The 54559-nt window shown below is 61.1% G+C and carries 57 protein-coding genes and 1 tRNA gene (2 of these 58 only partly in view); 39 read left to right on the forward strand and 19 right to left on the reverse strand.

The features are described 5' to 3' along the window. From ACN0SW_RS01095 to ACN0SW_RS01120, 6 genes are all read left to right on the forward strand, one after another. Positions 1-24: the final stretch of a porin gene (locus tag ACN0SW_RS01095; RefSeq protein ID WP_417726037.1), read on the forward strand. Its footprint begins 1152 nt before the window's first position; the window shows 24 of its 1176 coding nt (coding positions 1153-1176); its start codon lies beyond the left edge, outside the window; the stop codon is at positions 22-24. A 134-nt stretch (positions 25-158) separates the two neighbouring features. Beyond that, positions 159-545, forward strand: a complete 387-nt coding sequence (locus ACN0SW_RS01100; RefSeq protein WP_417726316.1) for a carboxymuconolactone decarboxylase family protein — start codon at positions 159-161, stop codon at positions 543-545. Positions 546-734: 189 nt separating this feature from the next. After that, on the forward strand, positions 735-1901 hold the full coding sequence (locus ACN0SW_RS01105) for a porin (protein ID WP_417726038.1): 1167 nt from the start codon (positions 735-737) through the stop codon (positions 1899-1901). Positions 1902-1997: 96 nt separating this feature from the next. Next, a complete protein-coding gene (locus ACN0SW_RS01110; RefSeq protein WP_417726039.1) occupies positions 1998-2828 on the forward strand; it encodes a sulfotransferase domain-containing protein in 831 nt (276 codons plus the stop codon). Next, entirely contained in the window at positions 2825-3694 is an 870-nt protein-coding gene (locus ACN0SW_RS01115; protein ID WP_417726040.1) for a sulfotransferase domain-containing protein, read from the forward strand. The genes ACN0SW_RS01110 and ACN0SW_RS01115 overlap by 4 nt, the downstream gene beginning before the upstream one ends. Positions 3695-3773: 79 nt before the next feature. Then, positions 3774-4280, forward strand: coding sequence for a hypothetical protein (locus ACN0SW_RS01120; protein WP_417726041.1), 507 nt, complete (start codon positions 3774-3776; stop codon positions 4278-4280). Between the two features lie 362 nt (positions 4281-4642). On the opposite strand, the gene ACN0SW_RS01125 is transcribed toward ACN0SW_RS01120, so the two are convergent. After that, positions 4643-4849: a cold-shock protein gene (locus ACN0SW_RS01125; RefSeq protein ID WP_417726042.1), complete on the reverse strand. Its 207-nt coding sequence runs from the start codon at positions 4847-4849 to the stop codon at positions 4643-4645. Between the two features lie 207 nt (positions 4850-5056). Here ACN0SW_RS01125 and ACN0SW_RS01130 point away from each other — a divergent pair, with 207 nt between their 5' ends. Together ACN0SW_RS01130 and ACN0SW_RS01135 are read left to right on the forward strand one after the other, a co-directional pair. Beyond that, positions 5057-5371: an ArsC/Spx/MgsR family protein gene (locus tag ACN0SW_RS01130; protein WP_417726043.1), complete on the forward strand. Its 315-nt coding sequence runs from the start codon at positions 5057-5059 to the stop codon at positions 5369-5371. Between the two features lie 49 nt (positions 5372-5420). Beyond that, positions 5421-5789: a hypothetical protein gene (locus ACN0SW_RS01135; protein WP_417726044.1), complete on the forward strand. Its 369-nt coding sequence runs from the start codon at positions 5421-5423 to the stop codon at positions 5787-5789. A gap of 6 nt (positions 5790-5795) precedes the next feature. Here ACN0SW_RS01135 and ACN0SW_RS01140 read toward each other — a convergent pair whose 3' ends face one another. Beyond that, positions 5796-7079, reverse strand: a complete 1284-nt coding sequence (locus ACN0SW_RS01140; RefSeq protein WP_417726045.1) for a hypothetical protein — start codon at positions 7077-7079, stop codon at positions 5796-5798. A 218-nt stretch (positions 7080-7297) separates the two neighbouring features. Between ACN0SW_RS01140 and ACN0SW_RS01145 the strand changes: the two genes are divergently transcribed. Beyond that, positions 7298-7882: a transglycosylase SLT domain-containing protein gene (locus ACN0SW_RS01145; protein WP_417726046.1), complete on the forward strand. Its 585-nt coding sequence runs from the start codon at positions 7298-7300 to the stop codon at positions 7880-7882. Between the two features lie 79 nt (positions 7883-7961). Here ACN0SW_RS01145 and pepN read toward each other — a convergent pair whose 3' ends face one another. Continuing rightward, positions 7962-10514, reverse strand: coding sequence for an aminopeptidase N (gene pepN, locus ACN0SW_RS01150; RefSeq protein WP_417726047.1), 2553 nt, complete (start codon positions 10512-10514; stop codon positions 7962-7964). 572 nt (positions 10515-11086) lie between these two features. Between pepN and ACN0SW_RS01155 the strand changes: the two genes are divergently transcribed. Continuing rightward, entirely contained in the window at positions 11087-11863 is a 777-nt protein-coding gene (locus ACN0SW_RS01155) for a gamma-glutamyl-gamma-aminobutyrate hydrolase family protein (protein ID WP_417726048.1), read from the forward strand. A gap of 6 nt (positions 11864-11869) precedes the next feature. Here ACN0SW_RS01155 and ACN0SW_RS01160 read toward each other — a convergent pair whose 3' ends face one another. From ACN0SW_RS01160 to ACN0SW_RS01170, 3 genes are all read right to left on the reverse strand, one after another. After that, positions 11870-13906 carry a Hint domain-containing protein gene (locus ACN0SW_RS01160; RefSeq protein ID WP_417726049.1) on the reverse strand — a complete coding sequence of 679 codons (2037 nt, stop codon included), beginning with the start codon at positions 13904-13906 and terminating at the stop codon, positions 11870-11872. Positions 13907-14235: 329 nt separating this feature from the next. Further along, positions 14236-16527 carry a Hint domain-containing protein gene (locus tag ACN0SW_RS01165; RefSeq protein ID WP_417726050.1) on the reverse strand — a complete coding sequence of 764 codons (2292 nt, stop codon included), beginning with the start codon at positions 16525-16527 and terminating at the stop codon, positions 14236-14238. A 195-nt stretch (positions 16528-16722) separates the two neighbouring features. Continuing rightward, positions 16723-17475, reverse strand: coding sequence for an SDR family NAD(P)-dependent oxidoreductase (locus ACN0SW_RS01170; protein ID WP_417726051.1), 753 nt, complete (start codon positions 17473-17475; stop codon positions 16723-16725). A gap of 76 nt (positions 17476-17551) precedes the next feature. On the opposite strand from ACN0SW_RS01170, the gene ACN0SW_RS01175 reads away from it, so the two are divergent. From ACN0SW_RS01175 to ACN0SW_RS01195, 5 genes are all read left to right on the forward strand, one after another. Beyond that, positions 17552-18004, forward strand: a complete 453-nt coding sequence (locus ACN0SW_RS01175; protein ID WP_417726052.1) for a methyltransferase family protein — start codon at positions 17552-17554, stop codon at positions 18002-18004. A 128-nt stretch (positions 18005-18132) separates the two neighbouring features. Further along, positions 18133-19707 carry a Re/Si-specific NAD(P)(+) transhydrogenase subunit alpha gene (locus ACN0SW_RS01180; protein WP_417726053.1) on the forward strand — a complete coding sequence of 525 codons (1575 nt, stop codon included), beginning with the start codon at positions 18133-18135 and terminating at the stop codon, positions 19705-19707. Positions 19708-19720: 13 nt separating this feature from the next. Then, positions 19721-21154 carry an NAD(P)(+) transhydrogenase (Re/Si-specific) subunit beta gene (locus ACN0SW_RS01185; protein ID WP_417726054.1) on the forward strand — a complete coding sequence of 478 codons (1434 nt, stop codon included), beginning with the start codon at positions 19721-19723 and terminating at the stop codon, positions 21152-21154. A gap of 226 nt (positions 21155-21380) precedes the next feature. After that, entirely contained in the window at positions 21381-22661 is a 1281-nt protein-coding gene (locus ACN0SW_RS01190) for a DUF3422 family protein (protein WP_417726055.1), read from the forward strand. 62 nt (positions 22662-22723) lie between these two features. After that, positions 22724-23062: a cupin domain-containing protein gene (locus ACN0SW_RS01195; protein ID WP_417726056.1), complete on the forward strand. Its 339-nt coding sequence runs from the start codon at positions 22724-22726 to the stop codon at positions 23060-23062. A 36-nt stretch (positions 23063-23098) separates the two neighbouring features. Here the strand turns inward: ACN0SW_RS01195 and glyA are convergent, their stop codons facing one another. Then, positions 23099-24415 carry a serine hydroxymethyltransferase gene (gene glyA, locus ACN0SW_RS01200; RefSeq protein ID WP_417726057.1) on the reverse strand — a complete coding sequence of 439 codons (1317 nt, stop codon included), beginning with the start codon at positions 24413-24415 and terminating at the stop codon, positions 23099-23101. A gap of 101 nt (positions 24416-24516) precedes the next feature. On the opposite strand from glyA, the gene ACN0SW_RS01205 reads away from it, so the two are divergent. The 6 genes from ACN0SW_RS01205 (at position 24517) to ACN0SW_RS01230 (ending at position 28926) form a co-directional block, all read left to right on the forward strand. Further along, positions 24517-25398: a LysR family transcriptional regulator gene (locus tag ACN0SW_RS01205; protein WP_417726058.1), complete on the forward strand. Its 882-nt coding sequence runs from the start codon at positions 24517-24519 to the stop codon at positions 25396-25398. Positions 25399-25472: 74 nt separating this feature from the next. Beyond that, the gene (ribB, locus tag ACN0SW_RS01210) at positions 25473-26624 is read left to right on the forward strand and encodes a 3,4-dihydroxy-2-butanone-4-phosphate synthase (protein WP_417726059.1); all 1152 of its coding nucleotides are present in this window, start codon (positions 25473-25475) and stop codon (positions 26622-26624) included. A gap of 4 nt (positions 26625-26628) precedes the next feature. Next, positions 26629-27174: a 6,7-dimethyl-8-ribityllumazine synthase gene (locus tag ACN0SW_RS01215; RefSeq protein WP_417726060.1), complete on the forward strand. Its 546-nt coding sequence runs from the start codon at positions 26629-26631 to the stop codon at positions 27172-27174. Then, positions 27171-27653, forward strand: coding sequence for a transcription antitermination factor NusB (gene nusB, locus ACN0SW_RS01220; protein ID WP_417726061.1), 483 nt, complete (start codon positions 27171-27173; stop codon positions 27651-27653). The genes ACN0SW_RS01215 and nusB overlap by 4 nt, the downstream gene beginning before the upstream one ends. 140 nt (positions 27654-27793) lie before the next feature. Next, complete coding sequence (locus ACN0SW_RS01225) at positions 27794-28129, forward strand: hypothetical protein (RefSeq protein ID WP_417726062.1); 336 nt, start codon at positions 27794-27796, stop codon at positions 28127-28129. Between the two features lie 353 nt (positions 28130-28482). Continuing rightward, the gene (locus tag ACN0SW_RS01230; RefSeq protein WP_417726063.1) at positions 28483-28926 is read left to right on the forward strand and encodes an MmcB family DNA repair protein; all 444 of its coding nucleotides are present in this window, start codon (positions 28483-28485) and stop codon (positions 28924-28926) included. Here the strand turns inward: ACN0SW_RS01230 and ACN0SW_RS01235 are convergent. After that, positions 28921-29109 carry a DUF6324 family protein gene (locus ACN0SW_RS01235; RefSeq protein ID WP_417726064.1) on the reverse strand — a complete coding sequence of 63 codons (189 nt, stop codon included), beginning with the start codon at positions 29107-29109 and terminating at the stop codon, positions 28921-28923. The two genes, ACN0SW_RS01230 and ACN0SW_RS01235, sit on opposite strands and share 6 nt — an antisense overlap. Positions 29110-29187: 78 nt before the next feature. On the opposite strand from ACN0SW_RS01235, the gene ACN0SW_RS01240 reads away from it, so the two are divergent. Together ACN0SW_RS01240 and ACN0SW_RS01245 are read left to right on the forward strand one after the other, a co-directional pair. Next, complete coding sequence (locus tag ACN0SW_RS01240; RefSeq protein WP_417726065.1) at positions 29188-29673, forward strand: GNAT family N-acetyltransferase; 486 nt, start codon at positions 29188-29190, stop codon at positions 29671-29673. Positions 29674-29714: 41 nt separating this feature from the next. Then, a tRNA-His gene (locus tag ACN0SW_RS01245) sits at positions 29715-29791 on the forward strand. A gap of 12 nt (positions 29792-29803) precedes the next feature. On the opposite strand, the gene ACN0SW_RS01250 is transcribed toward ACN0SW_RS01245, so the two are convergent. After that, entirely contained in the window at positions 29804-30115 is a 312-nt protein-coding gene (locus tag ACN0SW_RS01250) for a DUF6476 family protein (protein WP_417726066.1), read from the reverse strand. Between ACN0SW_RS01250 and ACN0SW_RS01255 the strand changes: the two genes are divergently transcribed. From ACN0SW_RS01255 to ACN0SW_RS01270, 4 genes are all read left to right on the forward strand, one after another. Next, complete coding sequence (locus tag ACN0SW_RS01255) at positions 30114-31142, forward strand: RluA family pseudouridine synthase (RefSeq protein WP_417726067.1); 1029 nt, start codon at positions 30114-30116, stop codon at positions 31140-31142. The two genes, ACN0SW_RS01250 and ACN0SW_RS01255, sit on opposite strands and share 2 nt — an antisense overlap. A gap of 158 nt (positions 31143-31300) precedes the next feature. After that, the gene (gene rpoH, locus ACN0SW_RS01260) at positions 31301-32197 is read left to right on the forward strand and encodes an RNA polymerase sigma factor RpoH (protein WP_417726068.1); all 897 of its coding nucleotides are present in this window, start codon (positions 31301-31303) and stop codon (positions 32195-32197) included. Positions 32198-32260: 63 nt separating this feature from the next. Next, positions 32261-33355, forward strand: a complete 1095-nt coding sequence (locus ACN0SW_RS01265; RefSeq protein WP_417726069.1) for an alpha/beta hydrolase — start codon at positions 32261-32263, stop codon at positions 33353-33355. Positions 33356-33417: 62 nt separating this feature from the next. Beyond that, positions 33418-33687, forward strand: a complete 270-nt coding sequence (locus ACN0SW_RS01270) for a DksA/TraR family C4-type zinc finger protein (protein WP_417726070.1) — start codon at positions 33418-33420, stop codon at positions 33685-33687. A gap of 125 nt (positions 33688-33812) precedes the next feature. Here the strand turns inward: ACN0SW_RS01270 and ACN0SW_RS01275 are convergent, their stop codons facing one another. Further along, positions 33813-35633: a M3 family oligoendopeptidase gene (locus ACN0SW_RS01275; RefSeq protein WP_417726071.1), complete on the reverse strand. Its 1821-nt coding sequence runs from the start codon at positions 35631-35633 to the stop codon at positions 33813-33815. Between the two features lie 132 nt (positions 35634-35765). Between ACN0SW_RS01275 and ACN0SW_RS01280 the strand changes: the two genes are divergently transcribed. After that, the gene (locus tag ACN0SW_RS01280; protein WP_417726072.1) at positions 35766-36596 is read left to right on the forward strand and encodes a fumarylacetoacetate hydrolase family protein; all 831 of its coding nucleotides are present in this window, start codon (positions 35766-35768) and stop codon (positions 36594-36596) included. Here the strand turns inward: ACN0SW_RS01280 and ACN0SW_RS01285 are convergent. After that, on the reverse strand, positions 36593-37534 hold the full coding sequence (locus ACN0SW_RS01285; protein WP_417726073.1) for an alpha/beta fold hydrolase: 942 nt from the start codon (positions 37532-37534) through the stop codon (positions 36593-36595). The genes ACN0SW_RS01280 and ACN0SW_RS01285 overlap by 4 nt on opposite strands. Next, positions 37534-37824, reverse strand: a complete 291-nt coding sequence (locus ACN0SW_RS01290; protein WP_417726074.1) for an SCP2 sterol-binding domain-containing protein — start codon at positions 37822-37824, stop codon at positions 37534-37536. Before ACN0SW_RS01290 ends, ACN0SW_RS01285 begins: the two co-directional genes overlap by 1 nt. Before the next feature lie 71 nt (positions 37825-37895). Here ACN0SW_RS01290 and ACN0SW_RS01295 point away from each other — a divergent pair, with 71 nt between their 5' ends. From ACN0SW_RS01295 to ACN0SW_RS01315, 5 genes are all read left to right on the forward strand, one after another. After that, the gene (locus ACN0SW_RS01295) at positions 37896-38456 is read left to right on the forward strand and encodes a tetratricopeptide repeat protein (RefSeq protein WP_417726075.1); all 561 of its coding nucleotides are present in this window, start codon (positions 37896-37898) and stop codon (positions 38454-38456) included. Positions 38457-38477: 21 nt separating this feature from the next. Beyond that, positions 38478-41372, forward strand: a complete 2895-nt coding sequence (locus ACN0SW_RS01300) for a helicase-related protein (protein WP_417726076.1) — start codon at positions 38478-38480, stop codon at positions 41370-41372. A gap of 4 nt (positions 41373-41376) precedes the next feature. Further along, positions 41377-41757 carry an RNA-binding S4 domain-containing protein gene (locus ACN0SW_RS01305; RefSeq protein WP_417726077.1) on the forward strand — a complete coding sequence of 127 codons (381 nt, stop codon included), beginning with the start codon at positions 41377-41379 and terminating at the stop codon, positions 41755-41757. Positions 41758-41809: 52 nt separating this feature from the next. After that, positions 41810-42148 carry a ferredoxin FdxA gene (gene fdxA, locus ACN0SW_RS01310; protein ID WP_417726078.1) on the forward strand — a complete coding sequence of 113 codons (339 nt, stop codon included), beginning with the start codon at positions 41810-41812 and terminating at the stop codon, positions 42146-42148. Positions 42149-42452: 304 nt separating this feature from the next. Next, the gene (locus ACN0SW_RS01315; RefSeq protein ID WP_417726079.1) at positions 42453-42962 is read left to right on the forward strand and encodes a CarD family transcriptional regulator; all 510 of its coding nucleotides are present in this window, start codon (positions 42453-42455) and stop codon (positions 42960-42962) included. A gap of 57 nt (positions 42963-43019) precedes the next feature. Here the strand turns inward: ACN0SW_RS01315 and cobS are convergent, their stop codons facing one another. Then, entirely contained in the window at positions 43020-43778 is a 759-nt protein-coding gene (gene cobS / locus ACN0SW_RS01320; RefSeq protein ID WP_417726080.1) for an adenosylcobinamide-GDP ribazoletransferase, read from the reverse strand. A 78-nt stretch (positions 43779-43856) separates the two neighbouring features. Between cobS and cobT the strand changes: the two genes are divergently transcribed. Next, entirely contained in the window at positions 43857-44873 is a 1017-nt protein-coding gene (cobT, locus tag ACN0SW_RS01325) for a nicotinate-nucleotide--dimethylbenzimidazole phosphoribosyltransferase (RefSeq protein ID WP_417726081.1), read from the forward strand. Between the two features lie 72 nt (positions 44874-44945). Next, complete coding sequence (locus ACN0SW_RS01330; protein ID WP_417726082.1) at positions 44946-46610, forward strand: ABC transporter permease; 1665 nt, start codon at positions 44946-44948, stop codon at positions 46608-46610. An 82-nt stretch (positions 46611-46692) separates the two neighbouring features. Here ACN0SW_RS01330 and ACN0SW_RS01335 read toward each other — a convergent pair whose 3' ends face one another. Continuing rightward, positions 46693-47298: a flavin reductase family protein gene (locus ACN0SW_RS01335; RefSeq protein ID WP_417726083.1), complete on the reverse strand. Its 606-nt coding sequence runs from the start codon at positions 47296-47298 to the stop codon at positions 46693-46695. A gap of 88 nt (positions 47299-47386) precedes the next feature. On the opposite strand from ACN0SW_RS01335, the gene ACN0SW_RS01340 reads away from it, so the two are divergent. Together ACN0SW_RS01340 and ACN0SW_RS01345 are read left to right on the forward strand one after the other, a co-directional pair. Beyond that, positions 47387-47872, forward strand: coding sequence for a GNAT family N-acetyltransferase (locus ACN0SW_RS01340; RefSeq protein ID WP_417726084.1), 486 nt, complete (start codon positions 47387-47389; stop codon positions 47870-47872). A 55-nt stretch (positions 47873-47927) separates the two neighbouring features. Further along, positions 47928-48698 (forward strand): EcsC family protein, encoded by a 771-nt coding sequence (locus tag ACN0SW_RS01345; protein WP_417726085.1) that lies wholly within the window; start codon positions 47928-47930, stop codon positions 48696-48698. A 22-nt stretch (positions 48699-48720) separates the two neighbouring features. On the opposite strand, the gene ptsP is transcribed toward ACN0SW_RS01345, so the two are convergent. The 5 genes from ptsP to ACN0SW_RS01370 form a co-directional block, all read right to left on the reverse strand. After that, complete coding sequence (gene ptsP, locus ACN0SW_RS01350) at positions 48721-50964, reverse strand: phosphoenolpyruvate--protein phosphotransferase (RefSeq protein WP_417726086.1); 2244 nt, start codon at positions 50962-50964, stop codon at positions 48721-48723. Positions 50965-51031: 67 nt separating this feature from the next. Further along, a complete protein-coding gene (locus ACN0SW_RS01355) occupies positions 51032-52270 on the reverse strand; it encodes an aspartate kinase (RefSeq protein WP_417726087.1) in 1239 nt (412 codons plus the stop codon). 184 nt (positions 52271-52454) lie between these two features. Beyond that, on the reverse strand, positions 52455-53102 hold the full coding sequence (locus ACN0SW_RS01360) for an SDR family oxidoreductase (RefSeq protein WP_417726088.1): 648 nt from the start codon (positions 53100-53102) through the stop codon (positions 52455-52457). A 15-nt stretch (positions 53103-53117) separates the two neighbouring features. Then, the gene (locus tag ACN0SW_RS01365) at positions 53118-53534 is read right to left on the reverse strand and encodes a DUF1178 family protein (RefSeq protein WP_417726089.1); all 417 of its coding nucleotides are present in this window, start codon (positions 53532-53534) and stop codon (positions 53118-53120) included. Between the two features lie 69 nt (positions 53535-53603). After that, complete coding sequence (locus ACN0SW_RS01370) at positions 53604-54056, reverse strand: NUDIX hydrolase (protein ID WP_417726090.1); 453 nt, start codon at positions 54054-54056, stop codon at positions 53604-53606. Positions 54057-54334: 278 nt separating this feature from the next. Here ACN0SW_RS01370 and hemP point away from each other — a divergent pair, with 278 nt between their 5' ends. Both hemP and ACN0SW_RS01380 read left to right on the forward strand, forming a co-directional pair. Then, positions 54335-54499 (forward strand): hemin uptake protein HemP, encoded by a 165-nt coding sequence (hemP, locus tag ACN0SW_RS01375; RefSeq protein WP_417726091.1) that lies wholly within the window; start codon positions 54335-54337, stop codon positions 54497-54499. Continuing rightward, on the forward strand, positions 54496-54559 hold the beginning of the coding sequence (locus tag ACN0SW_RS01380; protein ID WP_417726092.1) for a hypothetical protein. The gene runs 407 nt beyond the window's last position; 64 of the gene's 471 nt are visible here — the first part of the coding sequence; its start codon is at positions 54496-54498; its stop codon lies beyond the right edge, outside the window. Before hemP ends, ACN0SW_RS01380 begins: the two co-directional genes overlap by 4 nt.

The following is a 54559-nucleotide window of genomic DNA, read 5'->3' on the forward strand; positions in this document are numbered from 1 at the left end:
ACCTCGATCAACCTGACCTTCTGATCCGGTCCTGATATCCATTAGACGCGCGGGGGACTCTCCGCGCGTTTTGCATGTCTGGTGCTTGTTCCCGCGCGCAGTCCTGCGATGATGTGGCCTTGACCACAAAAACGGGCATGCAGGAAAAGGAACATGCGATGAGCACATTCGACGAGGATTTGTTTCTCAAGGGGCTGGAGCAGCGCAAGGCGACGCTCGGGGCAGAGTATGTGGAGCGCAGCCTGGAGGCTGCAGATGACTTTACCCGTCCCTTTCAGGAGGCGATGACGGCGTGGTGTTGGGGCTTTGGCTGGGGTGATGAGGTGATTCCCCCCAAGACGCGCAGCATGATGAATCTGGCCATGCTGGGGGCGTTGGGCAAGATGCATGAATGGGAATTGCACTGTCGGGGGGCAATTAACAACGGGGTCAGCCCTGAAGAAATCCGTGCGATCATCCATGTTGTCGGCATTTATTGTGGCGTGCCGCAAGCGCTGGAATGTTTCCGCGCGGCAAAGAAAGTGTTGAGCGAAGAACGGGGCTGAACGAATCCCCTTGTTTAAAAGGGCCGTGGATCTGTGGTGTGGTTTCTGCGTCACATTCCCGGCAGGATGCGGCAAGAGCAGGGGGGGCGCGTTGACAGTTTGGGGGGGAATGGCGCATTTCATAGCACAAGCCGTTTCCAATGACTGGTGCGGCGGATCTGATTAACCTGCTTCTGAGGAGGGACACCCTTGAAAAAGCAACTTCTGAGCACCAGCGCGATTGCTCTCGGCGTAGCATTCGCTGCACCTGCATCGGCACAAGAATGGAACATGAAATGGGGCGGGTTCTACAACTCGCACGTTGGTTACGTTTCCGTTGATTCGAACACTCCTGCCCACGTTGGCGCAGATTTCGACGGCATTGACGTGTACGCAAACACCGAAATCCACTTCAAACCGTCGGTTACGCTCGACAACGGCCTGACCTTTGGCGTTGACGTGCAGATGGAAGGCACCAACAACGGTGGCGGCGCGACCGGCATCGACGAAACGTACCTCTCGATCTCCGGCGACACGCTTGGCCGCATCGATCTCGGCAACGAGAACTCGGCTGGCTACAAAATGTCTGTGGGCGCACCGCAGGTCAAAGGCGGCATCGGCATCAACTCTCCGTCGATCTCGGGCTTCGTTCCGATCTCGAACGGCGCTGGCGGCAACCTGCCCTGGCTGTTCCGTGACTCGGGCATCTCGTCCTATGCTGAAGTTCTCGGCAACAACGACGTTCCGCGCATCACCTACTACACCCCCTCGTTCAACGGTCTGACCCTCGGCGTGTCCTACGCTGCGTCGTCGAACGTTGCAGGTGGCGGTGCAAACGCTGGCAACAACTTCGGTGTGAACCGTAATGTTGGCGTCAACGACATCTTCGACATCGGTGTTGCGTACAGCCAGTCGTTCAACGGCATTGATCTGGACCTGGCGGCCCGTTGGGGTACCGCAGAAGGCAACACTGCTGGCAACGATGATCCGGAAGTTTGGAACGTTGGCTTCAACGTTGGCTTCAACGGCTTCGTCATCGGCGGTGGCTACGGTGAGAACGACAACGGTGGTTACCGTGCGTTTGACTCCGAAGGCTGGAGCCTCGGCGTGACCTATGACATCGCTGGTCCGTGGTCGATCGGTTTCGACACCTATCAGGGCACCTATGAAGGCATCGGCGCTGCTTCGGCTGACGAAGCTGAATACGAAGCCTATCAGCTGGTTGGCAGCCGTTCGCTCGGCGCTGGCGTGACCTGGGCTGTTTACGCAGCTTACGTCCAAGGCACTGTGAACGCAGACCTCGGCGGTACCTTCGGTAACGCAAACACCGAGACCGAAGGCACGCTGATCGGCACCTCGATCAACCTGTCGTTCTAATAGACCGGTCGTAAGACAAGGGGCGGGGGGTGACATTTCCCCCCGCCTTTTCTATGTGTGCCGCATGACTGATAAAATTGCGGAGGCGAACAGGGCATGAAGCGGAGCATCATCTGGCTGGCCTCTTATCCGAAGTCCGGGAATACGTGGACGCGGCTTTTCCTTGCCAATTATCTGATGAACGCCCAAGAGCCGGTTCCGATCAATCAAGCGCATCGGTTTGCCGTGGGCGATGCCATCGTCAAGATGTACAATCGCGTGGCGGGGCGGGAGATTGATCCGCAGGATCTGTCCTTGTCTCTGCGGCTGCGTGATCCGGTGTTGCGCGCCATTGTGGCCAACAATGCCGATGTAAACTTTGTCAAAACACATAATGCGCGTGTGGCCCCGAGCGGGGTCGATCTGATCCCTGATCGCTATACGCGCTCTGCTGTCTATATCATTCGCAATCCGCTGGATATGGTGCTGTCCTACGCGCGCCATTACGGGATCACGCAGGAGGATGCAGCGCACAAGATTTGCCACCCCGACAACGGCAATCTGCCGACCGAAACCACGGTGGCGCAATATCTCAGCTCTTGGGATAATCACGTCAAGACATGGATGACCTATGCGCCGTGGAAGCGGCTCTTGGTGCGTTATGAGGATTTGCTGGAGGATCCCGAGCCGCAGTTCGCCAAGGTGCTGGAACTGGTGGGCGTCCCGCTGGACACAGAGCGTTTGCAACGGGCGATCCGGTTCTCCAGCTTTAGCGAATTGTCGCGGCAGGAAGAAGAGCAGGGGTTTGTCGAGCGGCCCGAGCAGAGCGAGAAATTCTTTCGCAAAGGGCAGAAGGATCAGTGGAAAACCGATCTTGATCCGGCGCTGGTCGACATGATCCAGACCAAGATGGGCGAGACCATGAAACGATACGGGTATCTGGAATGAGCGATTTGCGGCGGATCATCTGGCTGGCGAGCTATCCCAAATCGGGCAACACTTGGATGCGCAGTCTCTTGGCGCATTATTTTATGCCTGCCGGAAAGGCCCCTGACATCAACAACTTGCGCCAGTTCACCACCGGCGACACGCGGCAGGATTTCTTTGATGCCGCCAATGGCGGCCCGTTTCGGGGGCAGGGGGTCGAGGATTGGATGCGGGTGCGGGGCCGGGCGCTGCGGCTGATTGCGGCGTCAAAACCCGATCATCATTTCGTCAAAACCCATTGCCAGACGGTGCGGATTTTCGATCAGGACGTGATCCCTCCCGAGGTAACGGCTGCAGCGGTGTATATCATCCGCAATCCGTTCGATCTGGCGCCCTCGTTTGCCCGGCATCAGAATTGCGATCTGGATCTGGCCATTGCGCAAATGTGCAACCCCGATACGATCACCGGCACGCCCAATGGTATCATTGATCTCTTGGGGCGTTGGGATGATCATATCCGGGTTTGGACCGGCGCGCCCGGTCTGCCGATCCATGTGGTGCGCTATGAGGATATGCTGCACAATCCCGGCAAGGCGATGCGCGGGTTGCTGGAAAAATTCCTTAGGGTCAAGGTGGACGGGCCCAAATTGGCCCGGGCGATCAAGGCCACGAGTTTCGAGGCGATGAAGCGGCAAGAGGAAACGCTGGGTTTCGCGGAAAAGCCCAAGGGCATGACCGCGTTCTTTGCCAAGGGGCAAGCGGGCGTCTGGCGCGAGGATTTGACCCCGGCGCAAGTGGCGCGGTTGCGCGAGGCGTTTCTGCCGACGCTGGAGCGTTGGTATCCCGAGATGCTGAAGGAAACCGCAGAGGTGGCCGCGCGCGCCTGAGCGCCTTGTCTGGCAATCGGGCGCCATGTCGTTATATTGAGAGCAAGAGCACACTCACCCGTCGGAAGGGGCTAAAAGCATGCGCACAAGTTTGATCTTGGGTATTTTGGCCTTGGCCGGATGCGCGACGTTGGAACCTCAGATGCTGGCGCGGCTGGGGGCTGATCCGGTGGTGTCCGGGGGCAGTTATGATAGCGGCGGCGGGCTGAGCGTGGCCGTGGATCTCCGCGAACAACAGGGCCGGGTGATGGTGTGCGGCGTCTGGGCACAAAGCCATCAGCAGTCGGTGCTGACCATGGGCAAGGCTGTGGATGTCATGGGCTCCGGCTCGGTTTATCTCGACGATGCCGCGCTGGTGCGGGGGCTGGTGTTCATGCGTGAGGTGCCGCCGGCGGTGGATTACGCAGGGTTAGAGGCGGGCTGTGTCGTGACCGAGCGGGCATGGCAGGCGGCCTATGCCGAGCGCGCACCGGTGATCCGTCTGCCGCGGCAAGTGGTGCATGTCGAGGGGGATGATTTCGGGCATTTTGTCGTGACCTTTACCCAGACCGGACCGGGTGCTGGCGCACCAAGACCTGCTCGGTAGGGCGGAGGCTGCCGCGATATCCGGCGGGTGTCGGGGACGGGAATTGACAGGGGCGGGGGTCCCATCTCCTCTTAGAGGTTGGCATTGTCACATATTGCCTTGGCGGGATGGCGCCGGGGACAATCAATGGCGCGCCCTTGCATCTGAATTATCCAGAAAGGGTCAAGGGGTGTGATCTGGGCCGGACTTCCGTTCTGGCCTTCAGAGTGCAACGAGCTACAGCATTGCACAGGGCGTGCGACGGCGCGCCCTGTTTTTAGTTGGTTTGGTCTCGGGAACGGGTATCCCAAGCGGTGATCTCTGGGGGCTCTGGTGCGACGAGGGGGAATGCCGGTGTCCGGCACGGTCCAAGCCGAGCGTGGTCAGAGAAGTTTGAGATCAGAGGCCATTTCTCGCCCGTCGCGTCCTTCCTGAAGCTCGAACCCGACTTTTTGATTGTCTGCGAGCCCTGTCAGCCCTGAGCGTTCGACCGCAGAGATGTGCACAAACACATCCTTGCCGCCGCCGTCTGGAGCGATGAATCCATAACCTTTGGTGGTGTTAAACCATTTCACGGTGCCGGTTGGCATGCCGCTTCTCCTTTTGAGTCGCTTCCCCGGGAATATGCCGGGCCATGTCACTCCGGACCCTCAGGTACCGGCCAAGCGTTGCAAAGGCGGATCCTGAATGCCCATCGTCACGAAGATCATGATTGCACTGCCATTGTAAAAATCAAGCGAAACTCCGTGACGGGCACGATTTTGCCGGATAATACCGCAATAATAAGGGAGTATGCGATGATCCTCTATGGCTTAAAGACCTGCGACACCTGCCGAAAGGCATTGAAATCGTTGGAAAATGTGACGTTTCATGACGTCAGGGCACAGGGATTGCCCAAAGAGGTGGCAGAGGCGGCGCTGGCGCAGTTTGGCGCGGCGCTGGTGAATCGGCAATCGACCACATGGCGAGGTCTGAGCGAAGATGCCCGCGCCCGCGATCCTCTGACGCTCTTGTCTGAGCATCCGACGCTGATGAAACGACCGCTGATTGATGCGCAGGGCATGCTCTATCTGGGCTGGGGCAAGGATAGCCAGGACGCGCTGCTTGGGTAAGGCGGCGTGAGGGCCTATATCAGGTCCAGCAGGTTTAGGAGGCGAGCGGATGCGTAGCGCGGCAATGGTATTGGGGGTGATCGGCGGCTGTCTGGCGGTGCTGGTCGGGTTTTTCAGCTATGGCTATACCGAGGTGATCAACCGGGTCGGAGAGGTGGAGGGGCTGTTTGATCAGGTGACGGACCCGGCCTTGATCCGCAGCGCGAGTTTTCTCGCGCCGCTTCTGGCAATTGCTGGCGGGGCGATGGCCAAGATGCGCGCGCTCTGGGGCGGGCTTTTGCTGCTCGTGTCGTCCGGGCTGATGTATTACGCCTTTGGCTTTAACGTCTTTACCATGTTCCCGCTGGGGTTCACCGCACTGGCCGGGGTTTTGGCGATTGCGGCGGGCAAACCGGATGAGCCCAAGGCGCATTTCTGATCACGGTCAGAGCGCGGGCAGACGGTACATGCCCGAGCTTGAGAAGGCGATCGAGCTGCCGTCCTCGATATCTTCGGCAAAGCGTTGCGCGATGACGCGCAAGGCGGTTTGACGCCCCTTGGCGACCAGCGCCCGCCGAGACGGCAGCGCGGGTGTCAGGCCGGGGCTAAGCAGGGTTTGCGACCAGATGAGCGGATGCAATTCCTGCAAATGGTTCTCGAGCAGCCAATCCAGACAGTCATGAATCTGGCGGCGCGTGGCCTCGACCGGGCCTGAGAGGCGCTGTTTGCCGGTCTTGGGCGCCATCACAATGCCGCAAAAGGCCGAAAGCTGGTTGATCACATGTTGATCGCGGCGGCGGGCGACGATATCGCGCAGCCCGTCCACAAAGAAATCGCCGTCGAGCTGCGCCAACGCATTAGAATCCGTCGCCAGCGCATCGAGATAGACCCATGTATAGGCCCCTGTGCCCCATATCTCGGCGGTGCGCGAGACGGTGCGCCGCGCCTCAAGATCAAGCACTTCGTAGCTGCCATAGCGCGCGGGCAAGAGCGCCTCGCCGAGGGCGCGCATGTGGCGTGGGCTGTCGGGGTCCAGGTCGATCAACCGCTCATAATCATCGGCCACGCGCATCCCCGGCTGGCGTCGCGAGGCCAACAGCGCACATTGCGCGCTGGCCAGTGAGGGGGCATCGAGATCGACACCGTCAAACGGGGCGAGCATGTCTTCGGCCCGTTTGAAATGTTCGAGAAAGCGCAGCTCATGCGCCGGACGGGTGCGGTCGGTGGCGGTGGCGCGCCATGCCCAGCCAATGTCGATATGGGCCAATGCTGCGATAAGCGCGCAAGGATAGCTCTCGGGGAACTCTGCCTGCACCTCTTCCAGCGCGTCAATGCCGGAGGGGTCCGGCTCTGTGCCGTCGTGCAACGCATCCTCGGCGGCGGCGACCACATCGGCGCGGGCGCCCACAGCCAGGAGCGTTGTTGCATTCTCGCCGCCGGGCGTGCGCAGCCGCCCCGCATCGGTATATTCAATCAGTTGCGCCAGTTCCGGCCACATCTCTTGCCGGGCCAGTTTCTGACCACGGTCCTGATGCATGGCGCGGGCCATTTCCTCGTCTGTGACCGGCAGCGAGGGCAGCAGGATACGCTTGGTCAGGATGTCGAGATCGGTTTCCGGCCTGCGCCGCAACAGGCCCAAAAGATCGGGCCATCGTCCTGCCGCCTGTGCCCGACGCTTGCGTGGGGTGGGATCAATCGGCTCCGGCTTGGAAATCGGTTCAAACGGCATGATGTCTCCCGCGCTCTTGGTCTGGAGGAATGTGCCGCCGGATTTCGACCAAAAGAGGGCAATGCTTGGGTGAAGGCAGGGAATTTGTGCGGGTCTCTCAGGGCGTTGCCATGTGATCCGCATTGCGCCAGAATTGTCGGATGAAGGGAATTATATCCATTGTTTTCATTGTGTTTTTCTCACTTCCGGGGTTTGCTCAGGAAGGGAAAGTTGGTGTTATGGCGCAAATTCCGCCGGTGCGCGACGGCAATATTCCGCGCACGCGGTGGGAGCATCGCAGCGATGCGCCGCTTTTGACCCGCAGCGCATTATCGGCGCTCAAGGCGCATGGTGCGCCGCTCATTCAAAATGTACCGCGCGATATCGCGGCGTGGTGCCCGGCCTATACATCCGGGAACGCGTCCCGCCGCCGTGCCTTTTGGGTGGGGTTTCTGTCAGCGCTGGCCAAGCATGAGAGCACCTATGATCCCAAGGCAATTGGCGGCGGCGGACGTTGGCACGGGCTGTTGCAGATTCTGCCCTCCACGGCGCGTGGCTATAAGTGCCGGGCAGGTAGCGGCGAGGCATTGCGGCACGGGCCCGACAACCTGTCCTGCGCGATCCGCATCATGGCGCATACGGTGACGCGCGACGGGGTTGTGTCCGAGGGCATGCGCGGGGTGGCCGCCGATTGGGGACCGCTGCACAGCGCCTCGAAACGTGAGGATATGCAGCGCTGGACGCGGGCCCAAAGCTATTGCAAGCCGTTGTCGTCGGTGCGCCCGCGCGCGCGGCCTGCGCGGGTGGCGCGGGTGGTGGAGTGAGGCGCGGCGCCCTGTGGGCTTGATCGCGCGCTTTGGTGCTGGTTGCGCATGTCAGCAACAGCCCCCTGCGTCCCCCCTTTCAGGCCGCCCGTATCCGCCCCACCATTTCGGTTGTGTCCCGGCTCAGTCCCGGCGTGGCGAGGATACGGCCCAGCTCTGCTGCGATCATCCCCTGACGTACCGGATCATAGCGCCGCCATGTCTCGAACGCCGAACACATCCGCGCCGTGGTCTGCGGATTGAGCGGATCAAGCTGAATGAGCATATCCGCAAGCAGGCGATAGCCGCGCCCCGAAACATGGTGAAACCCTGCGGGTGACATGGTGAGCGCACCCAAAGTGGCGCGAAAGCGGTTGGGATTGCGCAGGGTGAAATCGGCATGCTGTATCAAGGCCTTGGCCACCTCTGCCGCGCGTTCGGGTGCGGCCTGCACGATTTGCAGGCTGAACCATTTGTCGATCACCAGCCGGTCATGTTTCCACTGTGCATAAAACGCCTCTGTGGCGCGGTCGCCTGCACCCGCCTGCAAGAGACAGGACCACGCCGCCAATTGCTGCGTCATGTTGTCGGCGGCGTCATACTGTGCCTGCGCCCGCGCCCCGCCATCGCGGCGGGTGAGCATTGCCAGTGCCGCATTGGCCAGCGCCCGTGCGCCCACCTGATCGGGGTCGGGGCGGTAGGGGGCCGTGACCTGATGGCGGCTGTAGAGATCGGCGGGGATGCCTTCGAGCGCCTGCGCACGGGCATCACGCAGGGTTTCCAGCGCTTGCCAGATCGCCTGCGGATCGGGCGTGTGCCCGGCGTCAAACAGCGCCTGCGCCAGATCATCCTCAGAGGGCAGGCCAAGCGCCAGCGCGCGAAAGGCAGGATCGAGCGTTTCGTCGCGGGCGACACGGGCAATCGCATCGAGATAGGCGGCGTCAGGCGCTGCCCCCTCAACGATCATCGCGATGAGGCCGGCACGGGCGAGGGCACGCCCCGCTTCCCATTTGTTGAAGGGATCGGTGTCATGCGCCAGAAGAAAGGCGCGCTCGGCATTGCTGCTCTCGTGCTCGAGGATCACCGGGGCGGAAAAATCTCTCAGAATCGAGGGGATGGGGCGCGATGCTAATCCATCGAAGGTGAAGCTTTGCTGCGCTTCGGTCATCTCCAGAATACGGGTTTCCTGCACCTCGTCGCCATTGGGGCCGAGCAGGCCCACGGCAATCGGGATGACACGCGGTTGTTTTACATCCTGTCCCGGTGTCGGCGGAGTTTTCTGTTCAAAATGAAGTGTGTAGCTGCCATTGTTGAACTCTTCCTCGACACGCAGCCGGGGCGTGCCTGCCTCGGAATACCAAAGCTTGAACTGGCTCAGGTCGCGGCCTGTGACATTCTCGAACACCTGTAGCCAATCCTCGATGGTGCAGGCCTGCCCATCGTGGCGGGAGAAGTAGAGATCGAGCGCCTCGCGATAGGCTGCATCGCCCACCAGACGCCTGAGCATGCCGATCAACTCTGCGCCCTTTTCATAGACTGTTGCGGTGTAGAAGTTGTTGATTTCAATAAAGCTCTCGGGTCGCACCGGATGGGCCAGCGGGCCGTTATCCTCTCGGAATTGCCGGGCGCGCAGCGCGATCACATCCGAGATCCGTTTGACCGGGGCCGAGCGCAGATCCGAGGTGAACTGACTGTCGCGATAGACCGTCAGACCTTCTTTGAGGCAAAGCTGAAACCAGTCGCGACAGGTGATCCGGTTGCCGGTCCAGTTGTGGAAATACTCATGCGCGATGATTGCCTCAATACGTTCGAAATTGGCATCTGTGGCGGTCTCTGCGGTGGATAAGACGCAAGAAGAGTTGAAAATGTTCAAGCCCTTGTTCTCCATCGCGCCCATGTTGAAATCGTCCACGGCAACGATGTTGAAGAGATCGAGGTCATATTCGCGGCCATACACCTCTTCGTCCCATGTCATCGACGCCTTCAGCGCCTCCATGCCAAAGGCGCATTTGTCCTCGTCCCCCGGTCGCACCCAGATGTTGAGGTCAACATTGCGCCCTGAACGGGTGGTGAACTGATCGGCATGCGCCACCAGATCGCCGGCGACGAGGGCAAAGAGATAGGCCGGTTTCGGCCATGGATCGTGCCATTCGGCCCAGCCCTCGCCCTGTGCCACCGGGTTGCCATTGGACAGCATGACCGGCTCTGACCCCTCGATCCGCACGGAGAAAACGCTCATCACATCGGGACGGTCGGGGTAATAGGTGATCTTGCGAAAGCCCTCGGCCTCGCATTGGGTGCAATACATGCCGTTCGACATATAGAGCCCCTCAAGTGCTGTGTTATGGCCCGGATCAATCTCGACTTCGGCCTCAAAGGTGAAGGGCGCGTCGGGGACGTTGGCGCGCAGGCCCTCTGCTGTCACGTCCGGGGTGATTTCGGCCCCGTCGATGCGCGCGGAAATCAGGCGCAGCGCCTCGCCATGCAGGAAAAATTCCCGCGATATGGCATCCGGATTGGGGCGAAATGCAATGCGGCTGAGGACGCGCGTGGCATGCGGGGCAAGGCGAAACGTCAGATGCACCGCATCCACAAGATATGCGGGGGCGGTATAATCCTTGAGGTAAATCGGCTGCGGGGCTGCATCTTTCATGGCGCTCTCCTATGGCTTTGGCGCGACCCTAGGGGTTGGCGCGCGGGGCTGCAATGGGGCTTTCCTGTGGGCCGTCCGCCTCGATTTGCAGCGGCCCGGAACGGCCCGTCATTCTCTGGTTCAAGCGCTATTTGCGGGCGCAGGATTATCCGGCGCTGACCCCTGCCGCGCGGCTGGATCAAGACCCGAGCGGGGATTTATCCGCCGGTGGCTCCCCGAGTTGGCGGCGGTGCCGGTTGAATATTTGCACCGCCCGTGGGGCTGGTCCGGGGCGTTGCTCGGGCGCGTATAGGGGACGAGGTGCGCCATTGCAGCGCGCGCTGTCGACGCCATCGCAAGGCGGCTGGTGTGGACGAGGATGGCCCGGCCGGTCGGGATGCGTGTGACCGGTAACGGGGCCCCCGCCCACGGTGCCACAATTGCCCGCGAAAGATGAACAAACCGTGCAAGAATTTTGGGCAAATCCGCATCGGTGCACGGAAATATGTGCGTTAATGGATGTTTTGTTATTCCATTCCCCGCTATATTTTAGGCAAATGAGCGGAAACACGGCGCAGCCCGGAAAGACAAAAATGAAACGCCCCGTCGTTGGCGTCATCGCCAACCAGTATCAGATCGACAACCGATACCCGACCCATGCGGGCGGCACGATCAATTCATCTGCGATTGCCGATGTCGCGGGCTGTATGCCGCTGATCATCCCGGCCGATCCGCGCTATGTTTCTGTCGCGGAACTGATGGAGGTGTGTGACGGCTTCCTGCTTACCGGCGGGCGGCCTAATGTCCACCCCGAGGAATATGGCGAGGCCGCGACCGAGGCGCATGGCGCCTTTGATCGGGCCCGTGATGCGATCACGCTGCCATTGGCGCGCGCCTGTATCGAGCGGGGGCAACCCATTTTTGGGATCTGCCGGGGCTTTCAAGAGATGAATGTCGCCATGGGCGGCACGCTGCATCCTGAAATCCGCGATCTGCCGGGGCGGGACAACCACCGCATGCCGCCCGATGGTACGATGGAGGAACAGTTCGCACTGCGCCACAAGGTGCGGTTTAGCTCTGGCAATGTGTTCCATCGTCTGATGGGGGCCGACGAGGTGATGACCAACACGCTGCACGGCCAGGGCATCCTGACCCCCGGTCGTGACGTGGTGATCGACGGCTGGGCGTGTGACGGCACACCCGAGGCGCTTTATATCGACGGGGCACCCGGTTTCACGCTGTCAGTGCAATGGCACCCCGAATACAATGCCGCGCATGATCCCGTGAGCCGACCACTCTTTTCCGCCTTTGGCGATGCGGTGCGGGCGTGGGCCGCAGGGCAGGCGACCCCGCTCCTTAAAACGGCCTGAGCGGGATCAGGCCACCTCTTTGTCGTCCATGACGCACAAAAGCTTTGCCTCGTGCTGCCGCAGACAGGTGCGGGCGGTGGTACGGTGCTGGCCCGGCGCGCTGCGCAGTTCCGGGAAGATTGTGAACAGTTCCTCGCGCGCCGCAGCCTCTACTGCGCCCAGGGCCATATCTCCGGCATAAAAGCTCTCTGTGCCGATGCCATCGGCGTAAATGATCTCATGCCGGTCGAACATAATGTGGATATAGGTCACCTCGTCGCGGGGGCTGGCGATCACATCATGCCCGTTGACCATATGCTTGGCCGCAATCAAAACTTCGCGCTCGCCAAAGAGTAGCTCAGCCTGATAGCCGGTAAAGAGCAGCCGGTGTTGCGGTGAAACCAACAGCGCCGTGTGCCCGCCCATGACGCTAGAGGCGACCGATATCGGTGCAAAATCACCACGCCCGCACACCGTGCGTGTGCCGACCCAACGCACAGGCTGCAGCCCGTGATCGCGGGTCACCACCATGCTACCCGGTCGCAGACTCTCGACGGGGCGTTCGCCCCATTGTGTCAGAATGCGCGCGCCGGGGGTAAAGCAGATGATGTTCTCGATCTCAGAGAAAGTCACGACCGTTCCGTCGGTCATGGCAAAACTGCCCGAGAGGCCACCCTCCGCATCGTTCTCGTTGGAAAAGGTGATGTCCGATTTTTGGGCGAATTCACCCAGCCAGAGCGTGTCGCCCTTGGTCTCGCCGCCCTCGCCGCCGATGATCGAGATGGTGTTGGTCTCGGTTTCGCCGGGGTTTTTTGTCAGGACAAAGAAATCATCGCCGTCTTCACCCTTGGCGCTGTCCCCCTGAGTGACAATCAGGGTGTCATCGCCGCTGCCGCCAAACAGCGTATCGGCGCCGCTGCCGCCAATGAGACTGTCATTGCCAGCGCCCCCCAGGACGCTGTCATTACCGCCACCGCCGAGAATCGTATCATTGCCGCTGCCACCGATCAGAGTATCGGCCCCGTCGCGCCCGTCGATGAAATCGTCACCCGCGCCGCCGTCGAGGTAATTGGTCGTCGTGCCGCCGTCATAGATGCCGTCATAGCCGGTCAGCGTGTCATTAAAGGCCGTTCCTATTACGCCATCCACGCCATTGCCAGTGTCGCCTGTCGCATCGCCGCCACTGTAGCTTTCGGTTGATAAATCGACGTTAACGGCCTCGGAGGATGCAGAGTAATCCACAATATCAAGACCGGTATCGCCGTGCAGCGTATCCGCCCCCGCCCCGCCGATCAGGGTGTCATTGCCCGCTCCGCCAGAGAGGCGATCGTTGCCCGCGCCGCCATCCAGCACATCGTTGCCGTCCTCGCCGAAAATCGTATCGTTCCCGGCCCCGGCGCGCACCGTGTCATTGCCGGCCCCTGCAAGGACGAGGTCATCATTGGTTCCGGCCAGATTGTCTGTGTCGTCAATCCTGTCACCTTCAGGATCGCCCAGATAGGTGATGTCGATCAGATCGCTGCCTGCTGTTCCCTCGACCACATAATCCTGCACATTCAGGACATAACGATCCGCGATCATGCTATAGACATCTGTGCCGTTCGCGGGTGCGGCAATGCCCAAGGTGACCGACAGGATCGGTTTTGCCTCAAGAGCGGCTGAATAGGCGTCTGGTCCTGTCGGCGGAGGGAGCAGATAGAGATTGCCGCTGGTGTCCTGCATCACGATCGCATTGACGGTAGCGGTGGTGCCATCTGTGTAGGTGATCACCGAACTGTTGAACTTCATCGTTGCATCATGCGTCAGCGTCACGCCAGCGATGATGAACTGTTCGTTGATCAGAAAATTGTTGGTATCATAGGCATCCGATAAGGGGCCACCGGCATAGGTCGTGAACAAAGCCGTTGACGGAGACAGCGACGTGAGATTGCTCGACACCGGGTCCAGCGCGCTGCCAAACACCAGACCGTTCAGCGCCGCGTGATTCTCTGATGTGAGATTGCCCTCGATCGTGTCGATCTGAGGGGCAATTCCAAGCCGGAAGAGATCAAAGGTCGTGGCCATTCTCAGAGAACTCGTTGTCTTTCGGGTCGGGGCGCGGCTGTGACGCGCTGCGCAGGGGGATAAACCGGGGCGGCATGACCGCAGCCATATCGCAGTGAGCCATCACCCGTAGGGTGTTGGGGCCTGATCAAAATTGAACGCGTGGTGCATGACCCCCAAGGCAGCGCGCATTGCAGAGTTGCGCACATCGCAAAAGATCAAGTGTTGGATTTTTATCATGAAAACTCACTTCTTCGACGGCGGGCCAATGATCCAAGAGACGACCTCGCCGACCGTACACAGTATTCTTTAGGGTCCCGTTAATCCTGCCGTTTGGTCTTTCCCTTTCCTCATTCAGATACTGTAACGGCCTGTGTGCGGCGGAATTTAGGGCCGTCAGCGCAGGGGTGTAAAAGCCGCGCCTCGTGCCGCTTGAGACAGGGGCGGGCGGTCTCGCCATAGGTGTTGGGATTGCTGCGCAACTCGGGAAATACTGCGAACAGTTCTTCCCGGGCTTGGGCTGAAATTGCCGACATGCCAATATTGCCTGCGTGAAAGCTTTCGGTCGCGGCGCCTTCGGCATAGATCACCTCGTGCCGGTCGAACATGACATGGATATAGGTCACCGCCTCTTGCTCGACCTGCGTGACGGCGTGCCCATCCACCAGATGCATGGCGGCAATCAGAACTTCGTCGCACCCAAACAGCAACTCTGCCTTGTAGCCGGTGAAAAGAAACCGATGCTGAGGCGAGACCAAGAGCGACGTGCGCGCGCCGTCAAGCACATGGGCGGCCACACGCACCGGCGCGAACCGCTCCAGCCCCGGCACCGTGCGACGGCCAATCCAGCGGATGGGCTGTGGTCCGTGATCACGGGTGATCACCAGATCCCCTGCGCGCAGGCTCTCGACACGGCGCTCGCCCTGTGGCGTCAGAATATGGATGCCGGGGGTGAAACAGATGATGTTCTCGATCTCCGAGAAGCTGACCAGCGTCCCATCGCTGAGTGTGAATGTGCCCGACAACCCGCCTGCCGCATCATCGGGGTTGCTAAAGGTGATGTCTGCCTTGCTCGCTTCGGGCGAGAGAAAGAGCGTGTCGCCACCCGTCTCTCCGCCTTCGCCGCCGACGATGGTGATCGTGCCTGTTCCGGTCTCGGCGGGGGTCTCGATGACAAAGAGATCATCACCATCGCCACCATAGAGCGTGTCATTCTCGCCTGCGATCAGCGTGTCATTGCCGCCCTCACCAAACAGCAGGTCAGCCCCCGCGCCGCCATCGAGGTAATCATTGCCCACAATGGCGTCGCTGCCCACGATGAGCGGGCTGGTGGCCAGATCCTGCACCGCGCCGCCGGGCAGCGTGACCGTACCCGAGAGCGAATTGCCACCAACGTTTTCCCAATAGCGCACTTCGATGGAGTAGCTTTGGCCTGCCTCAAGCGTCACCTCGCCCCAGCGGGTGGTTGCAGACTGATGAAAATCGTTGTCGAGAAAGGATCCGGTTGTCCCATTCTGGTTGGTGAAGGTGAGCGGGTTGCCGTTGCTGTCGAAAATGCGGATGGTCGAGCCATCGTCAGACGTGGTCGCGAACCGGTAAACGCCGTCATCCGTGGCAATCAGGTTCGAGGTATAGATGACCCCGAAATCGCTCGGGTTGTTCTGGCCCGTCGCCTGTTGGCCATGCCCGGTGACATCAAAGGTGCCCGCGGTGCCTGACCCGGCCAATGTGCCGCTCTCGGTGGTGAAGGCCTGCCCATCGGCCGAGGTGAAATTGCGGGTGTAGACCTCGTAGCTCCAGCTTTCGGCGGTGCCGCCATCGCCGTAGAGCACGTCATTGCCAGTGCCGCCCACAAGGCTGTCATCGCCCGCCCCACCGATCAGCGTATCGGCCCCGTCCTGACCCAACAGCGTGTCATTGCCGGTCTCGCCGCCCAAACTATCGGCGCCGGTGCCGCCAAGGACAGAATCGTTGCCAAGCCCGGCCAGCACCGTGTCATTGCCCGCGCCCGCGTCGATCACATCATCGTTGAGGCCCGGCCCGCTCAGCCCGTCACCATTGTCCACCCGGTCCGAACCCGAGGCGATGGGCTCGATATAGCCGCCATTTATCAGATCATTGCCGCCGGTGCCCTCGATCAGCCCGTCATCCCAAGCCTGCGCCAGCCGGTCGTCTGCAAGATTGGTGTTGGTGCTGGCATTGACGCTGTCGAGCGTGATTGAGACGATTGGCCCGGCCTCATAAGCGGTTACATCAGAGTTAAAGCCGATCTCGGGGGCCAGAAACAATTCACCGGTTGTGGATTGCGCCAGAACTGCTGTCACCTGTGCTGTCGTGCCATTGGCATAGGTGATCGTGGCGTTGAAAACGGTCAGCCCGTCAAAAATGAAGGTCTGCGTGCCTGCCCCAATATCCGTGGTAAACGTGTCATTGCTGACGGAATTGTTCATATCAAGCGCACCCGCCGCGCCGCCATTGTCGTTCGTGGTGACGTTGCTGATGCTCTGATAGAGCGGGGCAATCGCGCTGCCATAGGTGCGGTTCAGGAACAGTGCCGCGTTCTCGGCATCGCTGTTGCCTTCGGTCGGATCAAGAAAATCCGTTTCGGTGCCTAAAAAGATCCAATTAAAAGTCGTTGGCATAGTACTGGTACCCTGTTGTTTCCAAACTGGATACACAGCGTCTGCGGCTGCAATGGGCGCGGATTCAGGAGAAATTTAGACGATTGTGTCTAAAACCGGACGGTTCAGGCCCCCCGGAACGCCCCCGACTATGCGCTCTAAGAAGAAGGGCAGAGGCCAGAACGCGCCCCGACAGGGGCAAGAAAAGCCACTAAGTCAGAATTGCCCGCCTGCAATTTCAATGGCCTGACCGTTGACACTTTGCGATCCCGGACCGCAGAGCCAGAGCACCGCTTGCGCCACCTCGTCAGGCGAGATCAGCCGCTTGTGGCGGTTGGCCTCGACCATCATCGCGCGGGCCTGCGTTTCAGAGACCCCTGCGCGCTCGGCTATCGTAGTCACGTTGCGGCTGACGATTTCGGTGTCCACATAGCCGGGGCAAATCGCGTTGAATGTCAGGTTTGTTCCCAGATAATCCTCGCTCAGCGCCCGGATAAGACCGATCATCCCGTGTTTGCTGGCGCTATAGGCCGCAGCGCCCTTGAGCCCCTTGATCCCGGCAATCGACGAAATCGCGATCACCCGGCCCCAATCGGCCTTGCGCATGTCGCCAAGGCATTCGCGCACCGTGTAAAAGGCCCCGTCGAGATTGGTGGCCATCACCAGCCGCCAGAACGCGGCGTCGGTCTTGTGCAGGGCGCGACCCTCGGCAATCCCGGCATTGGGGATGCAGATCTGCACCGGACCGCGCGCGGCCACGGCATGCGCGACGCCGGTGACAACCTGCGACTCGATCATCACATCCATGGCCAGCGGATGCAGGCCGTCCCCCGCCACCTCTTCCAGCAGCGCCGCGCGGCGTCCGGTGATCGTCACCTGTGCGCCCGCCGCAGCCAGCGCGCGAGCAATCGCAAGACCAATGCCGCTGCCGCCGCCGGTCACCAATGCGTGTTTGCCTTCAACTGCCATCTTGCCTCCGAGATTTCTGACGTTACTCTAGCTGTTCCTGATCAAGAGACAACCGCAGAGGGGCCGGAACAGGCACATGCTCAAATGGATCGACATGCCGCCCGTGTGGCTTGCGGGGTTTCTTGCTCTCGCATGGGGGCAGTCCAGCCACTATGCCATGGGGCTTGGCTTTGGCGAGGTCGGGGCAGATCTGGCCGGAGGGCTCTTGGTGGGGGGTGGTATTGTGCTCATCGCCATGGCCGCGATGGAGTTTCGTCGCCACAAGACCACCATCGTCCCGCATGAAACGCCCGAGCGGGTGATTCAGTCCGGTATTTTCCGCCGTTCGCGCAATCCGATCTATCTTGGGGACACACTGATTCTCGCGGGACTGATTCTGCGCTGGGACGCAGTTCTGGCGCTGCCGCTGATTCCAATTTTCGTTTGGGTGATTGAAAAACGCTTCATTATCCCGGAAGAGGACCGTATGCGCCGCAAATTTCGCATGGATTTTGCGCGATACTGCGAAAAAACCAGACGTTGGGTGTAGAACCCGCGACAATCTTGATCTCGTCACTCACGAAATAGTGTGAAATAACGACCTTCGGGACAAGGAAACCGGCATGCCGCAGATGCGGGGCCATTAGAACACGTCATCTGCCAGAGGGGGAGACAGCATTGAAGATCGGAACGCCAAAGGAAGTTTTTGAGGGCGAGAATCGGGTCGCCATGACGCCTGAGTCGGCCCTGCAACTGCAAAAGTTGGGTTATGACTGCGCCATCGAGAGCGGCGCAGGTGCCGCCGCCGGATTCTCGGACGCGGTCTATGAGGCGGCAGGCGTCGAGGTGATCAAGACCGCAGCCGCCCTTTACAAGGCGGTTGATGTCGTCGCCAAGGTGCGCCCCCCGAATGATACAGAGGCCAAGCGCCTGAGCGAAGGTCAGCTTCTGATCTCCTTCTTCTGGCCTGCGCAGAATGAGGCGCAGATGAAGCTTCTCGCCGACAAGGGTGCGTCGGTCATCGCCATGGACATGGTGCCGCGCATCAGCCGCGCGCAAAAGATGGACGCGCTGTCGTCCATGGCCAATATCGCGGGCTACCGCGCGGTGATCGAGGCAGGTAATAATTTTGGCCGCTTCTTTACCGGCCAGATCACAGCGGCGGGCAAGGTGCCCCCGGCCAAGGTGCTGATTGTGGGCGCGGGTGTGGCGGGTCTGGCCGCCATCGGCACGTCAACCAGCCTTGGGGCGATCACCTATGCGTTCGACGTGCGGCCCGAAGTGGCCGAGCAGGTCGAATCGATGGGCGCGCAATTCGTCTATCTCGATTTCAAGGAAGAGCAGCAGGACGGCGCCGCCAGCGGCGGTTATGCCTCGGTTTCCAGCCCCGAGTTCCGTGAGGCGCAGCTGGCCAAGTTCCGTGAACTGGCCCCGGAGATGGATATCGTCATCACCACGGCGCTGATCCCCAACCGCGAAGCCCCCGAGCTTTGGACCGAGGATATGGTCAAGGCGATGAAGCCCGGCTCGGTGATCGTGGACCTTGCCGCCGAAAAGGGCGGCAACTGCAAAATGACGGTGATGGACCAAAAGATCGTCACCGACAATGGCGTGACCATCATCGGCTATACCGATTTCCCAAGCCGGATGGCGGCGCAATCCTCGACACTCTACGCCACCAACATTCGCCATATGATGACTGACCTCACCCCCGACAAGGACGGCAAGGTCAATCACAACATGGAAGATGACGTGATCCGGGGGGCCACGGTGGCGCATGCGGGCGCTGTCACCTTCCCGCCACCGCCGCCCAAGGTTGCGGCGATTGCGGCGCAAAAGCCCAAGGAAAAAGTCAAGGAACTGACCGCAGAAGAAAAACGCGCGGCGGAAATGGCGGCGTTCAAGGCGCAGACCAAGCAACAGGTCACGCTTCTTGCGGTCGGTGCGATGCTGCTCTTGGGTGTGGGTCTGGTGGCCCCCGCAAGCTTTATGCAGCATTTCATCGTCTTTGTGCTGGCGGTCTTTGTCGGCTTCCAAGTGATCTGGAACGTGTCGCATTCGCTGCACACGCCGCTGATGGCAGTGACCAACGCGATCTCGTCGATCATCATTCTGGGCGCTCTCATGCAGATCGGGTCGGGGTCTTTCCTCGTGATCCTGCTGGCGGCGCTGTCGGTCTTTATGGCCGGGATCAACATTTTCGGTGGCTTCCTCGTCACCCGGCGCATGCTCGCCATGTTCCAGAAGTCATAAGGAGTAGAGGATCATGGATTACGGTTTCACGACGGCTGCCTATGTGGTGGCGGCCATCCTCTTCATCCTCTCTCTGGGTGGTCTCTCGGGACAAGAAAGCGCCAAGCGCGCGGTGTGGTATGGCATGGCGGGCATGGCGCTGGCGGTTGTCGCCACGCTCATTGGCCCCGGTGCCGGGCTCTGGCTGTTGTCGCTGGTGCTGATCGCTGCGGGTGGCGCGATTGGCTATGTTGTCGCCACACGGGTGCAGATGACCGAAATGCCGCAGCTTGTGGCGGCGATGCACAGCCTTGTGGGCCTCGCGGCGGTGTTCGTCGGCTTTAACGCCGATATCGAACTGGGCCGCGTGCTGGCGATGGACGACACAGCCCGCAAGGGGCTAGAGGGCTTTGCCGCCGTGCTGGCCAAGAAAACCAGCGTCGAGGTGGCGATCCTGCGGGTCGAGGTGTTCTTGGGCGTCTTTATCGGGGCCGTGACCTTTACCGGCTCGATCATCGCCTTTGGCAAACTGGCGGGCAAGGTTGACACAGCCGCCAAGAAGCTGCCGGGCGGGCATATGCTCAATGCCGGGGCGGCGTTCCTGTCGGTGGTTCTGGGCGTCATGTATTTCAATGATGCCGGTATCTGGACGCTGGTGGTGATGACGCTTCTCGCGTTCTTCATCGGCTATCACCTGATCATGGGGATCGGCGGCGCGGATATGCCGGTGGTGGTCTCGATGCTCAACAGCTACTCGGGCTGGGCGGCAGCGGCGATTGGCTTCAGCCTTGGCAATGACCTCTTGATCGTGGTCGGCGCGCTGGTCGGCTCGTCCGGTGCGATCCTGAGCTACATCATGTGCAAGGCGATGAACCGCTCGTTCATCTCGGTCATTCTGGGCGGCTTTGGCGGCCCGGCAGGCGAGCAGATGGCGGTTGAGGGCGAGCAGATCGCGATTGACGTCGATGGCGTCGCCACGGCGCTGAACGAGGCGGACAGCATCATCATCATTCCGGGCTATGGCATGGCGGTGGCGCAGGCGCAGGGGGCAGTCTCTGAACTGACCTCGAAACTGCGGGCCAAGGGCAAGACCGTGCGTTTTGCCATCCATCCGGTTGCAGGCCGCTTGCCGGGGCATATGAACGTGCTCTTGGCCGAGGCCAAGGTGCCCTATGACATCGTGCTGGAAATGGACGAAATCAACGAGGATTTCCCCAATACGGATGTGGCCATCGTCATCGGTTCGAACGACATCGTGAACCCGGCGGCGCAGGACGATCCCAACAGCCCCATCGCCGGGATGCCGGTGTTGGAATGCTGGAAGGCCAAGCAGGTGTTTGTGTCGAAGCGCGGGCAGGGCACCGGCTATTCCGGCATCGAGAACCCGCTCTTTTACAAGGACAACACGCGGATGTTCTATGGCGACGCCAAGGCGAGCCTGTCGAGCCTTTTGCCCAAGATCGACTGATCCTTGGGGATATGAGACAGCAAAGGGCGTGGCCGAAAGGCGGCGCCCTTTTTTCATCGCTTTCGCCTTTGGCGGACGCCTGAAATTGAGTATTTTGGGAACAGTGAAGCCTAAAGCGCGGGCGGTATACATTTGTGTTCCGCTAAATCCTTGGTGATACAGGAAAAAACCCTTTTTCACCGGGGCGCGGCGCGGTATGGAGCGCTCAGGATCAGGAGAACGGCGCATGCCCCCCATTCAGGATCACCCACTGCGCTATGAGATGGCCAATGAGCTGCATGCGCGGCCTTTTCCGTCACTCGACGCGCCGTGCACTGCGGTTTTTCTGGCCGTCAAGCAACCGCATGACGCGGCCAAGCGCGACCGGACGGCGGATCTCGCGCATCTGACCGCGCTTTTGGATCGTTACGGGGCCAAGCATCCGCAGCCCGGCGCCACGCATTATTCCGGCCAGATCGGGCGGCACAGCCTGAAATGGGAGAGCCATACCGAGATGGTGACCTATACCGTCTTTACCGACGGGGTCAGCGCGCGGCCTTTTGATCCGGCGGATTTCGAGGTGTTTCCCAAAGACTGGCTGGCCGAGGCGCCGGGGCTGCGCGTCACCTCTGCGATGATACGGGTGATCCCGTGGAAGAGCCGCGAGGCGACGCGCGACGAGATCGACCAGTGGTTTGTATCGGAAAGCGTGGCGGTGGCGCGGGTGCTGGATGATGCCGCCGTGATGGCGGGCGATTTCCGGATTGATCCGGCGGGGCATTTGCGGTTCTCGCTGCATGTCGCCCCGGCGACCGGCGCGCGCCGGATTGGCCGTGTGGTGCAACGCCTGTGTGAGGTCGAGACCTACAAGGCGATGTCGATGCTGGGCTTTGCCCGCGTCCGCGAGATGGGCCGCCAGATGGGCGAAACCGATAGCCAGTTGAGCCGTCTCATCAACGACATGACCGGCGGCAGCCAGCCGGCGGAAGAGACCCTGCAAAGCCTCTTGCGGGTCTCGGCCGAGCTTGAGGCGCTGGTGGCGCAATCCTCGTTCCGCTTTGGGGCGACGGCGGCCTATGAACAGATCGTGCATCAACGCATTGCGGTGCTGCGCGAGGACCGCTTTGAGGGGCGTCAGACATTCGCGGAATTCATGATGCGCCGGTATGATCCGGCAATGCGCACTGTGCGCGCCACCAAGGATCGGCTGGCGGCGATGGCCGACCGGGCGATGCGGGCGGGCGAATTGCTGCGCACCCGCGTCGATGTGGAACGCAGCGCGCAGAATCAGGCGCTGTTGGAGAGCATGGACAAACGCGCCGACCTGCAACTCAGGCTGCAAAAGACCGTCGAGGGCCTGTCGGTGGTGGCGATCAGCTATTACGCGGTGTCGCTGGCGGGCTACCTGCTCTATCCGCTGGCTGATCCGCTGGGTGTAAGCAAGGGCATGATCACCGCCGCCGTGACCCTTCCGGTGATCGCGCTGGTGTGGTGGATGGTACAGCGCATCCGCAAGAAACTGCATTAATCCTTTGCGCTGTTGATTTTTGCGACTCATGCTGGACCCCACCAAGCAATGAGGAGATGCAAATGCGCTTTCCCGATTTCATCATGGGCTTTCCGCCAATCGACGTGCCCTTTCCCGAAGACGTGGTTCAGACACGGGCGATCCGTTCGGATCATGGGCTCTGTGTGTTCTTTACCTTTCTCAAGGACATGGAATTGCCGCCGCATCGTCACGGGGCGCAATGGGGCACGGTGGTGGCGGGCGAGATCGAATTTACCATAGGGGGCAAGACCAATGTTTATGGTCCGGGTGACAGCTATTCGATCCCCGCAGATGTCGTGCATGGCGCGATGATCAAGGCGGGCACACGGGTGATCGACGTGTTCGCCGAACCGGACAGGTATCCGATCCGGACCACCTGACCGCGCCCGAGCCCGCGCCTGCGGTGATGAGCCGGGTCACTGCACATAATGCAGCTGGTCAAAGCTCTGCCGCCAATCTGACACTTCGGGGCGCAGCGCGTCCGGGTCATTGCCCCGCAGCGCCCGCGCGATCAGCCCGGCCATGCGTGGGGCGTCCGCTGGCGTCATCCCCCATCGCACCAGTTCCGGCGTGCCAATGCGAAGCCCGTTCATATCGCCCGGCACAGCGGCAATCGGCAGGCCGATGCCACAGGCGAGAAAGCCCGCGCGGCGCAGCGTCCTGGATGCCGCCTGACCGCCACCAAACCCCGCCGCCGCGATGGCGAATTGGTGCGACTGCGTGGCGATGCCTCCGGCGCTGAAGACCGGCAGGCCCTCGGCCTCCAGCGCCTCGGCCAACGCCTGCGCCACCGCGATCATCTGGCCCGCATAGGCACGCCCATGCACCCGCCAATCCAAGAGCGTCACCGCCAGAGCCGCCGATTTGGCCGCGTCGAAATTGGCGGTCATACCGGGAAAGGCGATGACGTCTAACCGTTCCGCCAAATCCGCCTCATTGGTGACGATCAGGCCACCCGCAGGGCCGCCAAGGCTCTTGTAGGTGCTCATGGTCATCAGATGCGCGCCCTCGTCCAAGGGGTTCTTCCACGCGCCCCCGGCGATGATCCCGCATTGATGCGCCGCGTCAAACAGCAGCTTTGCGTCGATGTCATCGGCAATGGCGCGCACCTCGCGCACGGGGTGTTCCTGCAGGTTGAGGCTGGCCCCCAGCGTGATCAGCCGGGGGCGCTCGGCCTCGGCCAGCGCACGCAGCCCTGCGACATCGACCGTATAGCCATCGGCATTGACCGGCGCCTCCAAGATGCGCAGCCCGTAGAGCCCGGCACAGCCTGCCCTGTGATGGGTCACATGCCCGCCGATGCTGGCGGGGGGCGCGATGATTGTATCGCCGGGTTTGCAGGTGGCCATGAAGGCGTAGAGATTGGCAATCGCGCCCGAGGGCACGCGGATTTCGGCATGTTTCGCGCCAAAGATTTCGGCGGCCAGTTCTGCCGCGATCACCTCGATTTCCTCGATCGCCTCAAGCCCCATTTCATATTTGTCGCCCGGATAGCCCAGCGACGGGCGCGACCCGATTCCAGAGGCCAAGAGCGCCTCGGCGCGCGGGTTCATGACGTTGGTGGCAGGGTTGAGGTTGAAACACTCGGCCTCGTGAATGCGGCGGTTCTCCTGTGCAAGGAGCTCGATTCGCGTGGCGATGGCCTCGGCGGACTCTGTGGCGGTGCGGGCGGCAAGAGTCTGGATCAGGTTTTCGCACTCTGCGGGCACCCAAGGGCGGCGGGCAAGGGTCATGGCGGTCTCCTCATGTTGAGTTTTGCGCAGAATGTCGGCGCTGGCTGGAGGGCGCAAACCAGTTTATATAAAAATCGGGATAGAAAAACTAAGGCTAGAAAATGTCTGTATCTCCGCCACGCCCCAAGGGACCGCCGCTCAATGCGCTGCGCGCCTTTGAGGCGGCCGCCCGGCTGGGTGGCTTTGCCAATGCCGCCGAAGAGTTGTGCGTGACCCCCGGCGCGATATCGCAGCATATCCGGGCGCTGGAGGCATGGATCGGGGGCGATCTTTTCGAACGCCGCTCGCAGGGGGTGCGGTTGACGGCGCTGGGGGCAGAGGCGCTGCCGGGCTTTGCCACAGCGTTTGACGCGATGGGGGCGGCGGTTCATGGGCTGCGCGCTGCCGCCCGGCACGGCACGCTGCATATCGCGGCGCTGCCCAGTGTGGCGCAGCTTTGGCTGTCGCCGCGCCTGCCTGCGGTGCGCGCGGGGCTACCGGATCTGCGCATCTCCGTCTCGGCCATTGAAAGCCCGCCCAATCTGGCGCGCGATCTTTTCGATCTCAGCCTTTTCATCCGGTCGCCAACCGGTTCGCGGGGGGAACGGGTGCTGGTGCAGGATGTGATCTTGCCGGTCTGTGCGCCGGATGTCGCCGCGCGTCTGCACAGTCCCAGTGATCTTGCGGGGGAAACCCTGTTGCACGATGCGCTCTGGGCTGAGGATTGGGCGCAATGGGCAGAGGCGGCGCTGTCGGAAACCAGCCTGCCCAACACCGGGCCGCGCTATTCGCTCTATGCCATTGCACTGGAAGAGGCGCGGCACGGGGCTGGCGTGCTGATGGGGCATCAGAGCCTTGTGCAGGGGGCGCTGGATGATGGCAGCCTGATCGCGCCTTTTGATCTGCCGGTTCCGACGGGCAAGGCGCTGGTGCTGGAACATCCCGCCTATCACCCGCCGCGCGCTGACCTTGCGAGGGTGATGGCGATGCTGGGAGGCCTGTAACGGACCGATCCCCTCTGGCCATTGGCGCGCGGCTGCGGTATCCGGGCCGGGTTGCAACACCCCGGAGGGCGCTTATGTCCGACACCATCCCGTTTGAAAAACCCGGCCCCGTCGAGGCCGATCTGCGCCACGCCATAGCGCCCACCGAAGAAATCATCGCTGAGGCGCGCAAGGGCCGGATGTTCATCCTCGTGGATCATGAGGACCGCGAGAACGAGGGCGATCTGGTGATTGCCGCAGAATTTGCCACGCCTGAGGCGGTGAATTTCATGGCCACCCACGGGCGCGGCCTGATTTGCCTGCCGATGACCGCAGAGCGGATTGACCGGCTGGGCCTGCCGATGATGGCGGTCAATAATTCCTCGCGCCACGAGACAGCCTTTACCGTGTCGATCGAGGCGCGCGAAGGGGTGAGCACCGGCATTTCCGCCGGGGACCGCGCTCTGACCATCGCCACCGCGATCAATGAGCAGAACACGATGGCGGCGATTGCCACGCCGGGGCATGTGTTTCCACTACGCGCGCGGCGTGGTGGCGTGCTGGTGCGCGCAGGCCATACCGAGGCGGCGGTTGATATCTCGCGCCTTGCGGGGTTGAACCCTTCGGGCGTGATCTGCGAAATCATGAAGGAAGACGGCTCTATGGCGCGTCTGCCCGACCTGATCGAGTTTGCAGCCAAGCATGACCTGAAAATCGGCACGATTTCAGACCTCATTGCCTACCGGCATAAGCATGACAATCTGATTTCCGAAATCCGGCGCGAAACTGTCACCTCCAGCCATGGTGGCGACTGGGAGATGCGCATTTTTGCCGATCAGATCACCCAAACCGAACATGTGGTGCTGAGCAAGGGCGATATCACCGATGGCAGTCCGGTTCTGGCGCGCACCCACGCTCTCAACGCGCTTGAGGATGTGCTGGGAATCGGCCTGAGCACGCGCGCCGATGGACCGACTGGCAAACTGCCGCGCGCGATGGAAATCATCGCCCGCGAGGGCCGTGGCGCTGTGTTCCTCTTTCGCCAACCCCGGCCCAAACTGGCCGGCGAGATGGAGGATGAGGATGCGCCCCGGACCATCAAGCACACGGGCCTTGGCGCACAGATCATGTCGACCATGGGTATTCACCAGCTTATCCTGCTGACCGATAGCCCGAAAACCCGCTATCTGGGCCTTGATGCCTATGGCATTTCGATCATCGGCACCCGCCCCCTGACCGAGGAGTAAGAGCATGGCCGAGCACGAATATTCCCTGCCGCGCGCCGCGTTTGACAAGCCCGTCAAGATCCTGATCGTGGTGGCGCCGTTCTATCGCGACATCGCCGACAACCTGATTGCCGGGGCCACGGCGGAAATCGAGGCCTCGGGCAGCACCTATGAGATCGCAGAAGTGCCCGGCGCGCTGGAGCTTCCGACCGCTATCGGCATCGCTGAACGCATGTCCAACTTTGACGGCTATGTCGCGCTGGGCTGCGTGATTCGGGGGGAGACAACCCATTATGACACTGTCTGCAACGACAGTTCGCGCGGCCTTACCCTGCTGGGGTTGCAGGGGCTCTGCATTGGCAATGGCATTCTTACGGTTGAAAACCGCGCCCAAGCCGAGGTGCGCGCAGATCCCGCCCGTATGAACAAAGGGGCCGGAGCGGCGGCGGCGGCCTTGCATCTGGTGGCGCTCGCCCGTAAATGGGGCGGCCCGCGCAAAGGCGTGGGTTTCCAGCCCGCGACCGGGGAAATTCAGATCGCGGGCCAGACAAAAGGCAAACCCGTCGCATGACCACCGATCCCGCCCTCTCTGGCAACCGCAAACGCCAGATGAAATCCGCAGCCCGGCTTTATGCTGTGCAGGCGCTGTTTCAGATGGAACATTCCGGCCAGACCGCTGATCTGGTACGCAATGAATTTCTCGATTTCCGCTTTGGCGCAGAGGTCGAAGAGGGTGTCGACATGGCCGAGGGCGATGTGGATCTGTTCCGCAAGCTGCTTGATGATGCGGTGAACTGGCAGGCCAAGATTGACCAGATGACCGACAGGGCACTGGTGGCGAAATGGCCGATTGCCCGGATCGATCCGACGCTGCGCGCGCTCTTTCGCGCGGCGGGGGCCGAGCTGGTGCAATCTGACACCCCGCCCAAGGTGGTGATCGTGGAATATGTTGACGTGGCCAAGGCGTTCTATCCCGAAGGCAAGGAATCCAAATTCGTCAATGCCGTGCTTGATCACATGGCGCGTGAGGCACGGCCCGAGGCGTTCTGATCCCCGGTTGCACAAATTGGGGGCCAGCCCCCAAACCCCCGAGGTATTTTTGGCCAGATGAGGCGAAAGGGTCGCGGGGCGATGCCTTGTAATCCCGGGGCAAAGGCGTAGACTCTGGTCCATAGCAAAGGAGTCGATGAATGCCCAAGCTTGTCCGCCTCTACATCACCCATGTTGCCATAGGGTTTGGCATCGCGGGGGCGTTTGTCGCCATGCTGTTGTGGTTCAATATCGCAAACCTCTGGCATCTGGTGACACATTCCGACAAGGGCATTCTAGCGGTGATCATCCTCTGGGTGGCGAATGGCATCGTGTTCGCCGGGGTGCAATTCGCTATCGCGGTGATGCGAATGAAGGATGACGACGACGATGAACCGCGCGGCGGGCATCGCCAGCAGATCATGCAACGCGAGTATATGGCGATTCCGGTGCGCGTGGACGACGGCCGCAGCCGTGATATCTGGCGCAAACGCTAGGCGTGGTTCTCTGAATGCCGATGATACCGTAAAGCGCCCCACCGGGGCGTTTTCCATGTGTACGCAACCTGCGTACCAAAGGGACACATTGTACACAATCGAAGGTCTGGATCTGGGTGTGACGGGCCCGTAGCAACCGTTCGGTGGTATGATTCCCGAGGACCTGTATGTACAGGTGGGCATCGGATAACTGGACCAGGGTCCAGACAGAGCCAATTCCCTCGGAATTGCTTAAGGCCACTGGAATGCAACCGTTATCGAGAAGAACAGAACCCGTCACGTCTGACAGTTAAGCTTTTGTCTGCTCTCCGACAAGGGGTTGCACGCGTTCGTGGTTTGTTCATAATCGTGATATGAAGTGGAATGTCGATCAGACCCTGCAAGCGGGGCAGCTTCTGGCGCGGGGCGTCTGCCGTCACCTGCGCAGCCATGACTTTGATTCGATTGTGGAATTTGTGCCGGAGCGGGGGCGGCGCGTGGATGTTATGGCGATTGGCCCCAAGGGGGAGATCTGGGTGATCGAGTGCAAGTCGAGCCGTGCCGATTTCATGGGGGACGCCAAATGGCAGGGCTATCTGCAATGGTGCGACCGCTATTTCTGGGCGGTGGATGCAGAATTTCCGGTCGATCTCTTGCCAGAAGGCACCGGGCTGATTCTCGCGGATGCCTATAGTGCAGAGATCATTCGCATCGGACCGGAAACCCGTCTGGCGGGCGCGCGCCGTGCGGCTCTGACCCGTAAATTCGCACGCCACGCCGCCCGACGATTGCAAGCGGTGCTCGACCCGCGCCTATGAGCCTTTGGCGCGTGCGGCCTGAGCCGAAGCGATGATTTCCTGGGCGATTTCCTCGGCCTCTTCTGGGCTGAAATCCATGGGAATTTCAATGCCTTGCGCCTCAATGAAGAGGCGCACCATGCCCTGATCGGTGGGCCCGATCTGAAGGTTGGCTTCGATGTCGCTCTCTGAATTGATGCCCATGGCGCTCTCCTTGAAACAGCCGGTTTGCTACTCTTTTCCTACTTGCTTGACAAGCGTCTTGGCGGTTTGGTGTTACGTATGGACGAGATCACCTTGCGCCTCTTTCGGGCCGAAGATACCCCATGGCTGATAGAGCGCCACGCGACGCTTTATGCAGACGAGTCGGGATTTGATTCCACATTTGCGCCGCTTGTCGCCGAAATACTACATGATTTCAATGTTTTGCATGATCCAAAGCGTGAAGCGGGCTGGATCACAGAGGCCGCCGGACAACCGCTTGGCTCAATCTTTTGTGTTGCGATGGGTGAGGAGATGGCCAAACTGCGGCTCTTTCTGCTGGAACCTGCGGCGCGTGGCAGGGGCTTGGGTCAACATATGCTGGGCCATTGCATGGCGTTTGCGCGCGCGCAGGGCTATCGCGGCATGCAGCTTGCGACCCATGAGAGCCACCGGGCCGCCTGCACGCTCTATTCGCGCAACGGCTGGCAAATTGCCACTTCGCGCCCGGTGCGGTCCTATGGCTGTGATCTTGTGGAACAAACCTGGGAAATCAGCTTTCATTAGGCTTGCATTCGGAGGACGGTAAAGTTACATCGCGCTCCAGTGCCGCCTTAGCTCAGTTGGTTAGAGCGCTGGATTGTGGATCCAGAGGTCCCCTGTTCAAGCCAGGGAGGCGGTACCATCCCCAGATCAGCTAGTTCTGCGCTTCAACGGTCACGGTTTGCCGCAGCGTTCCGCTTTGACGGTCGTAGATCAGGATGCGGTTGTCGTCGGTTACGATCGCATACCAGTCTGTCCCTTGGGTCAGGGCCATAGCGCGAGTGCCTTGAGGCAGGGCGATGGTGTCAGGCAGCGACAGCACAGCATCGCGTTGCCCCCAGAAGCGGGTGACAAAGAGGCCCACGATCACTAGAAGACCGATGATCATCGTGGCGGTCAGGACTGTGACCAGCCGTGCCAGAAATTTCAACGTTGCCGGGCTGACCGGCGGAGAGTTTTCATCCATGGGGCTTGACCCGCTTGTCTTTCGGATCGGGGATGATCCGCCTCAACGTCTTGATAAGGCGCTTTCGCGTGATGTGCCAGAGGCGGCGACCCTGTCGCGCACCCGGTTGGCGCGGCTTCTGGAGGAGGGGGCCGTGCGAGTCAATGGTACGGTGGCCCGCGAGGCCAAGGCGCGGGTCAACGCAGGCGATCTGATCGAGATCCTCGTACCAGAAGCGCGCGAGAGCCATATCAGCGCTGAGGCGATCGCGCTTGAGGTGGTGTATGAGGATGACGATCTGATTGTGATCAACAAACCGGCGGGGATGGTGGTGCATCCCGCCCCCGGCAGCCCCGAGGGTACGTTGGTCAATGCGCTGTTGCACCATTGTGGCGATAGCCTGTCGGGGGTGGGAGGGGCCAAACGGCCCGGCATCGTCCACCGGATCGACAAGGACACCAGTGGTCTTTTGGTGGTGGCCAAATCGGACATAGCCCATCAGGGGTTGGCGGCGCAATTCGAGGCGCATAGCGTTGAGCGCTATTACCGCGCCGTGGTGCATGGGGTTCCCGACGCCAGTGATCCGCGCTTGCGTGGTCTGGCAGGAATCAGTTTCGAGACCGGCAATATCCTGCGCATCGCCACCCGTCTGGCGCGGCACAAGACCGACCGGCAACGGCAGGCTGTCCTGTTTGAGGGGGGGCGGCATGCGGTGACGCGCGCGCGGGTGATCGAAACCTTTGGCGCGCCTGCTGTGGTGGCCCTGATGGAGTGCTGGCTGGAGACCGGGCGCACGCATCAGATCCGGGTGCATATGGCCTATGCCGGTCATGGTCTTATTGGTGATCCTGTCTATGGTGGTCGGCGCAAACTGTCTGAAAAGTCCCTGTCTCTCAACGGTGTGACGGCTGCGCGCGATTTTCCCCGGCAGGCGCTGCATGCGGCGGTTTTGGGGTTTGTGCATCCGGTGAGCGGGGCGGCCATGCGCTTTGAGGCCCCGCTGCCCGACGATATGGAAATCCTGCTATCGGGGTTGCGCGGATCGTGACAGAGGCGCAAGATTGCGTGACTTTCTGTTATAAAACGGGCGCTGCGACGGAACCATCTTAGGTCTGCGTTAAATGGTGTATGGTAGAGCGCCTTGAAAGGGCGCGAAGGCGTACCTAGTTGCATGTTAACGATGTAAACATCAGGAGGGACAACCGCGTGGGAAATTACAACAATCTTCCGGCCCCAACGCCAGAAGGCGGTTTGAACCGCTATATGCAGGAAATCCGCAAGTTTCCGCTTCTTGAACCGGAAGAGGAATACATGCTGGCCAAACGCTGGGTCGAGGAGCAGGATACTGAGGCCGCTCACAAAATGGTCACAAGCCACCTGCGACTCGCCGCCAAGATAGCCATGGGCTATCGCGGTTATGGTTTGCCGCAGGCCGAAGTGATTTCCGAAGCGAATGTGGGCCTGATGCAAGCGGTCAAGCGATTTGACCCCGAGCGGGGTTTTCGCCTTGCGACCTATGCGATGTGGTGGATCCGCGCCAGCATTCAGGAATACATCCTGCGATCGTGGTCTTTGGTCAAACTGGGCACCACAAGCGCGCAGAAGAAGCTGTTTTTCAACCTGCGCAAGGCCAAGGCCAAAATCGGCGCGCTGGAAGATGGCGATATGCGCCCCGATGTGGTCAAGAAGATTGCGACCGATCTGGGGGTCACTGAGGCCGAAGTCATCAGCATGAATCAGCGGATGGCGGGGGCCGATGCATCGCTTAACGCCACTGTGGGGTCTGAGGGCGAAGGCTCGATGCAGTGGCAGGACTGGCTGGAGGATGAGGATGCCGATCAGGCCGGGGATTATGAGCGGCGCGACGAGATGGACGCGCGGCGCGAATTGCTGGTGATGGCGATGGATGTGCTCAATGAACGCGAGCGCGATATCCTGACACAGCGCCGGTTGAGCGACGAGACCGTCACGCTTGAGGATCTGAGCGCCCAATATGACGTGAGCCGAGAGCGTATCCGCCAAATCGAAGTGCGCGCCTTTGAAAAGCTGCAAAAGCGGATGCGGACACTTGCCCAAGAAAAAGGCATGCTGACCTCTGCCTGACGTCCCCCTTGGCGTGGCTTGGCAAAACGCGTATCTCTCGCATCATCTGATCGGGAGAGGGACGTGGTGGGACGAGTCGCGGAACAGAAGGTGGCAAGGATACGCCGTGACGCTCAGCTGGTCTGCCTTGGATTGGTCCTCGTGCTGGCCGGTTGTGCGCCGCGCGTGACCGCCGAGCGCGCGGCACCCCATCCTGCAGCCAAGATTGAACAGCTCTATGTCGCGACCGGACGCAGGCTGGATCAGACTGGGCCGATCTTTGGGTTGGAACGCCCCGAGGGCGTGCGGTTTTTCCGCGCCGATATCTCGGTTCCGCCGACACATGCGCCGGGACAGATTGAATGGCCCGAGGGCGCGCCCGATGCCGCTACGGATTTTGTGGTGACGGAGACGCAGGTCTTCCGCAGCCCCGGTGCGATGCTCGGCGACATGCGACAAGAGCATGCGGGGGGCGGCGAGACTCTGCTCTTTGTGCACGGCTACAATAATACACTCTCCGAGGCGATGTACCGGCTGGCGCAGATACAGACCGATTTCGACACGGATATGCCGGGCGTGCTGTTTTCCTGGCCCTCAGCAGGGGACCCGCGTGGTTATATTTATGACCGCGATTCAGTGCTCTATGCGCGCGATGATCTGACCGAGGTGCTGCGCCAGTTGACCCGCGGGCCGGGGGACCGGGTGTTCCTTTTGGCGCATTCCATGGGCTCCAGTCTGGTGATGGAAGCGCTGCGCGGGATCGCGCTGAGCGGCGACCGGCATCTGTTGAACCGGATCAGCGGCGTGGTTCTGATGTCGCCCGATATCGACCCGGATGTCTTTGAACGGCAGGCCGAGGTGATCGGTGCGCTGCCGCAGCCTTTTCTCATTTTTATCACCAAGGTGGATCGGGCGCTGTCTCTGTCGGGGTTCATCACCGGGCGCAAGCCGCGTTTGGGGATGATCGACACCGCCGACAAGGTGCAGCGCCCGGATGTGCGGGTGATTGATTTTTCTGAATTGGCCGATGGGGCAGGTCTGAACCATTTTGTGCCGGTTACGTCGCCTGCCGCTATTGATTTCCTGCGCGGCATCATCAGGCAAACCAACGAAATGGGCAGCGGTTTCCTTGATGATATGACGCTGCGACTGCCAAAGCCCAAGATATTGCAACCCTGAGTCGACTGGAATTGACGCGGGGCACAGCGGGCGTAGACTGAAGCCCTGCAAAGGAGAATGCCATGGCAGGTGGATGGGCGCGCGACGGCGCGGTAAGCGAACAGATCGAAGCCTCGATTTCCGATGAGCTGGCGCGCCTCAAGGCGCGGCGTGGGCCGCAGGGCGAGAGCCTTGCACATTGTGCGGAATGCGACGAACCCATCCCCGAGGCGCGGCGGTCGGCAATCCCCGGTGTCAAGCTCTGCATCGACTGTCAGCAAGAGCGTGACACATCACAGCCGTCGCGTGGCGGGATCAACCGGCGTGGTTCAAAGGACAGCCAGTTGAAATGAGATTATGGGGGGAGTGGGGGCGCTGCCCCCCTTGGCCTGCGGCCAATTCCCCCCGAGGTATTTTGAGCCAGATGAACGCGGTATTGCTTCCTCTTGGTCCAGTCACTCATTTTCGGGCGTCAGTCTTAGCCCTCCATCGCCTCCAGCTCATCAATCATGCCAGAAATCATTGACAGGCCCTTGTCCCAGAAGGCCGGGTCGCTGGCGTCGAGACCGAAGGGCGCGAGCAGATCCTTGTGATGTTTGGAACCGCCTGCCTTGAGCATCTCGAAATACTTGTCCTGAAAGCCCGCCGGATTTTCCTCATAGACGGCGTAAAGTGCATTCACCAACCCGTCGCCAAAGGCATAGGCATAGACATAGAAGGGCGAGTGGATGAAATGCGGGATATAGGCCCAGAAGGTCTCGTAGCCGTCCATGAAATCAAACGCCTCTCCAAGGCTCTGGGCCTGCACGGACATCCAGAGCGCGTTGATGTCATCCGGGGTCAGTTCGCCGTCGCGCCGTGCTGCGTGCAGTTTGCATTCAAAATCGTAGAACGCGATCTGGCGCACGACCGTGTTGATCATGTCCTCGACCTTGCCAGCCAAGAGCACCTTGCGTTCGGCTTGGGTTTTGGCCCCGTCCAACATGCGGCGGAAGGTGAGCATCTCGCCAAACACGCTTGCGGTTTCGGCAAGGGTGAGCGGCGTGGACGAGAGTAATTCGCCTTGATCCGCCGCCAGCCGCTGATGCACGCCGTGACCCAGTTCATGCGCCAGCGTCATCACGTCCCGCGGTTTGCCAAGGTAGTTCAGCATCACATAGGGGTGCACATCGGTCACAGTGGGATGGGCAAATGCACCGGGGGCCTTGCCCGGTTTGACTCCTGCGTCGATCCAGCCCTTCTCGAAGAAGGGTTGCGCCAGATCGGCCATGCGCGGATCAAAGGCACCGTAGGCGCCCATCACCGTGTCGCGGGCCTCGTCCCAATCGACGATACGCGTGGCGTCCATAGGCAGGGGGGCGTTGCGGTCCCAGACCTGCATGCGCTCCAGTCCCAGCCATTTGCGTTTCAGCTCATAATACCGGTGAGAGAGTTTCGGATAGGCTGCGACCACCGCATTGCGCAGCGCCTCGACGACCTCTGGCTCTACATCGTTCGAAAGGTGCCGCGCGGTCTGCGCTGATGGCATCTTGCGCCAGCGGTCGATCACCTCTTTTTCCTTGGCTTGGGTGTTGTGGACGCGGGCGAAGGTGCGGATATTCTCACCAAAGACCCGCGCCAGTTCGCGCGCGGCCGACTCGCGTTTGGAACGGTCCTGTTCGGTCAGCAGGTTGAGCGTGCCTTCGATGCTGAGGTCGTCCCCGTCCACTGTAAAGGTCAGCCCGGCGATGGTTTCGTCAAACAGCCGCTCCCAGGCATCGCCCACGACCCCCAGATCATGCAGAAACTTTTCCAGTTCGTCCGAGAGTTGGTAGGGCTTCATCGCACGGATGCGGTCAAGAACCGGCTTGTAGCGGGCGAGATCGGCATTTGCCGCATACATCGCGCTCAAGTCATTCTCATTCAGGCGGTTCAGTTCCAGTGAGAAGAACACCAGAGGGGTGGTGGAATTGGTGACTTTTTCCTGACAGTCAGACATGAATTTTGCCCGCCCGCCATCGGTGGTGAGCTGATAATATCGCAGCCCGGCATAGGACATGATGCGCCCTGCGATGTTGCTGATTGCCTCATCGCGGCGAATACATTCCAACAGTCCGTTGGCGTCCAGCGTGGTAAGTTTGCCTTCGTAATCGGTTGCGAACGCGGCGCAGGCCGTGTGCAACCAGTCCAGATCACGTTTGAGTTCGGGGGCTGTTTCAGAGGCATAGAGATCGCTCAGATCCCATTCCGGCAGGTTTCCCAGATTCCTGTTACCAGATGTTGCATTGGCGTCGCGGACGGGAAACGGCAGATTGAGCATGTGGCACCTCTTGTTGACATGGCCCAGACATAGGCCGGGGGCACAGAGGCCACAAGGGGGGGGCAGGCGCGCACTCTTGCCATTTGAGGGCGGCTGGCTAGGGTGGGGCGCGGATCAAAAGGGATGAGACATATGAGATTTGCACGATATGGTGAGGCGGGGCAGGAAAAGCCGGCGGTGCTTGATGCCGAAGGTCGGCTCAGGGATTTATCGGGGGTTTTGCCCGATCTTGCCGGGGCGGCCCTGGCTGATTTGCCCCGGATCAATCCGCAGAGCCTGCCGCTGGTCGCGGGCGCACCCCGGATCGGACCGCCGGTCGGGCAGGTGGGTAAGCTCATCTGCATCGGTTTGAACTATACGGACCATGCCGAAGAGGTGGGCGTCGCCGCGCCGCCCGAGCCGGTGGTGTTTCTTAAGGCAACCTCGGCGATCTGTGGCCCTCATGATCCGGTCAGCCTGCCGCGCGGTGCGGAAAAAGGCGATTGGGAGGTGGAGTTGGGCGTGGTGATCGGCCGTCGCGCGAAATATGTGTCTGAGGAAGACGCGCTGGCTCATGTGGCGGGCTATACGATCGTCAATGATGTCTCTGAGCGCGCCTTTCAGATGGAGCGGGCGGGGCAATGGACCAAGGGTAAAAGCTGTGACAGCTTTGCGCCGATCGGGCCTTGGCTGGTGACGCCGGATGCGTTGGGCGATGTGCAGGCGCTCGATCTTACGCTGGATCTAAACGGGATCCGGATGCAGACCGGCACCACCGCGCGCATGATCTTTCCCGTGGCCGAGATTGTGGCCTATTTGAGCGCGCTTATGACGCTAGAGCCGGGTGATATCATCGCCACGGGCACCCCGCCGGGCGTCGGCATGGGCCGAATTCCGCCGCGCTATCTGACCGAAGGCGACGAAATGTTGCTGCGGATCAGCGGGCTTGGGGAGCAGCGCTCGCCGGTGGTACGCGACCTTTAGCGTCTTGACGTGGCGCTGCAGAATGCGCAGAGCATATCAAGCAGCCGCGTCCGCATGTCGGGCGTGTCCATCAGGGTTTCATGCCGTCCGCCGGGCACTATTTCCAGATGCCCGCCCGGCCAATGTGCCATGCGGTCTCTGACGCGCGGCACATCCACGATTTGCTCGTCGCTGCCCAAAATGGTCAGGCACGGTATATTGGGCGATGGCAACCGTGTCAGATCGCGGGTCTCGCGCAGGGACTCGTACAGCCAGCGCAGGCTGGGCCCGCCAAGCCCGAGTTCGGGATGCTCGCGCAGTTGCCGCGCCATATACGCATACATCTCGCGGTCATTGGTCAGTTTGTTGGTCTCGAACGGTTCCGCCAGCACATAGTGCTCGCCCGCCGTTCCGGGGGCGTAGAAATGGCTCATGCCGAATTGACGACTGCCCCAAGACAGGGACCATGCAAAAGGGCGCAGCGCATTGGCCAAGTGGATGCCCCACATCGGGCTTGAGAATGCACAGTTCTGCACGTCGAGCCCCTGGATGACAGCGCGCAAGCCGATGCACCCTCCCATGGAATGCGCCAAAAGATGCCAAGGACGGGGCAGAGCGAGGCGTGTCGCGGCCTCGGTCATTGCGGCGACATCTTGTTGATAGTCCAAGAACTGATGCACATGACCCGCCATGGCATCATCTGTCAGCCGGTCAGAGAGACCCTGACCACGCCAGTCGATAACTAAGGTGGCATAGCCGCATTTGGCGAAATGCGCGGCGACGCGGCCGTATTTTTCGACATATTCGGTGCGTCCGGGAAAGAGCAGCACCGTGCCCTTTGAGGCGCTCTGGTTCCACAATCCGACGCGGAGCCGCACCCCGTCAGCCGCGGTCAGCCACCATGCGGCACCGCCCGTCGGCCCGTCGGCCACATCCTCATAGAGCGGCGCTGCGTGCATCAGGCCAATACGCTGCCCAGTTTCATTGCCATCCCCATGTCGCCATCCACGCTGAGGCGGCCCGACATAAAGGCGGCGGCGGGGTCGAGATCACCTGCAAGAATGGATTCGAACGTGTCGCGGCTGGCGGTCAGCGTGACATCGGTTTCGTCGTCGCCAGAGCGCGCACCATTTGCATCGATCACGATGGCGCCCTCGTCCTCGATCACGAATTTCGCGGTGCCGTCAAAGCCTTCGCCGCCCAGTTTTTCATTCAGGGCGGTCACTGCTGCGGTCATAACGTCGCTCATTTGCGCTTCCTTTCACATTTGCGATGCCGGGGCTGTGCAACCGGGCAATCTGCGCTAAACTCATCACTGTTATGGGTGCAGCAATCATCAATCTCAACCGTATCGTCGCGGCAGTCGCCGTGATAGTCATGTTTTCCCTACCTGTATCTGCCGGGGAAACCCGGCTGGATGGGCTGTTTGCGCAACTGTCACAGGCCGATGCGCCCGAGGCGCGCAAAATTGCCGCAGAGATAGAGCTGGAACTGTCGCGCTCCGGATCTGCGGCGGTGAACCTCTTGTTGCGTCGCGGACAGGATGCGCTGGAGGCGGGGGATATGGCGACGGCGATCGAGCATCTGAGTGCCGCCATCGACCATGCGCCGGATTTCGCAGAGGCGTGGCACCTGCGCTCGGTGGCATTTTACAAACAGCAGCATTACGGCCTTGCCCTGCATGATATTGAGCGGGCCTTGGCGCTGGAGCCGCGCCATTTCAATGTCATCTACGGGCTTGGCGTCCTCTTGGATGAGCTGGGTCAGCCCCAACTGGCGCAGGAAGCGTTTTCGCGCGCTCTGGCTATACATCCGCATCACGAGGACGTAACCAAGGCCCGGGAGAGCGTAGCCCGGGAACTGGGCGGCGCGGATCTCTGACGTCATTAAGGAGAACGGCGGATGTCCGAGCAGTCAAGAACCCTTGCGGTTCTGGGCCCGACCAACACCGGCAAGACGCATTACGCCATTGAGCGGATGCTGGGCTATCGCACCGGAATAATTGGCCTGCCGCTGCGCCTCTTGGCGCGCGAGGTCTATGACAAGATCGTAGCCATACGCGGCCCTTCTGTCGTGGCGCTTGTTACGGGCGAAGAGCGGATCGTGCCGGATCGCGCGCAATACTGGGTCTGCACGGTCGAGGCGATGCCCGAGGGGATCGGGGCGGATTTTGTGGCAGTGGATGAAATCCAGCTCTGCGCCGACCCTGAGCGCGGTCATGTGTTTACCGACCGTCTGCTCCGTATGCGCGGTCTGCGCGAAACCCAGTTTCTGGGCAGTCATACGATGCGCCCGACCATTGCGGCCCTCGTGCCGGGCGTCGAGTTCCTGAGTCGCGAGCGGATGTCTCAACTGACCTATTCTGGCCCCAAAAAAATTGCCAAGATGCCCGCACGCAGTGCGATTGTCGGCTTCTCGGTGGAAAACGTCTATGCCATCGCGGAGCTTCTGCGCCGCCAAAAGGGCGGGGCGGCGGTGGTCATGGGCGCGCTCAGCCCGCGTACCCGCAATGCTCAGGTGGCTCTCTATCAGAATGGCGATGTCGATTATCTGGTGGCGACGGATGCTATCGGAATGGGGCTCAACCTTGATATCAACCATGTGGCGTTTTCCTCGCTCAGCAAATTTGACGGACGGCGGATGCGGTATCTGCAGCCCAATGAGCTGGGACAGATTGCTGGGCGCGCGGGACGAGGCATGAGCAACGGCACCTTTGGGGTGACGGGCGAGGCGCCCGATCTTGATCCCGAACTGGCCGAGGCGATCATGGAGCATCGCTTTGCCCCCATTCGCAAGCTGGAATGGCGCAATGCCCGGCTGCAATTCGGCACCACCGCTGCGCTGATTGGAAGCCTTGAGGCGCGGCCAGACCACGAATTGCTCGCGCGCGCGCGCGATGCCGACGACCTGGCGGCCCTCAAGACGCTGGCAGAGCAGCCGGACGTTGCGGGCCGGGCGATGGGCGGGCCAGCGGTGAAACTTCTCTGGGATGTGTGCCGGGTTCCGGATTTCCGGGGGATCAGTGCTGCGGAACACGCAAGTCTTCTGGAGCGGATTTATTGCGATCTGGTCGAGTTTGGTCGTGTGCCCGATGATTGGCTTGCGCAGCAGGTCACCCGCCTCGACCGCACCGATGGCGACATCGACACATTGTCCAAACGGCTGGCCTATATCCGCACCTGGACCTATGTCGCGCAGCGAAAAGGTTGGGTCGATGACGAAAACCATTGGCGTGGCGCGACGCGCGCTGTAGAAGACCGCCTGTCGGACGCATTGCACGAGCGGCTGACCCAGAGATTTGTGGACCGGCGCACGTCCGTGCTTTTGCGCCGGCTCAAGCAGAAGGAAGCCATGGTGGCCGAAGTAAACGATCAAGGTGACGTGACCGTCGAAGGCGAATTCGTCGGACGGCTCGAGGGGTTCCGCTTTATGCAGGACAGGTCTGCGGCGGGCAAGGAAGCGCGCACGCTGCAACAGGCGAGCGTCGCGGCGTTGGCTCCGCATTTCCATCTCAAGGCGGACCGATTCTATAACGCGCCCGATACCGAGATCGATTTTACCGAACAGGGCGGGCTCTTGTGGGGTAAGGAAGCAGTGGGCAAACTGACCCCCGGCGCCGATCCTCTCAAGCCGCAGGTTGTGGTCTTTGTTGATGACGAGGCTGGCCCGGATGTGGCGGCCAAGGTGCAGCGGCGCTTGCAGCATTACATTGACCGCAAGATTGCAGCGCTTTTTGAACCGCTGCTGAACATTCAGCGGGATGAGACGCTGAACGGTCTGGCGCGCGGTTTTGGATTCCGCATGGTCGAGGCAATGGGTCTGATCCCGCGCGGCGAAGTGGCCGACGAGGTCAAGGCGCTGGATCAAGAGGCGCGCGGCGCGCTGCGCAAACATGGCATCCGGTTCGGACAGTTCACCGTGTTCCTGCCGCTTTTGCTCAAACCCGCGCCGACACGTCTGCGGCTGGTGCTGTGGTCACTGAGCCAAGGGCTGGACGAATTCCCCGAAGCCCCACCGCCGGGGCTGGTGACGGTGCCCGCGCGCGGCGATGCGCCAAAGGGGTATTTCACAATGGCTGGCTATCGCGCGGCCGGGGATCGGGCGATTCGGATCGACATGCTGGAACGGCTGGCGGATATGCTGCGCAGCGAAGATACGCGCACAGGCTTTGAGGCCAAGCCGGACATGCTTTCGATCACCGGCATGACGCTGGAACAATTCGCCCTGCTGATGCAAGGCTTGGGCTATAAGGCCGAGCGCGCAGAGCGCGCCAAGGTCAAGCCGATAGATCAGGCGATTGCCGATGCGCCTGCGCAGGCTGCTGAGGCGGCGCAAGAGACCACAGGCGATGTGGTTGCGGATGTGCCCGACGAGGGTGCCGCCCCGATTGCGGCAGAGCCTGCCGCTGCGCCCGAAGAGCCTGCCGCGCAGGACGAGCCCCCGGTTGAGGCGCTTGTATCCGGCGAAACGCCTGAAGCGCCCGCCGCCGAGGTCGAGGTGTTTTATACCTTCACATGGGCCCCACGCGCCAACCGCGCCCGTGGGGATCGTCCGGCGCAGAGCGGACGCGGCCCGCGCGGTACTCAGAACGCTGCGGCCAAACCGGGCGAACAGGACGCCCGCAGCAAACCGCAGCGTCACGGTGGAAAACCACGCGGCAAACCCGGTAAGGGAAAGCCGCGCGATCAGCGGGAAGAACAGCCCAAGACCTTTGCCGCACGCCCTGAAAAGAAGGACCGGATCGACCCGGATAATCCCTTTGCGGCGGCACTGATGGGGCTAAGGACCAAGGGTTGACCGTTTGGACGGGCCGAGCGTAAAAATCCGGCTCGACAAATGGCTCTGGCAGGCGCGGTTTTTTAAAACGCGCACGCTGGCGGCCAAGGAAGTCTCTGCGGGACATGTACGCGTCAATGGCACGCGGGTCAGCAAGCCCGCGCAACCCGTTGGGTCACAGGATGTGTTGACGTTCTCTCAGGCGACGCGCGTGCGCGTGGTGCGGATCATCGATCTGGGCACGCGGCGCGGTCCCGCGCCCGAGGCGCACGCCCTTTATGAAGATCTCAGCGACCCGGTGACGCAGGACAATGTTCCTCCTGCGCCTAAATTTGAGGGAAAAGGCCGCCCAACCAAGCGAGACCGACGCAAACTCGATCTCAATGGGTCGCGACCGCTTGATTGATCCGCCCCACTGGATTAGGTGGAGCGCAATTCGGCAAGAATGAGAGACGGCCATGACCTATATCGTGAACGATGCCTGTATCGCCTGCAAGTACACCGACTGTGTCGAAGTGTGCCCGGTCGATTGTTTTTACGAGGGTGAGAACATGTTGGTCATTCATCCTGATGAATGCATCGACTGCGGCGTCTGCGAGCCGGAATGCCCCGCCGATGCGATCCGCCCGGATACCGAGCCTGATATGGAAAAATGGGTGGAATTCAACCGTAAATACGCGGAAATGTGGCCGGTGATCATCACCAAGAAAGACCCGCTGCCCGAGGCCGAAGAGCGTGACGGCGAATCTGGCAAACTGGAAAAGTACTTTTCCGAGGTACCGGGCGAAGGCGGTTAAGCCGGGTCTGCGACCTGATTCGCAACGCTATAGAGTTAACGCGACCTGCGCGCGAAAATGTGAACGTGGTAAGCCATTGATTTTCAGGGGCGAATACCAGACAACAGAACACTGCTCTTTCATTAGGCGGTTTTTTGTGATATTGTTTTTCTAGAAGTAATGAGATGAGCCCGATATCCATTCACCCGCGTTGCTGCCTGGGGGTGGATTTTTCTGCGACAAATACACATATTCCGTGGACCGCTCTGGCCCTTGGCATGTGTTTTTGTGCGTCCGAGCTGGCAGCCCTGCGAGGAAGACCTGAATGTCGAAGACCAAGAAGTCCGAATTTCGCCCTGATGATTACGTTGTATACCCCGCGCACGGCGTGGGCCAGATCGTTTCGATCGAAGAGCAGGAAATCGCTGGCATCACGCTGGAACTGTTCGTGATTTCGTTCGAAAAAGACAAGATGACCCTGCGTGTGCCGACCAACAAGGCCACTGAGATCGGAATGCGTGGCCTCTCCAGCCCCGATGTCGTGTCCAAGGCCATGACCACGCTCAAGGGCAAGGCCAAGGTCAAGCGCGCGATGTGGTCGCGTCGGGCGCAGGAATATGAGCAAAAGATCAATTCTGGCGACCTGATCGCGATTGCCGAGGTTGTGCGCGATTTGCATCGCTCCGATGATCAGCGCGAGCAGAGCTATTCCGAGCGTCAACTTTATGAGGCCGCGCTTGAGCGTTTGACCCGCGAAGTGGCCGCCGTATCGGGTGGCGACGAGGTGCTGGCCGCACGTCAGGTGGACGAGGTGCTGGTATCGCGCGCCGCGTGAAATGCACCACACAAGTTTGGAAAAGGCCGCGCCATCGTGCGCGGCCTTTTTGTTGGCTCATGTCAGCAGGCTGAGCAGTACCGCGATTTCGGCCACTTGCTGTGTCGCACCTAGAATGTCACCCGTCTGGCCGCCGATCTTGGCCCGCGCGATCAGGCCAATCACCAGCGTCGCGAGGCCTGCGCAGACCAGCGCCGCCAGAGTTGCGCCGCCAAGCAGGCAGAGTGTCACCGCTGTCGCCCCCCCAAGCCCCAGAGCCACAGCAGCGAACGGCGGACGCCCCTGAGCCCGCGAGAGCCCGATGTCGCGGGCATGTGGCAGAGCGGCCATGATCACCGGCATCATTGCGCGTGACAGCATGGCTGCGGCCAAGAGGGCCGTTGTCGCCGCTGCCGGGCTGATCTCATACAGCAGCCAGAGTGCCAGACCGCGTGCGCTCAGTATCAGGATAAGGGCAATCACCCCATAGCTGCCGATATGGCTGTCCTTCATGATCGCAAGCCGCCGCTCACGCGTCCAGCCCCCCCAGAGACCATCGGCGGTGTCGGCCAGCCCATCTTCGTGCATGGCACCGCTCAGTACGATGGGAATAGCAAGACCAAGGATCGCCGAAATCGGTGTAGGGAATCCGATAGCCAATGCCAGAAGCCCCCCGAGAGCGGCAAGCCCGCCAAGCATAAGCCCGGCCAAAGGATAGGCCCAGACCGCCCGTGCGCTCCGGTCAAAACGGTGCACAGGCACCGGCAAGCGGCTGAGCAGGCTCAGCGCCAGTGGCACATCTCTGAGCCGGATCAAGGCTTTGTCGTTTTCTGCCATGGGCGTGCCTTTTTTCGTCTGGGGCGAAGGCTCTGCCTGCGATACAGAAAGGACAGATCACAATCAATGAGGCTTTGCATGGCGCGTGCCTTCTCCTCGCTCTCTGATTTTGCGGCACTCCTGCGGGATATGTCCGGCCCAGACGCTGCCGCCACCCTTGGGGCGCGGGCGCGCGATGCGCAATTGACCAAGCCCCCCGGTGCGCTCGGGCGGTTGGAGGGGCTGGCGGAGTGGTATTGTGGCTGGCGCGGCGAGGCGGAGCCCCGCGTGAGCGCGCCTCAGGTCATCGTCTTTGCTGGCAATCACGGCGTCGTGGCGCAGGGCGTGTCGGCCTTTCCCGCCGAAGTGACCGCGCAGATGGTTGCAAATTTCAGGGCGGGCGGTGCGGCAGTCAACCAACTGGCGGCGCTTGTGGGCGCGCGCATGGATGTGGAGGCGCTCGATCTCGACCGGCCCACCGGCGATATCAGCCTTGGACCAGCAATGTCTGAGGATGAGATGCTCGGCGCCTTACAGGTTGGCTGGGACGCGGTAGATCCTACCAGTGATCTCTTGGTGGTAGGGGAAATGGGGATCGGAAACACCACCAGCGCTGCGGCGATTGCATTGGCGCTCTATGGTGGAGATGCAGCGGTGTGGACCGGGCGTGGCACGGGACTCGCGGATGCGGCGCTTGCCCATAAGGCGCGGATCGTTGCGCAGTCGGTTGCCATCAACACAGCCTCCGGGGCAGGGGGGCTAGAGGTGTTGCGCCGCTTGGGGGGACGCGAGTTGGTGGCTATGGCCGGGGCTATGGCGCGGGCACGGGTTCTGCGTATCCCGCTGGTGCTCGACGGGTTCATCTGTACTGCCGCTGCCGCCTGTCTTGAAGTGGAACATCCCGGCACGCTCGACCATACAATCGCCGGCCATGTCAGCGAAGAACCGGGACATGCGCGCCTCTTGCAGGCCTTGGGCAAGACGCCCTTGCTGTCTTTGGGTCTGCGGCTTGGTGAAGGGTCGGGGGGGGTGCTGGCGATGGGGGTGGTGCAGGCGGCCTTGGCCTGTCATTCCGGTATGGCCACCTTTGCAGAGGCAGGCGTGTCCGGGGGATAGCCCGCTTGACCCTTTCTGACACAGGGAATACTGATTAAAACACTCAGATTATAGGGTCGGGGAGCCAAAACCATGAGCGAAGCCCTGCTTCATCGCCTTGCATGGGCTGTGACCGCGCTCTGCGTTGCGCCAATTCTGGCCGCAGCCCTGGCCGCCTTGACCGGAGATTTGCAGACTTGGCGCGATGTGCTTGCGACCGTTCTGCCGCGCTATACCGCCACGACATTGACGTTGGTGGTGATTGTCGGGCTGAGTACGGCGGTTATCGGGTCCGTGACGGCATGGCTGGTGACGGTCTACCGCTTTCCCGGCGCGCGGTTGCTGGAAATCGCGCTGGCGTTGCCGCTGGCCTTTCCCGCCTATGTGATGGCCTATGCCTATACCCATATGCTCGATCATCCGGGCCCGGTGCAAACGGCGCTACGGACGGTCACGGGATGGGGGCCGCGCGATTATTGGTTTCCCGAGGTGCGCAGTCTAGGGGGGGCGGCGCTGATGCTGACAATCGTGCTTTATCCCTATGTCTATCTTTTGGCGCGGGCGTCCTTTCGGCAGCAATCAGGCAATGCGTTTCTGGTGGCGCGCACGCTGGGAAACTCGCCGTTTCAGGCGTTCTGGCGCGTGGCGCTACCGATGGCGCGCCCGGCGATTGCGGGTGGTGCGCTTCTGGCGATCATGGAGACTATCGCGGATTTCGGCACGGTGGCGTTTTTCAACGTGCAGACCTTTGCCACCGGCATCTATCAGGCGTGGTTTTCCCTTGGGGACCGGGCGGCGGCCGCGCAACTGGCGCTTTGCCTACTGAGTTTTGCCCTTTTGATTGCCGGGTTGGAGCGGGCCAGCCGAGGGCGGTCGCGCACCGCCGGGCGCGGCGCCCGGTTCGAGACAATGGAGCGGCCCAAGCTGCGTGGCGTGGCGGGTTGGGGGGCGTTTGCGATCTGCTTTCTGCCGGTGCTCTTGGGCTTTGTCGTGCCGGTGATCATGCTTGGCGTGATGGCCATCGGCTCGGGCCAGAATATCTTTTCCGAGCGTTATCTTGGGTTTATGTCCAATTCGATCCTGCTGGCCAGCGTCGCAGCAGTGTTGACCGTTGCGGGGGCGATCCTCGTGGGGTTTCGGGCGCGCACCCGTCCGGGGCGCGGCTCTCGCTGGTTGGTGATTGGGGCTGGGCTTGGGTATGCGGTGCCGGGCGGGGTGATTGCGGTCGGCTTGATGGTGCCGATGGCGGCCTTTGATAACGCGCTTGATGCCGTCATGCGCGATACCTTCGGGATCAGCACCGGGTTGCTGATCACCGGGTCGATCTGGTTGATGATCATGGCATATGTCGTGCGCTTCATGGCGGCGGCGCTCAACGCCTATGACAGTGGCATGGCAACAGTGCCGTGGCATCTCGATGCGATTGGCCGCTCTCTGGGACAGCCGGGTCCCAAACTGCTCACGCGGGTGCATTTGCCGGTGGCGAGAACCTCAGTGGTGACGGCGCTCTTGATCGTTTTTGTCGATGTGATGAAGGAATTACCGGCCACGCTGATCCTTCATCCGTTTGATTTTCAAACGCTGGCGGTTCAGGCGCATCGGCTGGCCGCAGATGAGCGTCTGTCAGAGGCGGCGGTTCCCTCGCTGGTTCTGGTGGGTTTTGGGCTAATCCCTGTTCTGATCCTCTGCCGTACTTTGGGACGCGAATCCATGGGGCGCCGCGCGGCCAAACTCGGTACTGCGATTTCGGCAGGATAACGGAATTTTCAAAAAATTCCGTTCAGGAAAGTTTTAAACTTTCCTGAAAACAGCGCTTTGCGGATCATATCGCGGGTGCGGATCACTCGCCCGGGCGGTGCAGGCTAAAGGTCTCGCGAATGACCGAATAATCATGATAGCCCAGTCGCGTCAGAGGATGAAAACGCGCCACATCAAAGCGGCCATCCACGAGGCAGTCATCGCGCATATGGATGCCCGTAACCTCGCCAAAAACCACAAAATTCGCCGCTCCGGGCAGTTGCACGATCTGGGTCAGCTTGCATTCCAGATTGGCGGGAGAGTCGGAGACGCGCGCACAAGCGATCGTGTTGCAATCCGCCTTTTCCAATCCCGCATCAACAAACTCATCCACCTCGCGCCCCCACGCGCCCGAGGTCCGGTTCATCGCATCGCACAACGCCGCGCTGACAATGTTGACGCAGAAGACGCCGGTTTCACGAATATTGGCGACCGTGTCCTTGGTGTCGCCCCGGTCCGGCTTGGTGGCGGTCGAGGCGAACATGACCTGCGGCGGCACATAAGCCACTGCATTGAAAAAAGAATATGGCGCAAGATTGTCGTGACCATCAGCGCCACGGGTCGAAATCCAGCCAATAGGGCGGGGCGTCACGATGGCATTAAAGGGGTTGTGCGGCAGGCCGTGGCCATCTTCGGGTTTGTAAAACATCTGCCTCTCCTTGGTCATCGGGTTTGTGCCTGTCGTAGCGTCGTGATACGCGCATTGCCAGTTGATTTTCGTAAGGACTCAGGTCGGAATGTTCACCCTCGAGACGGAGAAACCCGTTGATTATTGGGAGGTTGAGGCCCTCTATGACTTGTGTTTCGCGCCGGGACGCGAGGCGCTGTCCTCTTACCGGCTGCGCGATGATGTGCCGCCGGTGCCCGATTTGTGCCGGGTGGTGCGCGATGCTGAGGGGATATTGGCCGGAGCGATCCGCTATTGGCCCGTGCGGATCGGATCAGAGCGCGCGCTTTTGCTCGGGCCGGTTGCGGTGCATCCCACTCACCATGGCGAGGGTCTTGGCGGGCTTTTGATCCGTGATAGCCTTGAACGTGCGGCCTCCTTGGGGTGGAAGCGGGTTATTCTGGTGGGCGATGCCCCCTATTATGGCCGGTTCGGTTTTACCAAACTGACCGAGGTCGAGATGCCACCGCCGACGAATCCAGAGCGTGTTCTGGGGCTGGAATTGTGTCCTGGCGCATGGGACGGTGTGGCAGGCAAAGTGGTGCGCGACGCTTGAATTCCAACGCTGCCGTGGCCAGTTCATGGCAGTAAAATTGTTGCGGGGCATGTAGATGGAGCTTTTGGGGCGACCAATCGGCGAAGCAGAGACCGAGGCGCGCCTGCGGGCGTTGGTGCTGCGCCATGCGCAGGCTGGCAATGGGGTGATCGACCTGCTCAACCTTGTGGGCGGACATGCCGAGGGCCTGCTTGATCGTCTGCCTGTGTCCCTGCGGGTGCGGCTTAACGAGACCACCGAAGAAGCGCTAAAGCGAGCGGCGGAGATAGCGCATCGGTCGCGCAATGTGGTGGGCGAACAGCCCGGATGGAGGACGCGGGCGCTGACCGCAACCATGGGGGCTGTGGGGGGGATGGGTGGCCTGCCTACCGCGTTGGCAGAGTTGCCAGTGACGGTGACGGTGTTGCTTCGGGCGATTCAGGATGTGGCGGTGGAACATGGGTTTGATCCGTCAGAGCCCGGCGTTCGGTTTGATTCTATCGAGGTTTTTGGCGCAGCAGGGCCGCTTGAGCGCGATGATGGGGCCAACTTGGGCTTTGTTGGAACGCGGATGACGGTGACCGGTCCGGCGCTCCATGCGCTAATTGCACGGGTGGCACCACGGCTGGCGGCGGTGCTGGGGCAAAAGCTGGCAGCGCAGACGGTGCCCATACTGGGGGCAGCGGCGGGGGCGGCCACGAACTATGCCTATACACGCTATTATCAGGACATGGCGCAGGTGCATTTCGGGCTCCGACGGCTGGCAATCGATGCCGGGCGCGACCATGAAGCGTTGATCACCGAGTTTCGCGCGCGGGCGGAAGAGGCGCAGGGCCGGGTGCTTTGAGGCCGCCGCGCCGAACCCCTTGTCACATCTGGTCGCGCAGATAGTCCATCACCGCCGGTCGCACGGTTTGCGCACCGCGCGCGCGCTCGGCATGGATCACGTCACGCAACCCCCCAAGGTCGATACGCCGCAAGAGGCTCTTGACCGGGCCGATTGAGGCAGGGCGCATCGACAGGCTTCGAAAACCGATAGCCGCGAGGCAGGCGGCCTCAATCGGTCGGCCCGCATCCTCGCCACAGAAACTCAGCGGCGTGCCAAGGGTGGCGCAGCGATAGACGATGCCTTCGAGGAAGTTCAAAAAGCTGATGTTGAGCGTGTCATACCGTTTGCGCACACGCTCATTCTCGCGGTCAGCGGCAAAGAAGAACTGCTTGAGATCATTCCCCCCGACCGAGATGAAATCCACCTCGGAATAAAACGCATCCGGCGCAAAGGCCAGCGACGGGGTTTCCAGCATCGCGCCCACTTCGATCTGTTCGGGGATCGGATGGCCTAGAATACGCTCGCGTTCCAGCGCCTTGTCCATTTCGGCGCGGGCGGCGGTGAACTCGTCGCGCTGCGCCACAAACGGGAACATGATGGTCAGAGGCCGCCCTTTGGCCGCGCGAATGAGCGCCTGAAGCTGCATCCGCATGACACCCGGCTTGTCCAGCCCCACCCGGATCGCGCGCCAGCCCATCGCCGGGTTCGGCTCGTCGTTGGGCTTCATATAGGGCAGCACCTTGTCCGAGCCGATATCGAGCGTGCGGAACACCACGCGCTGCTGGCCTGCGGCATCCATCACCCGCGAATAGAGCTCTGACAACTCGGCGCGTTTGGGCATGTGGTTGCGGATCAGGAATTGCAATTCGGTGCGAAACAGGCCCACGCCCTCGGCACCCGAGCTGACAAGGCTGGGCAGATCGGCCATCAGACCGGCATTCATCTTGAGCTTGATGCGTTGGCCGCAGAGGGTCTCCGCAGGTTTGTCCCGGATCGAGGCATAACGCTGTTGGGCCTCGGCCTGCATCGCCATCTTGTCGCGGAACGCTGATACCACGGTATCGTCGGGGCGCAGGTGGACGATCCCCTGATCACCATCGACGAGGATCAGATCACCATTGAGCGATTCGGTGGTGATGCGGCGGGCATGGATCACCAGCGGAATGGCGAGGGCGCGCGCGACAATGGCGGCATGAGACCCGACCGAGCCTTCTTCCAGAACGATCCCTTTGAGATTACGACCATAATCCAAAAGTTCAGCAGGACCGATGTTGCGCGCGATGAGGATCGGATCGGCGGGCATATCGGCACCGGTCTCATTGCCTTGGCCGGTGAGGATGCGCAGCAAGCGGTTTGAGAGGTCATCAAGATCGTGCAGGCGTTCGCGCAGGTAGGCGTCCGAAACTTGTCCCATGCGCGCACGGGCTGCGGATTGTTCCTTTTCGACGGCGGCCTCTGCGGAAAGGCCGCTGTCAATATTTGCCTCCATACGGCGCATCCAGCCCTTGGAATTGGCAAACATGCGGTACGCTTCGAGCACGTCAAGCTGTTCCTTGTCGCCCCCCTTGGCAGAGCTGAGCATCCGGTCCACGCCAACACGGAGCGTTTCGACCGCCTCGTTGAGGCGGGTCAACTCGCGGGCGGGGTCATCAGCAATGGGATTGGTGACAACGACGCGCGGCTCGTGCAGCCAGACGTGGCCTTGCGCCGTGCCCTCTTGCGCACTGGTGCCACGAAAGAGCACGGCCTGTTGATGGCGGGCCGACATGGCGGCGCCTTCTCCCACGAAGGCGCCAAGTTCGGCCATTTCAGCCAACACCATGGCAACGACCTCGACGGCATAGATTTCCTCGTCCGAGAACAGCCGGGCCTGTTTGGATTGCACCACAAGCACGCCCAATTTTTCACCAAGACGCTGAACCGGGACCCCAAGAAACGAGGAATATGCCTCTTCTCCGGTTTCCGGCATATAGCGAAAGCCGGGCTCGGCCGGAGCATCGTCGGTGTTGATCACCTCGCCGGTGCGCGCGACACGTCCTACCAGCCCTTCGCCCATGCGCATGCGGGTCTGGTGCACAGCCTCGGGTTTGAGGCCCTCGGTGGCGCAAAGCTCAAGCGTGTCCTCGTCGCGAAAAAGGTAGATCGAGCAGACCTCGATACGCATTTCCTCAGCGATCAGCCGTGTGATCTGGTCAAGCCGGGTCTGGCCGCCCGCGTCCTCGGCCATGATGGCGCGCAAACGGCCCAGCATCTGGCGGCTGTCGGTCTTGAAGTGCTCGGTCATGGGCGGCATTCCCCCGGCGCAGACTCTGGGATTGGCCAGACCCGGTGCCGGTGATGCGGGGGCCGGGTCAGGCCGCTTTGTCCAACTCGAAGGCATCATGCAGCGCCTGAACTGCGAGTTCCATGTATTTTCGGTCTATGAGCACGGAAATCTTGATCTCGGAGGTTGCAATGACCTTTATGTTCACGCCTTCATCGCTCAGCGTCTTGAACATCTTGGCGGCAACGCCGGACTGAGAGCGCATGCCAATCCCTACGGCCGAGACCTTGGCGACATTGGTATCAGCGATCAGGTCGTGATAATTGATCTCGCCGCGCTCCTTGGCCTCGCGCAGCGCCTTTTCGGCGCGCATCACCTGATCGACCGGACAGGAAAAGGTCATGTCGGTGCGACCTTCCTCGGCGATGTTCTGGATGATCATGTCGACGTTGACACCGGCCTCTGACAGCGGCCCAAAGATGGCGGCGGCGATACCGGGGCGGTCGGCCACCGAAATGAGGGTCATCTTCGCCTCGTCCCGGGAATAGGCAATACCGCTGACAACCTTTGATTCCATGATTTCCTCCTCGGCGCATACAAGTGTGCCGGCCTCGTCCGATGGTTCCTCGAAACTGCTGAGAACCCGCAGTTTCACATTATAGCGCATTGCCAGTTCCACGGAACGGGTTTGCAGCACCTTGGCCCCGAGCGAGGCCAGTTCCAGCATTTCCTCAAACGCGATCTTGTCCAGCTTTCGCGCCTTGGAGGTGATGCGTGGATCGGTGGTATAGACCCCGTCCACATCCGTGTAGATATCGCAGCGCTCGGCCTCAAAGGCGGCGGCAAAGGCTACGGCGGTGGTGTCCGAGCCGCCGCGCCCCAATGTCGTGATCCGCCCCTCAGGAGAAATGCCCTGAAACCCTGCGACCACTGCCACGCGCATGCCTTGGGCAAATTTGGCGTTGATGTTGTCGGTGGGGATTTCCTCGATTCGAGCGGCGGAATGGGCGGAATTGGTCTTGAGCGGCACTTGCCAGCCTTGCCAGCTGCGCGCCGGGATTTCCATTTCCTGCAGCGTCAGCGCCATCAGGCCTGCGGTCACGTTCTCGCCCGAACTGACCACGGCGTCATATTCGCGCGCGTCATAGAGCGGCGAAATTTCACCAACCCAGCCGACCATTTCGTTGGTCTTGCCGGACATGGCCGAGACGATGACGATCACGTCATAGCCCTTGGCAACCTCAAGACCCACGCGCTTGGCCGCGCGGCGGATACGGTCGATATTGGCGACCGAGGTGCCGCCGAATTTCATCACGAGAACGGGCATGGGTGCAGTCCTGAGCCGAATTATCGGGCGGGGTTTACGCGCGGGCAAGGCGCTGCGCAAGGGGGCAGGTGTCGCAACCGCGTGATGATAGCGGTCGGCTGCTGCATATTGGTGCCTGCGTTCCCCTTATTCAGGGCTTTGATGCCTGTGCTGATCTCCAGACATGGCCAACGCCTGCCCCTGTTCAATAGGGGTGGTCGCGCCCGTCCCATGTCTGAAAGCAGCCGGTCATCGCCATGTCCAGCGCGGCAAATCGGTCCGAAAGACCCGCTGCTGCCTCGTCCACGGATAGTGTTGCGCCGTCACCGCCCATGTCGGTGCGCACCCAGCCGGGGTGATAGATGCCGACCGCGATGCCATCCGGCGCAAGGTCAGCCGCCAGATTGCGCCCGAGGTTGAGCGCTGCCGCCTTGGAGGCACGGTAGATATAGCTGCCGCCGGGCGCGTTGGTATGACTGGCCATCTGGCTGGAAATGATTGCGATTTTTGCGGGTTTGGCCGCGCGCAACTGCGGCAAGAGCGCCTGCACGGTCAAAAATACGCCGGTGACATTGGTGGCGAATGTCTCGGCCCACATATGCGCCGGATAGCCGCTCTCCAGCGATTGACCCTTGTCGAGATAGAGACCTGCGTTGCAGATCAGCAGGTCAATCGGCCGCCCCTCAAGATGAGCGCCAAGAGCCGCGCAAGAGCCGGGGTCTGTCACGTCAAGCGCAAGTTCCCCCGCGGAGGGGCTGCGCGCGGTGGCGGTGACCGTGTGACCCTGGCTGCGGTAGTGATCGGCAAGCGCGCGACCGATGCCACGATTGGCACCAGTGATGAGAATATGCATGTCAGACCTTTCGGTTTAGTTGGATTTACGGCGTGGCACAAAGGGCAGGGGTGTCACAGGCACACCGTCCTCGATCAGTTTCTGCGCCTCGTCAGGTTTAGCCTCGCCGTAAATCGCGCGTTCGGGCGTCAACCCGTCATGCATGTCACGCGCCTCTTGAGCGAAGTTGAGCCCGACGTATTCAGAGTTTTCCTCGATTCGTCGCCGTAGCTGGACAAGGGTCTGTTCTGCCGGGGTCGGGACGGGCGCTGGCGGCACGGCGTCTGATGTGCTACGCAGGCTCGGGGCCATCAGTGCCTTTTTTACGTCGCCGATGCCACAAATCGCACAGCTGATCATGCCCGCGCCCAAGAGTTTGTCAAATGTCGCGGCCGAATGAAACCAGCTTTCAAACTCGTGATCACCGACGCATTTGAGGGTGAATTTAATCATATCGCAATCCATTGCAGTGCCGTTGATAATTACGCCACTGGGCGGAGAATTCAAGCTATGCTTTTGATCTCACAGCCCAAGCTTTTGCGGATTAAAGTTGCGGATGATCGCGGTCAGCTCGGGCTCTCGGACCTGAGCGGCGGCTTTTTTAGGGCGAAACCATTTCAGGCGGCGTTGCCCTGCTTCGGGGAAATGCGCCGTTTGCGATTTAACACGCACGGGATAAACCAGTCCGACACAAGGCAGATCGCGATCATTTCCGATCGTTTTGGCATAGGAGTAGAGACCAAGGCAGGTGTCATAAACGCGCCCTTGAACGCCCGCTTCTTCCCATGCCTCGCGCAGGGCCATTTCGGCTGGGGTCCGGTCCGGCGCGGGCCAGCCTTTGGGCAATATCCAGCGGCCAGATCCCCGGCTGGTGATCAGCAGGATTTCAGGCTTGTTTCGGACCATACGAAAACAAAGCGCCGCGAACTGCGTGCGAATCTCGGTCTTGGGGGTCGGCGGCAAAGAGAGCGGCATTTGCCTTGGTCTTTGACGGGTCATCGGCCTGTCTGGTCCCCTGATCGCTGCACCGAGCCCGAGTGACCGGGTTATGCAACTATAGGCACGGCTTGGCGCGTCGAACCAGCAGGATTTTCGCAGAATAAACGGGGGGAAAATTGGAATTGACATACCTTACTATTTAAGTCAGAAATAAGAGGCCAAGCCAACCCTCCCAGTGGTCAGCCCGGCCAAATCTGCAACAGAGGACCGCAAGGCATGGCACAGTTGATCTCTAGGACAGCGAGGGCATTCGCATGATCCGCGCTCAGACAAAATCCGATCCTAATCTGGTGGCCGAGGCCGCCTGTCACGACGCCCGGGTGCTGACCAACGGTGCCAATACCGCGCTGATCATGCTGGATGGCCAGATTTACACCCTGCGCATCACCCGCGCGGACAAGTTGATTCTGACCAAATGAAACATGCACGCGACTTGACGGGGCAGATGTCTGTCGACCAGATGTCCGAAATGCACGGGC

It is taken from the genome of Roseovarius sp., assembly GCF_048262375.1.
Taxonomy (GTDB): Bacteria; Pseudomonadota; Alphaproteobacteria; order Rhodobacterales; family Rhodobacteraceae; genus Roseovarius.

Excerpts from the sequence above, each read along its gene's own strand:
- ACN0SW_RS01255 (WP_417726067.1), top strand. The coding sequence starts at position 30,114 with ATGGGGCTTGACCCGCTTGTCTTTCGGATCGGGGATGATCCGCCTCAA.
- pepN (WP_417726047.1), bottom strand. The coding sequence starts at position 10,514 with ATGAAAGATGCAGCCCCGCAGCCGATTTACCTCAAGGATTATACCGCC.
- ACN0SW_RS01270 (WP_417726070.1), top strand. The coding sequence starts at position 33,418 with ATGGCAGGTGGATGGGCGCGCGACGGCGCGGTAAGCGAACAGATCGAA.
- ACN0SW_RS01160 (WP_417726049.1), bottom strand. The coding sequence starts at position 13,906 with ATGGCCACGACCTTTGATCTCTTCCGGCTTGGAATTGCCCCTCAGATC.
- ACN0SW_RS01340 (WP_417726084.1), top strand. The coding sequence starts at position 47,387 with ATGTTCACCCTCGAGACGGAGAAACCCGTTGATTATTGGGAGGTTGAG.
- ACN0SW_RS01280 (WP_417726072.1), top strand. The coding sequence starts at position 35,766 with ATGAGATTTGCACGATATGGTGAGGCGGGGCAGGAAAAGCCGGCGGTG.
- ACN0SW_RS01235 (WP_417726064.1), bottom strand. The coding sequence starts at position 29,109 with ATGGGCATCAATTCAGAGAGCGACATCGAAGCCAACCTTCAGATCGGG.
- ACN0SW_RS01205 (WP_417726058.1), top strand. The coding sequence starts at position 24,517 with ATGTCTGTATCTCCGCCACGCCCCAAGGGACCGCCGCTCAATGCGCTG.
- ACN0SW_RS01145 (WP_417726046.1), top strand. The coding sequence starts at position 7,298 with ATGGCGCAAATTCCGCCGGTGCGCGACGGCAATATTCCGCGCACGCGG.
- ACN0SW_RS01285 (WP_417726073.1), bottom strand. The coding sequence starts at position 37,534 with ATGCACGCAGCGCCGCTCTATGAGGATGTGGCCGACGGGCCGACGGGC.
- ACN0SW_RS01195 (WP_417726056.1), top strand. The coding sequence starts at position 22,724 with ATGCGCTTTCCCGATTTCATCATGGGCTTTCCGCCAATCGACGTGCCC.
- ACN0SW_RS01135 (WP_417726044.1), top strand. The coding sequence starts at position 5,421 with ATGCGTAGCGCGGCAATGGTATTGGGGGTGATCGGCGGCTGTCTGGCG.
- ACN0SW_RS01275 (WP_417726071.1), bottom strand. The coding sequence starts at position 35,633 with ATGCTCAATCTGCCGTTTCCCGTCCGCGACGCCAATGCAACATCTGGT.
- ribB (WP_417726059.1), top strand. The coding sequence starts at position 25,473 with ATGTCCGACACCATCCCGTTTGAAAAACCCGGCCCCGTCGAGGCCGAT.
- ACN0SW_RS01250 (WP_417726066.1), bottom strand. The coding sequence starts at position 30,115 with ATGGATGAAAACTCTCCGCCGGTCAGCCCGGCAACGTTGAAATTTCTG.
- ACN0SW_RS01140 (WP_417726045.1), bottom strand. The coding sequence starts at position 7,079 with ATGCCGTTTGAACCGATTTCCAAGCCGGAGCCGATTGATCCCACCCCA.
- ACN0SW_RS01170 (WP_417726051.1), bottom strand. The coding sequence starts at position 17,475 with ATGGCAGTTGAAGGCAAACACGCATTGGTGACCGGCGGCGGCAGCGGC.
- cobS (WP_417726080.1), bottom strand. The coding sequence starts at position 43,778 with ATGGCAGAAAACGACAAAGCCTTGATCCGGCTCAGAGATGTGCCACTG.
- ACN0SW_RS01190 (WP_417726055.1), top strand. The coding sequence starts at position 21,381 with ATGCCCCCCATTCAGGATCACCCACTGCGCTATGAGATGGCCAATGAG.
- ACN0SW_RS01185 (WP_417726054.1), top strand. The coding sequence starts at position 19,721 with ATGGATTACGGTTTCACGACGGCTGCCTATGTGGTGGCGGCCATCCTC.
- fdxA (WP_417726078.1), top strand. The coding sequence starts at position 41,810 with ATGACCTATATCGTGAACGATGCCTGTATCGCCTGCAAGTACACCGAC.
- ACN0SW_RS01215 (WP_417726060.1), top strand. The coding sequence starts at position 26,629 with ATGGCCGAGCACGAATATTCCCTGCCGCGCGCCGCGTTTGACAAGCCC.
- ACN0SW_RS01335 (WP_417726083.1), bottom strand. The coding sequence starts at position 47,298 with ATGTTTTACAAACCCGAAGATGGCCACGGCCTGCCGCACAACCCCTTT.
- ACN0SW_RS01355 (WP_417726087.1), bottom strand. The coding sequence starts at position 52,270 with ATGCCCGTTCTCGTGATGAAATTCGGCGGCACCTCGGTCGCCAATATC.
- ACN0SW_RS01110 (WP_417726039.1), top strand. The coding sequence starts at position 1,998 with ATGAAGCGGAGCATCATCTGGCTGGCCTCTTATCCGAAGTCCGGGAAT.
- ACN0SW_RS01240 (WP_417726065.1), top strand. The coding sequence starts at position 29,188 with ATGGACGAGATCACCTTGCGCCTCTTTCGGGCCGAAGATACCCCATGG.
- ACN0SW_RS01165 (WP_417726050.1), bottom strand. The coding sequence starts at position 16,527 with ATGCCAACGACTTTTAATTGGATCTTTTTAGGCACCGAAACGGATTTT.
- hemP (WP_417726091.1), top strand. The coding sequence starts at position 54,335 with ATGATCCGCGCTCAGACAAAATCCGATCCTAATCTGGTGGCCGAGGCC.
- ACN0SW_RS01295 (WP_417726075.1), top strand. The coding sequence starts at position 37,896 with ATGGGTGCAGCAATCATCAATCTCAACCGTATCGTCGCGGCAGTCGCC.
- nusB (WP_417726061.1), top strand. The coding sequence starts at position 27,171 with ATGACCACCGATCCCGCCCTCTCTGGCAACCGCAAACGCCAGATGAAA.
- ACN0SW_RS01155 (WP_417726048.1), top strand. The coding sequence starts at position 11,087 with ATGAAACGCCCCGTCGTTGGCGTCATCGCCAACCAGTATCAGATCGAC.
- ACN0SW_RS01330 (WP_417726082.1), top strand. The coding sequence starts at position 44,946 with ATGAGCGAAGCCCTGCTTCATCGCCTTGCATGGGCTGTGACCGCGCTC.
- cobT (WP_417726081.1), top strand. The coding sequence starts at position 43,857 with ATGGCGCGTGCCTTCTCCTCGCTCTCTGATTTTGCGGCACTCCTGCGG.
- ACN0SW_RS01125 (WP_417726042.1), bottom strand. The coding sequence starts at position 4,849 with ATGCCAACCGGCACCGTGAAATGGTTTAACACCACCAAAGGTTATGGA.
- ACN0SW_RS01225 (WP_417726062.1), top strand. The coding sequence starts at position 27,794 with ATGCCCAAGCTTGTCCGCCTCTACATCACCCATGTTGCCATAGGGTTT.
- ACN0SW_RS01230 (WP_417726063.1), top strand. The coding sequence starts at position 28,483 with ATGAAGTGGAATGTCGATCAGACCCTGCAAGCGGGGCAGCTTCTGGCG.
- ACN0SW_RS01100 (WP_417726316.1), top strand. The coding sequence starts at position 159 with ATGAGCACATTCGACGAGGATTTGTTTCTCAAGGGGCTGGAGCAGCGC.
- ptsP (WP_417726086.1), bottom strand. The coding sequence starts at position 50,964 with ATGACCGAGCACTTCAAGACCGACAGCCGCCAGATGCTGGGCCGTTTG.
- ACN0SW_RS01120 (WP_417726041.1), top strand. The coding sequence starts at position 3,774 with ATGCGCACAAGTTTGATCTTGGGTATTTTGGCCTTGGCCGGATGCGCG.
- glyA (WP_417726057.1), bottom strand. The coding sequence starts at position 24,415 with ATGACCCTTGCCCGCCGCCCTTGGGTGCCCGCAGAGTGCGAAAACCTG.
- ACN0SW_RS01300 (WP_417726076.1), top strand. The coding sequence starts at position 38,478 with ATGTCCGAGCAGTCAAGAACCCTTGCGGTTCTGGGCCCGACCAACACC.
- ACN0SW_RS01175 (WP_417726052.1), top strand. The coding sequence starts at position 17,552 with ATGCTCAAATGGATCGACATGCCGCCCGTGTGGCTTGCGGGGTTTCTT.
- ACN0SW_RS01290 (WP_417726074.1), bottom strand. The coding sequence starts at position 37,824 with ATGAGCGACGTTATGACCGCAGCAGTGACCGCCCTGAATGAAAAACTG.
- ACN0SW_RS01365 (WP_417726089.1), bottom strand. The coding sequence starts at position 53,534 with ATGATTAAATTCACCCTCAAATGCGTCGGTGATCACGAGTTTGAAAGC.
- ACN0SW_RS01345 (WP_417726085.1), top strand. The coding sequence starts at position 47,928 with ATGGAGCTTTTGGGGCGACCAATCGGCGAAGCAGAGACCGAGGCGCGC.
- ACN0SW_RS01130 (WP_417726043.1), top strand. The coding sequence starts at position 5,057 with ATGATCCTCTATGGCTTAAAGACCTGCGACACCTGCCGAAAGGCATTG.
- ACN0SW_RS01115 (WP_417726040.1), top strand. The coding sequence starts at position 2,825 with ATGAGCGATTTGCGGCGGATCATCTGGCTGGCGAGCTATCCCAAATCG.
- ACN0SW_RS01315 (WP_417726079.1), top strand. The coding sequence starts at position 42,453 with ATGTCGAAGACCAAGAAGTCCGAATTTCGCCCTGATGATTACGTTGTA.
- ACN0SW_RS01370 (WP_417726090.1), bottom strand. The coding sequence starts at position 54,056 with ATGCCGCTCTCTTTGCCGCCGACCCCCAAGACCGAGATTCGCACGCAG.
- ACN0SW_RS01360 (WP_417726088.1), bottom strand. The coding sequence starts at position 53,102 with ATGCATATTCTCATCACTGGTGCCAATCGTGGCATCGGTCGCGCGCTT.